Annotated in this window: 38 protein-coding genes, 1 tRNA gene and 2 rRNA genes (1 of these 41 cut by a window edge); 15 read left to right on the top strand and 26 right to left on the bottom strand. The window is 50.4% G+C overall.

Annotation, left to right across the window (positions count from 1 at the left end):
- The 4 genes from FIV46_RS12250 to FIV46_RS12235 all read right to left on the bottom strand — a co-directional run.
- Positions 1 to 316, bottom strand: partial view of a cytosine permease gene (locus tag FIV46_RS12250; RefSeq protein WP_139941220.1) — the beginning only. Its footprint begins 980 nt before the window's first position; the window shows 316 of its 1,296 coding nt (coding positions 1-316); its start codon is at positions 314 to 316; its stop codon lies off the left edge, out of view.
- A 119-nt stretch (positions 317 to 435) separates the two neighbouring features.
- Positions 436 to 2,586, bottom strand: a complete 2,151-nt coding sequence (locus tag FIV46_RS12245; RefSeq protein WP_139941219.1) for a TonB-dependent receptor — start codon at positions 2,584 to 2,586, stop codon at positions 436 to 438.
- A gap of 56 nt (positions 2,587 to 2,642) precedes the next feature.
- Positions 2,643 to 3,791 carry an S-methyl thiohydantoin desulfurase family protein gene (locus FIV46_RS12240; protein WP_139941218.1) on the bottom strand — a complete coding sequence of 383 codons (1,149 nt, stop codon included), beginning with the start codon at positions 3,789 to 3,791 and terminating at the stop codon, positions 2,643 to 2,645.
- Complete coding sequence (locus FIV46_RS12235) at positions 3,791 to 5,353, bottom strand: hydantoinase/oxoprolinase N-terminal domain-containing protein (protein WP_139941217.1); 1,563 nt, start codon at positions 5,351 to 5,353, stop codon at positions 3,791 to 3,793. The genes FIV46_RS12240 and FIV46_RS12235 overlap by 1 nt, the downstream gene beginning before the upstream one ends.
- A 294-nt stretch (positions 5,354 to 5,647) precedes the next feature.
- Between FIV46_RS12235 and FIV46_RS12230 the strand changes: the two genes are divergently transcribed.
- On the top strand, positions 5,648 to 8,395 hold the full coding sequence (locus FIV46_RS12230) for a LuxR C-terminal-related transcriptional regulator (RefSeq protein ID WP_139941216.1): 2,748 nt from the start codon (positions 5,648 to 5,650) through the stop codon (positions 8,393 to 8,395).
- A gap of 369 nt (positions 8,396 to 8,764) precedes the next feature.
- On the opposite strand, the gene FIV46_RS12225 is transcribed toward FIV46_RS12230, so the two are convergent.
- Positions 8,765 to 13,255, bottom strand: coding sequence for an NACHT domain-containing protein (locus tag FIV46_RS12225; RefSeq protein WP_139941215.1), 4,491 nt, complete (start codon positions 13,253 to 13,255; stop codon positions 8,765 to 8,767).
- Between the two features lie 124 nt (positions 13,256 to 13,379).
- Positions 13,380 to 15,002 carry a PDDEXK family nuclease gene (locus FIV46_RS12220; protein ID WP_139941214.1) on the bottom strand — a complete coding sequence of 541 codons (1,623 nt, stop codon included), beginning with the start codon at positions 15,000 to 15,002 and terminating at the stop codon, positions 13,380 to 13,382.
- Between the two features lie 366 nt (positions 15,003 to 15,368).
- Between FIV46_RS12220 and FIV46_RS12215 the strand changes: the two genes are divergently transcribed.
- From FIV46_RS12215 to FIV46_RS12180, 8 genes are all read left to right on the top strand, one after another.
- Positions 15,369 to 15,887, top strand: a complete 519-nt coding sequence (locus FIV46_RS12215) for an antirestriction protein ArdA (RefSeq protein WP_139941213.1) — start codon at positions 15,369 to 15,371, stop codon at positions 15,885 to 15,887.
- Between the two features lies 1 nt (position 15,888).
- Positions 15,889 to 16,320 (top strand): hypothetical protein, encoded by a 432-nt coding sequence (locus FIV46_RS12210; protein ID WP_139941212.1) that lies wholly within the window; start codon positions 15,889 to 15,891, stop codon positions 16,318 to 16,320.
- Between the two features lie 931 nt (positions 16,321 to 17,251).
- The gene (locus FIV46_RS12205; RefSeq protein WP_139941211.1) at positions 17,252 to 18,022 is read left to right on the top strand and encodes a hypothetical protein; all 771 of its coding nucleotides are present in this window, start codon (positions 17,252 to 17,254) and stop codon (positions 18,020 to 18,022) included.
- 121 nt (positions 18,023 to 18,143) lie between these two features.
- The gene (locus tag FIV46_RS12200) at positions 18,144 to 18,416 is read left to right on the top strand and encodes a helix-turn-helix transcriptional regulator (RefSeq protein WP_139941210.1); all 273 of its coding nucleotides are present in this window, start codon (positions 18,144 to 18,146) and stop codon (positions 18,414 to 18,416) included.
- Position 18,417: 1 nt separating this feature from the next.
- Positions 18,418 to 18,738 carry a hypothetical protein gene (locus FIV46_RS12195; protein ID WP_139941209.1) on the top strand — a complete coding sequence of 107 codons (321 nt, stop codon included), beginning with the start codon at positions 18,418 to 18,420 and terminating at the stop codon, positions 18,736 to 18,738.
- Complete coding sequence (locus FIV46_RS12190; RefSeq protein WP_139941208.1) at positions 18,735 to 20,579, top strand: type IV secretion system DNA-binding domain-containing protein; 1,845 nt, start codon at positions 18,735 to 18,737, stop codon at positions 20,577 to 20,579. Before FIV46_RS12195 ends, FIV46_RS12190 begins: the two co-directional genes overlap by 4 nt.
- A complete protein-coding gene (gene mobF / locus FIV46_RS12185; RefSeq protein ID WP_139941207.1) occupies positions 20,579 to 21,889 on the top strand; it encodes a MobF family relaxase in 1,311 nt (436 codons plus the stop codon). The genes FIV46_RS12190 and mobF overlap by 1 nt, the downstream gene beginning before the upstream one ends.
- A gap of 218 nt (positions 21,890 to 22,107) precedes the next feature.
- Positions 22,108 to 23,397: a hypothetical protein gene (locus FIV46_RS12180; protein ID WP_139941206.1), complete on the top strand. Its 1,290-nt coding sequence runs from the start codon at positions 22,108 to 22,110 to the stop codon at positions 23,395 to 23,397.
- A 179-nt stretch (positions 23,398 to 23,576) separates the two neighbouring features.
- Here the strand turns inward: FIV46_RS12180 and FIV46_RS12175 are convergent, their stop codons facing one another.
- Positions 23,577 to 24,641 (bottom strand): hypothetical protein, encoded by a 1,065-nt coding sequence (locus FIV46_RS12175; protein WP_139941205.1) that lies wholly within the window; start codon positions 24,639 to 24,641, stop codon positions 23,577 to 23,579.
- Positions 24,642 to 25,293: 652 nt separating this feature from the next.
- Here FIV46_RS12175 and FIV46_RS12170 point away from each other — a divergent pair.
- The 3 genes from FIV46_RS12170 (at position 25,294) to FIV46_RS12165 (ending at position 28,333) form a co-directional block, all read left to right on the top strand.
- Complete coding sequence (locus FIV46_RS12170; protein ID WP_139941204.1) at positions 25,294 to 26,229, top strand: autoinducer binding domain-containing protein; 936 nt, start codon at positions 25,294 to 25,296, stop codon at positions 26,227 to 26,229.
- A 228-nt stretch (positions 26,230 to 26,457) separates the two neighbouring features.
- The gene (locus FIV46_RS18115; RefSeq protein ID WP_181163224.1) at positions 26,458 to 26,673 is read left to right on the top strand and encodes a hypothetical protein; all 216 of its coding nucleotides are present in this window, start codon (positions 26,458 to 26,460) and stop codon (positions 26,671 to 26,673) included.
- Positions 26,663 to 28,333 (top strand): recombinase family protein, encoded by a 1,671-nt coding sequence (locus FIV46_RS12165; protein ID WP_181163223.1) that lies wholly within the window; start codon positions 26,663 to 26,665, stop codon positions 28,331 to 28,333. The genes FIV46_RS18115 and FIV46_RS12165 overlap by 11 nt, the downstream gene beginning before the upstream one ends.
- 652 nt (positions 28,334 to 28,985) lie before the next feature.
- On the opposite strand, the gene FIV46_RS12160 is transcribed toward FIV46_RS12165, so the two are convergent.
- From FIV46_RS12160 to FIV46_RS18425, 16 genes are all read right to left on the bottom strand, one after another.
- The gene (locus FIV46_RS12160) at positions 28,986 to 34,916 is read right to left on the bottom strand and encodes an RHS repeat-associated core domain-containing protein (RefSeq protein WP_139941202.1); all 5,931 of its coding nucleotides are present in this window, start codon (positions 34,914 to 34,916) and stop codon (positions 28,986 to 28,988) included.
- A gap of 168 nt (positions 34,917 to 35,084) precedes the next feature.
- A complete protein-coding gene (locus FIV46_RS12155; RefSeq protein WP_139941201.1) occupies positions 35,085 to 36,887 on the bottom strand; it encodes a Calx-beta domain-containing protein in 1,803 nt (600 codons plus the stop codon).
- A gap of 108 nt (positions 36,888 to 36,995) precedes the next feature.
- A complete protein-coding gene (locus FIV46_RS12150; RefSeq protein WP_139941200.1) occupies positions 36,996 to 37,853 on the bottom strand; it encodes a hypothetical protein in 858 nt (285 codons plus the stop codon).
- Complete coding sequence (gene gspD / locus FIV46_RS12145; protein WP_139941199.1) at positions 37,834 to 39,948, bottom strand: type II secretion system secretin GspD; 2,115 nt, start codon at positions 39,946 to 39,948, stop codon at positions 37,834 to 37,836. Before gspD ends, FIV46_RS12150 begins: the two co-directional genes overlap by 20 nt.
- A 14-nt stretch (positions 39,949 to 39,962) precedes the next feature.
- The gene (locus FIV46_RS12140; protein WP_139941198.1) at positions 39,963 to 40,448 is read right to left on the bottom strand and encodes a type II secretion system protein N; all 486 of its coding nucleotides are present in this window, start codon (positions 40,446 to 40,448) and stop codon (positions 39,963 to 39,965) included.
- The gene (gene gspM / locus FIV46_RS12135; protein ID WP_139941197.1) at positions 40,445 to 41,023 is read right to left on the bottom strand and encodes a type II secretion system protein GspM; all 579 of its coding nucleotides are present in this window, start codon (positions 41,021 to 41,023) and stop codon (positions 40,445 to 40,447) included. The genes FIV46_RS12140 and gspM overlap by 4 nt, the downstream gene beginning before the upstream one ends.
- Positions 41,023 to 42,156: a PilN domain-containing protein gene (locus FIV46_RS12130; RefSeq protein WP_139941196.1), complete on the bottom strand. Its 1,134-nt coding sequence runs from the start codon at positions 42,154 to 42,156 to the stop codon at positions 41,023 to 41,025. Before FIV46_RS12130 ends, gspM begins: the two co-directional genes overlap by 1 nt.
- Before the next feature lie 9 nt (positions 42,157 to 42,165).
- The gene (locus tag FIV46_RS12125) at positions 42,166 to 42,882 is read right to left on the bottom strand and encodes a prepilin-type N-terminal cleavage/methylation domain-containing protein (protein ID WP_139941195.1); all 717 of its coding nucleotides are present in this window, start codon (positions 42,880 to 42,882) and stop codon (positions 42,166 to 42,168) included.
- On the bottom strand, positions 42,882 to 43,250 hold the full coding sequence (locus tag FIV46_RS12120) for a type IV pilus modification PilV family protein (protein WP_219846106.1): 369 nt from the start codon (positions 43,248 to 43,250) through the stop codon (positions 42,882 to 42,884). The genes FIV46_RS12125 and FIV46_RS12120 overlap by 1 nt, the downstream gene beginning before the upstream one ends.
- Positions 43,251 to 43,253: 3 nt before the next feature.
- On the bottom strand, positions 43,254 to 43,706 hold the full coding sequence (locus FIV46_RS12115) for a GspH/FimT family pseudopilin (protein WP_281280523.1): 453 nt from the start codon (positions 43,704 to 43,706) through the stop codon (positions 43,254 to 43,256).
- Complete coding sequence (gene gspG, locus FIV46_RS12110) at positions 43,678 to 44,115, bottom strand: type II secretion system major pseudopilin GspG (protein WP_246056947.1); 438 nt, start codon at positions 44,113 to 44,115, stop codon at positions 43,678 to 43,680. Before gspG ends, FIV46_RS12115 begins: the two co-directional genes overlap by 29 nt.
- Before the next feature lie 16 nt (positions 44,116 to 44,131).
- Positions 44,132 to 45,349: a type II secretion system F family protein gene (locus FIV46_RS12105; RefSeq protein WP_139941192.1), complete on the bottom strand. Its 1,218-nt coding sequence runs from the start codon at positions 45,347 to 45,349 to the stop codon at positions 44,132 to 44,134.
- On the bottom strand, positions 45,336 to 46,973 hold the full coding sequence (locus FIV46_RS12100; RefSeq protein WP_219846105.1) for a GspE/PulE family protein: 1,638 nt from the start codon (positions 46,971 to 46,973) through the stop codon (positions 45,336 to 45,338). Before FIV46_RS12100 ends, FIV46_RS12105 begins: the two co-directional genes overlap by 14 nt.
- Positions 46,974 to 47,358: 385 nt before the next feature.
- The gene (locus FIV46_RS12095) at positions 47,359 to 48,252 is read right to left on the bottom strand and encodes a hypothetical protein (RefSeq protein WP_139941191.1); all 894 of its coding nucleotides are present in this window, start codon (positions 48,250 to 48,252) and stop codon (positions 47,359 to 47,361) included.
- Positions 48,253 to 48,306: 54 nt separating this feature from the next.
- Positions 48,307 to 50,049: an ATP-dependent nuclease gene (locus tag FIV46_RS12090; protein ID WP_139941190.1), complete on the bottom strand. Its 1,743-nt coding sequence runs from the start codon at positions 50,047 to 50,049 to the stop codon at positions 48,307 to 48,309.
- Between the two features lie 76 nt (positions 50,050 to 50,125).
- Positions 50,126 to 50,359, bottom strand: coding sequence for a helix-turn-helix domain-containing protein (locus FIV46_RS18425; protein WP_139941189.1), 234 nt, complete (start codon positions 50,357 to 50,359; stop codon positions 50,126 to 50,128).
- A 192-nt stretch (positions 50,360 to 50,551) separates the two neighbouring features.
- Here FIV46_RS18425 and FIV46_RS12080 point away from each other — a divergent pair, with 192 nt between their 5' ends.
- The 3 genes from FIV46_RS12080 to FIV46_RS18420 all read left to right on the top strand — a co-directional run bounded on the left by FIV46_RS12080 (position 50,552) and on the right by FIV46_RS18420 (position 54,144).
- The gene (locus tag FIV46_RS12080) at positions 50,552 to 51,865 is read left to right on the top strand and encodes a HEPN domain-containing protein (RefSeq protein ID WP_139941188.1); all 1,314 of its coding nucleotides are present in this window, start codon (positions 50,552 to 50,554) and stop codon (positions 51,863 to 51,865) included.
- Between the two features lie 202 nt (positions 51,866 to 52,067).
- Positions 52,068 to 52,457 (top strand): hypothetical protein, encoded by a 390-nt coding sequence (locus FIV46_RS12075; RefSeq protein ID WP_139941187.1) that lies wholly within the window; start codon positions 52,068 to 52,070, stop codon positions 52,455 to 52,457.
- Positions 52,444 to 54,144, top strand: a complete 1,701-nt coding sequence (locus FIV46_RS18420) for a recombinase family protein (protein ID WP_342780435.1) — start codon at positions 52,444 to 52,446, stop codon at positions 54,142 to 54,144. The genes FIV46_RS12075 and FIV46_RS18420 overlap by 14 nt, the downstream gene beginning before the upstream one ends.
- Here FIV46_RS18420 and FIV46_RS12065 read toward each other — a convergent pair.
- The 3 genes from FIV46_RS12065 to FIV46_RS12055 all read right to left on the bottom strand — a co-directional run bounded on the left by FIV46_RS12065 (position 54,101) and on the right by FIV46_RS12055 (position 57,572).
- Positions 54,101 to 54,177 (bottom strand) — tRNA-Met (locus FIV46_RS12065). The two genes, FIV46_RS18420 and FIV46_RS12065, sit on opposite strands and share 44 nt — an antisense overlap.
- 410 nt (positions 54,178 to 54,587) lie before the next feature.
- A 5S ribosomal RNA gene (gene rrf / locus FIV46_RS12060) occupies positions 54,588 to 54,702 on the bottom strand.
- 125 nt (positions 54,703 to 54,827) lie between these two features.
- Positions 54,828 to 57,572 (bottom strand): 23S ribosomal RNA (locus FIV46_RS12055).
- Positions 57,573 to 57,671: the final 99 nt, after the last annotated feature.

The following is a 57,671-nucleotide window of genomic DNA, read 5'->3' as shown; positions in this document are numbered from 1 at the left end:
CCATAATCCCGCTGACAATACGGGCACCCATACACCCAAAAGCATATTGCATAATCAACGCCGTGGTCATGCGGGAGCGGGTGGCGACAATACCGGTAGCGACCGCGATACCACCGACCACCAGGCCAACCACCAGAAAGGCCCATAACGCGGAATAAAGCCCCATCTTTTGCCCCAGTTGGGTGCCCACCAGAAAGATTGGCAGCGTCACAATAGCGCCGAACATGACGGTAGCGATGCGGATCCCCGACACCGTCGCACCTTCAGGCACTCGATGTCGGGAATAGTCTTCGGTAAGCTGGTCAAAGTCACTCATTGGCGTTCCTCTACATTCATTAAGAGAAGATCATCCCTGGCCACGATAAAGAACAACGAAAGTTGATTATTATATGACCACCCGGACTGATATGCCGGGTGGATGCTTGCAATAAACGTCTAGAACTTATACCTGAATTCTACACCACCTTGGCGGGGAGAATTATAGGAGCGCACAATAAAGGCGCCAAAGTTAATCGGTTCAGTCGGATACTGTTCATCCAGCGCGTTTTTAACATAGCCGGTAACAGACCAGTTCCCGCCCTCAATACCCAGCCTCAGGTTAACCAAGTCGACCGGATCGATTTCAAAGAAACCGCCATTGAGGATAAATTCTCCCTGGTGACGCCAATCCAGCCGGCTGACCAGTTCCAGATCTCCCTGAAGGGGATAGCGGTAATCGATGGAAACGTTACTGGTAAACTCCGGCACCGCATCAAGTTTCCGGCCCAAATCTTTGATTTCCGTATCCAGATAGCCGAAACCCAGGCCAATGTTGAGATTATCCGTCACCTGAACCGCTGCCTCCAGCTCGAAACCTTTGATTTGGGATTCAGGAATATTGGTGGTGACCCGGAACGGAGGCTCCCCTATAGCCGATGTTAATTGCTGATTGGAGTAGTCTACCCAGAATACAGCCCCGTTCAGCGTGGCCCGACCGTCCAGAAGCTTGCTTTTGAAACCAACTTCGTAATTTTTGGTCTCTTCCGGCGCCGTCAGGTTGCCGGTATTAAAGAAGCCAAACCGGTAGCCTTCACTGTAGGTGACATAGCCATGCAAATCGTCCGACAAATCATAGGACAGAGTCACTTTCGGCTGAAACTTCGAATCATGAGCACTGAGTTCAGTTACCGGATTGCCGTTTTCATCCAGTTGATCGATACTCGCGCCGGTGGCCGGATCGAATTGCCGGTTGGTGTAATCATTCTCGTCATAACGTCCGGCGAGCGTCAACTCCATGGCCTCGGAAATATCATAGTTGATTTGCGCATACACACCCCATATTTTATCCTTACGCTTGTCAAATCGGTTGACAACGATTGTCTGTGCATCGCCGGGATTCAAGTTGCTCAACGTCAAGCCGTTTACAGTTTCCCGCTCGATATATTCAAAGCCCGCGATCCAACGCAAAGGCCCATCTGAATTGGACGTCAGGCGCATATCATGGGTAAAGGATTCGATGTCATCGACCAGATCCTGCCTGCTGTCGATAATGTCGCCCGCAGCAACGGCGTTTTCGCCCAAAATCGGACCAAACAAACCGGCCTTGGGGTCTTCACCCAGCGCCGGGGGTCGCACCCAGGAAGCACTGCCGAACAGATCCTGTTCCATATCCAGATAGCCGCTGATCGAGGTCAGGGTAGCAAAAGGTAATTCGATATCGACTTTTATGGAGGCATCAAAAATATTGCGGTTTTCCTCCCCGATAATACCCCGCTCCGGCTTGGTGGAGCTGTTGAATGTGTTAAGCAAATCGAGGCTGTCAATACGGTCCTGCTTGGCCGCTCCTGCGTTAATATCCGTGTACGACAGTCTTAAGTCAGCGCTGATTTTTTCATTTGGGGTATAAATGAAACGTCCCCTGAGGCTTGCCTGATTCTCGAAATCCAGTTTATCGCCGGTTGTTGTATCGATAATTCCGCCAAAATCGCGGAGGTATCCGGAAAACCGATAGGTCAGCACATCATCGGCAATGGCGCCGGATATCGCCCCTTTTACAGTAAGGTCATCCCCTTCCGCATAGCCCAGGGTTATCTGCCCTTCCGTTTCATTGGTGGGCTTTTTAGTCACGACGTTAACCGCTCCGGCAATTGCTCCGGCACCGTATAAGGCTCCCTGTGGCCCTTTCAAGACTTCAATCCGCTCAATATCAAACAGGGCGCCTTGGTTAACTGCGTCCAGGGTAATCGCTTTCACGCCATCGACAATATAGCTAATCGGCGAAAAGCCCTGCTGCCCTGTGGTAATGCCCCGCACCGTCAGATAGGTGACACCCGACCGGAAGGCCTCCCTGGCAATAAAATTTGGCGTTAAGTTCACAAAGGAATCGAGATCGGTAATACCCGCCGACTCAATTTTCTCTTCGCTAAAAGCCGTTACCGCGATCGGAACTTCCTGCAGTGACTCTTGCCGATGCCTTGCCGTAACAACAATTTCATCAATGGAAGCCGCGGCATCTTCATCAACTGCCGCTGCGGCATCTGCCTGCCCACTATATAGCGCGCTGTTAGCCGCAATGGCTAAACTGAGATATTTTAGTTTATAATTCATAATAGTTATCCTCCTGAGTGTCGTTGTTACAAATCAGATTTTATTTTTAATCCAAACTACCAGTTGTTGATCGACTCAATCGGTTCGTAATGCTCTCCGATGCCAAACCGTTTGGGCCCGCAGTTGCTAATCGCCTGTGGCGTGCGCAACTGTTTGGCTGAAGAGGCCCCAATGACCGTCACCCGCTGACCGAAACGCAACGCTTCCGCAGCAATCGGCTCACCTGTTTCCGAATCTACAACGCTGATAAGATCCGGAACGGTCGCCAGCAGGCGATCGGCTTTTTTCAACTGTAAATATTCATTTTGAAAATTGATTTCAGCAGCATCGCCGTTATCCGGTTGTATTTTTACTTCGCCAACAACCCAGGCATGCTTGATTTCGCGGTGGACGTAAGTGATTTTTCCCGACGCCAGCACGCCACACTGATTGAAGTGGGTTGTGGTCCGTAAATAATCGAGTAAATTCTCAACGGGGCTTTTACTATGCGCCCGTATTGCTCGGCCGATTCCCCGGGCGATACTAATGGTGTAGGGGATGGAAGCCTGCTTCATATCACTGCCGGACATTGCATATAGGGCGCTCATTACCGACATCCCCATAGCGGCAACCGCGCTGCGAGCAATATCTTCAGCGCGGTGTGGGTCATCCGATTCAATCAACACCGTATCCAAGTGCTCATTCACCAGAACCACCGGCCCCGGCTTAAGCCCTGCTGCATTCCACGCGGTCATATCGATGGCCGGAACGGCGCGACCGCAACCGTCGGCATCCACAACTGGCAACCCCATCCTCGCCGCCGCGCCGATTGGAAGCATTCCGTTCAAACCGCCTATCTCACCGGAAATCAAGGCGGTGACTTTACGCCCCAATTTTTCCTCGATCCTGCGAATAGTCCGCACCGCATCCTCGCCGGAAATACACTTCTCCTGCATAACAGAAGGCGCACCAATAAACGCACTTCCGACGACAACGCCGTCATCGTCAAAATCATCCGGGGATATCAATTCCGGTTCGCCGCACTCTTCTATCGCCGCCTTGGCGATAAGGTAACCGATATAAGGATCGCCGCCACCGCCGCAACCTAGAAAGCCTGCCCCCCTGGCGATATCCTTAAGATCTTCCAGGCGGATTTTGCCCGTCTCCACGGTGCGGGATGTCGAGTTATTCACACCGGCATTGACCTGATCGACTGAGTTCATCATTATATATTTAATCCTCCTACAGCTTTAATGCGTATCCTGGCTTCCCTGCCGGACATCAACGGCAGGGGCACAACTTCAACATCGGCAATTTCAACCGTTCCCGGCTTGCCGCCCGCAACAATGACTTTTTCGATGGCCTCTTTTTCCAGTTCCCTGATCACCGCCTCGTTCCCGCCCTCCGGCAACGGCATGACTTTTTCCACTTCGCTACCAATCATTGCAATAGAGGCACCCACGGCATTGGCGACGCCCGCATGTTCAGGAAGGAAGATCTCGCTTACCCCTTTCAGTGGACGATCCACCAACACGCTACCACCGCCAACTAAAATCAAAGGCACCGGGGTTTCATCTGTTTTCATCCGCTCGATACCGTTTTCCAGAATCTGATGAATTTTCGTGACACCTTGTTCCACCAAACCCTTATCCAGCTTACTGACCAAGCTTGACTCGCCTACTTCGGCATAGCCGGCCGCCACAGCAATATCCGTGGCGGTCAATTGAGAGCCGCCAAAAACCATGGATTCAGAGGTCAGACGATAGCCGACAGAGCGGGGGCCAATGGTTATTCCGTCAGCGGCGTCATTAACCAGACTGCCGCCGCCGAGGCCCAAAGCTAAAATGTCCGGCATGCGAAAATTCGTGCGGATGCCGCCTATATCGGCAACCAGGGCGGATTCACGGGGAAAACCGTTTTTGAGCACGCCGATATCCGATGTGGTGCCGCCAATGTCAATCACCATGGCGTCAGCGACGCCGGACAAAAGCGATGCTCCGCGAATACTGTTGGTGGGACCGGAAGAGAAGGTAAGAATGGGATATTTGCGCGCCTGATCAACCCCCATTAGTGTGCCGTCATTTTGAGAAATGAAAAATGGCGAATGGATGCCCAGGTCGCGAAACGCCCTCTCAAAGGAATCCAGTGTCGTTTTTGCCAGCCCCGCCAAACAAGCATTCATAATTGCGGCATTTTCGCGCTCGATAAGCCCCACGCGTCCCAACTCGCTGGACAGGGTCAGGCTGACATCATTCATTTCATTGCGTAGTATCTCGGCGGCGCGCTCCTCGCCGGCGCGCGTTATCGGAGAAAAAATGCCCGTGACAGCGACAGACCTCAAACCGCAGGCTTTAAACTTGCGGGCGGCCTCCAATATTGCTTTTTCATCCAGCGGCGCAATAGCCCGGCCATTATACTCGTTGCCGCCCCGTATCAAGGCCACGTGACCACGGACAAGCTGTACCGCTTCCTTTGGCCAGTCAACCATTGGCGGCAACCCCCGGGCGGCCGGCAAGCTCAATCTGACGACGCCTACCGGCTCCAGGTGAGTGCGTTGTACAAACGCATTGGTAAAGTGCGTTGTTCCCAGCATAACGGAGGTGATAGCAGAGGGCGCGACATTAACTTCATCCAGGACAGCCTTTACACCGGCGACTATTCCATCACTCGGGTCTTCGGTGGTGATTTGTTTAACCCCTGATAACACCTTGTTACCCTGCACCAACACCACGTCGGTATTGGTTCCGCCTACATCAATGCCCAGCCGTAAATTTGTGCTGTTATCCACTCTGCCTTCTCCGGTATTTCAATGCTGTATTACTCGAATAAAATGATAGGAGTAACAAACGGGATTATGAAAGCGATGGGATCGGTAGGTTGGTATAAAATAATGAGTAGGTTGCGGTTTTGCTTTCCAAAACCTGTTGAACATGGAAGCCCAAAAAATAACAATGACTGGTGCCAATCCTGTTTTGGCACGGCAACGACATCGAGATCACGGTCTACTTGATGGCCGGATTTTTCAAATATATGTTATGTTGACTCCAGGCTGTCATGCTGAACGTCGATACCTACAAAACAAATGAAACAGAACAATCACTATAAGCACTGGCTGTTACAAGCCACCATCTCTCCACCAAAACGCCATGAGGACATGCTGCGCCGGCAGGATCTTCTTGACTGTTTTGACAACATACCGGAAGGCGGTACAGTAATCGTTACAGCCCCTCCCGGTTATGGCAAAACCCTGCTGCTTTCCGACTGGTGTCAAACCTTGAAAAATCGCGGTGAATATTGCGCATGGCTACACCTGGATGAAAGCGATGATGTGGAAATGGTATTGACCCACGCCGCTTATGCGTTTCACTTGCAGGGTATCGATTTTAGCGATGCCGGTTTACTGGAGGAGGAGAATAGCCGGGAATTTGAACCTATTCGCGCGCTAAAGACGCTGCTGGCGAAACTGGAGCGCCAAGAGGGTAAAGTCACGATTATTTTTGATGATATGGAACGCGCTTCCGAAGACGTTATCAAAAATTTCTTCGCTTATTTTTTACGCTGGAGCCCCAAAAAACTGACGATCGTTTTTAGCAGCCGAATTTATCCTCCCCTGGATTTTGGCGATCTGGCCCTGCGCAGCATGCTGACCGAAATCGGCCCCAAGGATCTGCAATTCACTGCTGAGGAAATTGCCGAATTAGTGGGAAAGAAAAGTCAGCTCGATCTGGATTTTATCGCGCGGGAAAGCCGTGGTTGGCCGGCGCTGGTCCAACTAATGCGAATAGCATTGGCGGAAAAGGAAAATCCCCCACGAGACAGCACGGGAAAGACATTATCGGAAGTTTTCAAGACCTATTTAGACAAAATAATACTGACATCCATAACCGAGCAACAACTGAATGCCTTGCTGGAAGCCTCTATATTTAAAGCCATCCCTGTAGCATATTTTAAAAGAAAAATTACCCGCGGTGAGATGGCACCCCGCGTCTTAAATGATTTGTATCGCTTACCGGAATTTATCGCCTCTGTCGAAAATGATGCAAGTCTTTTACTGATGCATCCCCTGCTTCGAGACAGGTTAGAAAAACGGCTGAACGAGGAATCCCCGAACCGGGCGAGTGCACTGCATACAGATGCCGCGTTATGGTTTGTGGAACAAGGCCAGGAACTCATGGCTTTGTATCACGCGTCGTTGACCGGCAGTCTTGGATTGGTTGAAGATATATTATTTAAAATCGGAGGGCCAGCCTGGGTATTGTTTCAACCCCAGAGCCATTTGCGGCGCGTGAACGAACTTATCTTGAAAAGCCGAAAAAATGCCGGCTACAAGAAAGAGATTGCACTATTACCGCTGGCAACGTTAACGGATATCATTTCCGAGACAAAAATTGGCCACCTGGATAAAGCTCGAAAAACCTACAATCTTCTGGTGTCACAATGGAATGAGCTAAAGGATCAGACGGAAAAATCCCTGTCGGAAACACAATTAACAGATTTTTCGATATCACTGGCGAGAATTTCTCTGGATTACTACTCGCTATTGCCCATTGACAAAACATCCGCCCGACTTCTCGTTTCCTATGAACACTCTGAAATAGCCTCGACACCTTATCTCCAGGCAACAATATGGAATACAGACGCTTTACTCGCAAATGAACAATCAGATTTCCTGAGAGCTATTTCCAGCGCCCAGCGGGCTATTGGAAAATTCAGAGCATCGTTTTCCAGTAACGGAGAGGTTCACGTTCTCTTGCTCAAGGCAGGGGCGGAAATAGCCTTGGGGCAAACAAAATCGGCAACGGATTCCATTTCTACGGCTGGCAATAATATTAAGGATTCCCTGCAAAGCAACCAGGAACTGCAGTTTGCCTATAATGTCTCAGCCAATGAACTGGAACTTCAACTGTCACCCTATCAATTTGAAAAAATTGACAAGCTAACAGCCTATATTTTCGAAAAGGAGGCGAAACTTAATCTTTGGTTTGATTACTACGCATCAGCCATATTACAGGTCGTCGATCGCTACTATCTGGACGAAAAGCTCAAAGAGGCAAGGGAATTTATTGACAGCTGCCTCACCATAGCAAATAAGCGCAACTTGGAACGACTAAGCTACTTTTTACAGATTTTACAAGCCTATGTTTTAGTCAAGAGTGGAGATGAGCAACAGGCAATCAATTGTATAAGTGGCAGCATAAACCATCAGAGCCCCCATGCCTTCTTCGGATGGCGAGAGCTTGAAATCATCAGCGAATTGACAATCTTGCTAGACCTCGAAAAGATTAATCACGCTGAACCTGCAAAAGAGGTAATGAAAAAGGCTGTTGATTCGGGAAATAAACGGTTACAGTTGCGCTTGTTATTTGCGTCCGCGGAGCAACTTTGGCGAAATAACCAGCAGGATCATGCGTTGACAGCCCTGACTACTGCCTGTTCCCTAATCAAGGAAACAGGTTACCTCAGAGAAGCGGCTCTTAATTATGACTTTCTCCATACCGTAAAGGATAGCTACGAGGCATTTTGTCAGGATGAATCGGTCAGGACAAACCAGGGCACCAATCTCACTGAAATTCTGGAAAAACTGGATAATGACAAAGCCGCTTTGGCGAACAGATTGACGCTGAAAGAAATACAAATCGCAACCGAGCTAATAAATGGAAATAGCGACAAAGTTATTGCGCGCCACCTTAATATCAGCCCAAATACCGTTCGTTTTCATCTAAAAAATATCTTCCGAAAACTGAATGTCACTACCCGCCAAAAAGCCGTGGAAAAAATCCTCCTTGAAAATGAAGACAAGAGAGATATTCTAAAAAAATATTCCAGCTAATCCGAGTAAGATAGCGCTCCGTTATTTGTCAAAAAATATAAAATAGTTGGCTATCTTCAATTGCCATGGTGGAGGAGAACTATGGCGAGCCACAATGGTTTGGTGCGACCGTATTCTGGCACTGGAACTAGCCGCAGGATTTTATTTTTCATCGTTATGTTTAAAGGGCCGGTCCCTTATTGGGGCCGACCCTTTAAATTGGTTGCGGGGGCAGGCTTCCAACTGAACCCATACTCCGACTTTCTCAGCCTTGCTGCGTAAGTATAGATAGAACCAGAAACGCAGAGGGTAGTTTGATTTATCCTCAAAACAGCTCAACTAGTGGAGGGAGGGGAGGGCTAGCTCAAAGATTATCCATATCAACAGCTTTCATTGCGCCTCAGGCTCAACTTCGAACCACACTTTCCCATTAACGTCGCCACCCTCCTCTAGCGTATATACTCCGCTAAAATTCAAACGCCCGAAGAAAGATGTAGACAAACTAAGATACAAGTACTTTTCTCCACCAACTAACCAAATCAATTTCAGTTTCTCTTTCTTCAACCAATTTTGAAAAGGTTCAGACCTTACTAAACCATAAGAGGGGCCTTGCTCAACTACACTAGGATCTAAAAACGTTACTTCACCAAACTCATTTTCCCAGGCACCGACATTTTCCACTAACGGCGAAAGCTTCATTGAATTGATCATTTCGATCGTAGGCAAAAAAACCGAAATGGTTTTTTCTATGGAATGATCCCGCTCCCCTGCCTCCCATTCGTATTTATTCACATTTACCAAATGGCGAACATTTATAATATCGTTCGCCTCGCTCCAATTGGTTCGTCCCTCGAAATATGAATGCCACGGATATTCACGTAGAAAAATTTGATATTCATTGTTCGGTACTGACAATAAGTCAGGTGAACGCAAATTCTTGCCTTCTAAACGTGTTTTTAGTGCTTCAATATCATCCTCATGAATCAACACGCTATTTATTCTATGCCAATAAGTTTGGGTCGGCAGAACGCCTTCATCTGAATCCATTTTTTTGTCTACGGATAAAAATCCGCGCAAAACCATCCATTCGTTAGAAGCACTATCCAAGAACTTAATACATTTCTCAAATGCAGGAATATTGTTGCGAGACAACATCCAGTCCTTAAGCCCCTCTCGATCCCCATCTGCAAAAGATACTTCCCCCTTTTGCCACCAAGCCGACAAGTCAGATTCTTCTGTTCCACTATATTTTATTGAACGAATTGGAACTGTTGGATCAATGTCTCTATCATGTATTTGCCAGGGACCTTGATAAGTTTGATCAGCCTCATTTGAATATCCCGGTCCTACCCAATGCACATTGTCAGCTAAACGAGCTAACAGCTCGTAAAATGCTATCCATTGATATTTCTTCCCTATTCGCTCAATACGCCTTCGGCTACGATCTATATGTCTGGCATGAGCAACTTCAAAGTCACTAAACAACTCTTCTGACCAGCCCAACTCATAACACCTTCTACACACCCAACGCTGCGCCCATTTTCTGCTGAATGTAGCTTTACTTTTTACCCCACCGAACCCGCTTACCCAGCGATAGTACTCGCGCGTGCTTGCCTCAACATTTTCAGATAGTTTTTTCTCAAACACCTCCCGAGGAGTAGGATCATCCTGCCGATTGTCCTTTGCAGTTAACCTTTGCAATCTTTGAACAAGGGAAGAGATACCTTCGTTCTGGCCCTCTTGCTCTATTATAGTTAGATAGTCCTCCTTAAGTTCCCCCGGAAGCTGAGAAGCAAACTTGAGATTGGCCTCACGACTGGTTTCTGGATATGCTTCAGATAAACTAGTGGGAGACCAATAATGCACACAGCTCATTGTGTAACGCCCAAAATCACCCGGAAATCCATAAAGTGAACTTTTAATGGATGATTGATACCCCTCACCAGCAAGCTCATCAATTTCTGCCTCAGATGGATTTTCTATTGGCCAATCACTTTTGTATGGCGGGCGACAGCTTGCGAGATTTATTTCCCCAGGAAGGCATCCTTTTGAACTGATATACTCCAATATTTCCCTTGCATAGTCTCGAAAGAGAAGATGAGGGACAGGCGTTTCACTTTTAAAAACTGCGTCATAAACTGAAGTTGATATATTTGATAATATCTTTTCATCTTCAACACTAAAGACAGCTCCGTATACAGCCGCATAAAGCCGTTCCTTAAGGTATAAATCGTCCACTTCAGTGAATTTTTCCAAGAGAGAAACAATTAGTTCAGGAGCTACAGAAAGCAATCGTGCCAAAGATTTTGTTGCATCATCTCGAACTTTCCGATTTGGAGTAGTTAAAAACCAACAAATTGCTACTTCAGCTAATTCAAGCCTCTTGATATCGACATTATCTACTTCCACCTCAAACGACCAATTGATCAAGCTTCGTAGCGGGGCTTCACTTTCCTCTTCGTCACCCACAGCTATATGTGTTGACCAAAACGAGTCTCTTTCTGGCATATTCCTATTTCGTAGGTCTTCATGCAAAAATTCCGCGTTCCAAGGATGTCCCGGCTCTGTCGCAAGGGATATTAAAATATCCAAGCTTGGCCAATAAGAACCAGAACGCGGGACTTCATTTAGAAGCTCCAAAGTCCTGTCTGAAAAAGCTTCTGGCGATCGCCATAAGATGCTTTTTGTAAATGTATTTTCAAGGAGCCAGAAATCCTCTGGCACAACCTCTCCACATACCAAATCAATGAACTCCGAACCACACCTCTCCGGTATACAAACCCCCAGTGCCTCGATTATTCCGGCGAATTCGTAGAAGTCCTTCGCCGTAAGCATATCCCCGATCGGCTGTTGCGGGTCAAACAGAGAGGCAACTTCATCTACAGGACAAGCATCAAGAATGCTCTTCGCGATTGCAAAATCGCTGAACCTCTCATAAGTAAAACGGACAATTTCTTCTCCTCGCGGGTTTTCCTGGGAGACATAAGAAATGTCCGTTGCCAGGACACCTTCCTCAATTAATAACTCAAACAAATTTGACCCATGATTTGGGTTAATGTCGTAACTAGTAACTAGTGTGCGAGCATCACGTACCGGTATTCCCGGCAAATTCTCTGGAAAAAGAATTTTTACGAGTGATGTAATAACTTGGGCAAGCACATCCTCTTGTTGGCGATATTGTTTCTTTCGATTTACAATTTTAGAGATGCTTTCTAAATAGTACTCGAAAAGTGAAATAATTCCATCAAGCCCCTTCGGGAAGGCGGTTTGATTGTTATTTCTGAGCGCCTGACAACATGTCTTCAGGAAGAGAGGATTAGTAAATTCGGGAAGCATAATCGGTACTGAAAGCAAAGAAATGCCGTTCTTTTCGAGATAAATTTTAGCTGCTTCCCGTTCATGCCCCCGAAAGCCAAAGTGTTGAAACTTTACCAAATAACTCTCTTCAAGCTCTTCAGGGATAAGGAATGGTTCATAGGTTTTTCGACAACTAAGCAAAACACTTATATGCTGATAATCTCTCAATTCATGTAGAAAGCCGGACAGCTGATCAAGCCATTCTTCCTTGTGCGGTCCTTCATTGATAGCATCGATCAAAATTAATGTTACTGAATCACAAGATTCCCCCAATGCATCTAACGCCCCTAATGTTTCACCATTAGATATGCTTGGCAGGTCGAGTGTCTTCCTAATAAAATCTATCGGGTTTCCGCCACCGTAATGCGCCCCCAATAGCAGGACGGTTGGAAGCTTCTCCTCTAGTCTCTTGAATGTAACATCGCACAAGAGATGAGACTTACCGATACCAGCTTCACCCAACATAAGCCCCGCTTGAACAGTGGCCAAGTTCAGGACTGCAGAACTAAAAAAATTCGATATAGAATTTATCTCATCACTCAACTCATACAACTTACGTGATAAGGGGATATATTTATCCTCATATTCTCCTTCTCTAGTTTTGTTATAAATATCATGATGACATTTGCTGCTAGTCTCACTTAGGGATACCAACAAATCCCGTAGGGTTGACGAATGCTCCAAAAAACGGCTTGTCGCCAGCACATCGTTCAACTCCAATTGAAAATTGGAAATTTTGTTCTGAAAATTTTTCCATAAAGGTTCCGTCAAATCAATTAAATCACTGCTAGCGACGTCCTTCTGGAAATCTTTATTTAGTCGCTCCCAACGATCATTTATTGAATTGACCTTTTCATTCCAGTTACCCGTTTGCCCGATCCCTGCTAAATATTCAGCTACAGGTAATTCGACATGAAATTCTGGAGTAAACCTATCTCCCAAAGATTTTCTCGATTTATCGGCTATTTTTTTTAATGTCTCTTGTCGTATAACGGCCTGATTAAACCAATATAAAGCCCGACCAGAGAATTTCGGATCATCGGTTTGCAACTGCATGCAAATTTCATGTTTACACCAATAGCAAAACTCAACCTCCATCCCCTTGTCTGAAGCAACCTTCTTCCATTTTTCTACATTAGAGCACCACTCATCCCACGCCGACTTTATTTTTCCCCCGCCCTTGCCCTTTTTTCGAGAATCCGTCCAATCACGCGGTAGACATACGTAGTATTTAGTAAGTTTAGGATGCTTCTCTAAAGCACTCTCAATAGAGTCCGAAATTTGTTGCCATTGAGAAGATTCTAGTGAATTGAGAAAATATTTAGCCTGCCATCCATGCTCTGAGCCGTCTGCCAACTTCCAATAGCACTCCACTCCCGCATCACCACCGGCTCCTCGCTTTCTAACAAAGTAGTCCGCATTAGTAGGAGGAGAGAGATGGGCCAGTTGACAGACCAATTCTTCGAAACCGTTTTCCTGGCTCCCCTCATAAGATCGAATTTGGGTAAAATCTAAATCCTGCAATCCATACTCTTTCTGCTTGTCCCCTCAACTCAAAAGAGACTTCGTTTACGGAAAGACATTAAATCACAACCTAGGCCTGCATCCAAATAGGCTTGTCCTAAAAAAGTGGTCAGGACCATATCTTTTAGCTTAGGCATTCAAGTGTAGCCTCTAACTCACTTCTAGAAATGGGTTTATAATAGGGCCATTCAAATAACGTTACTGAATTTGCTTCAAGCAACAACCGCTTACGATCATCCCTAGCCTTTGTCGCAATATACCCCTCTTCACCACCGTAAATCGAGACGGCACGAAAATGTTGTTCACCTTGATATTCGATTGCCAGATTTATCGATGGTATAAAGATATCTATAGATTGAAGCCCAAGAAAGCTTGGTCTCCATTGATGCACTGCATCTGGAAATTTCGAACGAACAAGATCAACAAGTGCTGTTTCAGAGGCCCAGCCACGACCAATTTCAGCAATTGACCTAGCTCTTCTAAAATTATTTTCTGCCGCTACAAAATCCGGTCGGAAAGCATCCATCAAGGAACTAAGTGAGCCAGCAGCAATATCGGGATGCCACACAAATATTCTTCCGCGTGGTTTAATAGGATGGCCATACTCTTGATATTTTTTATAGTAATATCGTCTAGTAGCCGACCAATCTCCGAGAGGTGGCGGATTACGCTTTACGACGTTAGGAACCTCTTCATACATTTCTATAGAACTGGACAAACCGGGAAAACCTTCGGGAAGTGGGCCTGTATCCGATAAGACATTGTCGATGCAGTCTATAAACTCATCATACTCCTCCACAAGGCGCTCGCGTATAGAGGAACTCGAAATATATTTATTCACTAGATAGCGAAGATCATTTGCTTTAGGCGTTTGATTCAGCAAATACCTTAAATATAAGACTTCATCAAAAAGTACATCACGTTCGCAAGAATCAATTTCTTCCAGTATTTTATCCGCCTCATTCAGGCTATCCTGTTGAGTTAATATAAGTATTCTATTAAATCGCTCATCCGGATCCCATGGGAGACTTCCAGGAATTGAAGGGATCTCAGGCAGTGTTATCGACGGATCAAGTTGACCTCGACGAAGGCTCCAATGAAAAAGTCGCGCGTTAGCGTTATCATCGCTCATTCGTCTCCAAGGTGAAGCGAGGTCATCCCAACCCGTTTTTTTAACAAACACCCCGTCGCTTGCAATGTACCCTTCAAACGAGCCGCGTTTAAATGGGGATGGTCCTAATCCATCAGCTCCCAGCGCTTCAATAAGGCGTTCAAAAAATTGCACCCTTTCAGGGTGCACACTGACTGACAAAAGAACATCACCATTTTTAGCTTTTTGCTGTGACACTTCATCGGCATGGCGAGTAAGAACAGCCGCCTTTTCTCGACGTAGAGATCCATTCTTCAGAAAATGGACCCTAAGAGTAAATTCTTTCGACAATTCAGGGTAGGATAATGGTACTGTAGGAGCCTTGCTACCCCGCGGTTTTGGCTTTGGTTCTGGCCCGAAGGCTTCTAAGACCTCTCTGTGAATATGATACAATGCAGTGAAATGTATAGCTGCATTACTTTCCTTAGGTCTTTGCTTGCTGAGTGTACTATAAAACTTGGCTCTGGCCCTCACGTCCTTCCTGAAAAATTCTCGATCCATTTTGTTTCGCAATGACAGCGAGTAAATCTCGAGCAAATCACGATACTTTTGCCGACCTTCCTCACCAGCAGAAGCTTTTGGTGCATCTGGCAACATGACTGTCTGCTCCTTCTAATAACTTGAGACTGAAATCAAGTTAGACTTGTCAATATCATCAAGAACCTTTTTCTCTGTGGAGAATTATATCTCTACAAAACTTATTACTGAGTAGTATTCAGACACTAGTCCTTAAATCAAGTAATCTATAGCAGCCTTCAGTATATCCCGGTCTTTAGACAGCCCCCAAAAGCTGTGCAAAACTTAGGGTTCCCCCCCTCAGCGCGCTTCAGGTAAAATAGACGGTCTCCCGAGGCTCGACTAAATGTCTGCGCCCGCCGTCGATTTTACCCTCCGCTTGCACACCCGGTTCTCGGCGAAGGCCAGGGGTTGCATCTGCAACCCACTCCCAAAGGAGGTCTTTAAATGGAACAAGGAACTTCAGAAATCAGAATATATGTGGCCTGTCTTGCCGCCTATAACAACGGCATCCTGCACGGCCGATGGATCGACGCCACCCAAGAGCCCGGGGATGTTTGGGCAGAGATCCGGGAGATGTTGAAAGCTTCCCCGATTGAGGAAGCGGAAGAGCACGCCATTCACGACCATGAAGGCTTTGAGGGTGCCCCGATTTCCGAATATCAGAGCATCGAAAGTATCTGTGAGATTGCCGCCTTTATTTCTGAACATGGCACCTTGGGCGGTAAGCTCATGGAATATTATAGCGACCTTTCAGACGCCCGGGACGCCCTCGAAAATTATTATGTCGGCTGTTATTCTAGTTTGTCAGATTTCGCCCAAGAGATCACCGAAGAGACAACCGAAATTCCGGACAGTCTCAAATCCTATATCGATTATGACCGCATGGCCCGTGATCTGGAAATCAATGATGTGCTAACCATTGAGACCGGCTTTGAACAAGTACATATCATTTGGAGCCACTGACATGACCGGAGCACAAAAAGCTGACACGGGATATAATGCCCATCATCCTTGGTACTATCTGCAGGGGGGCGCCATCCTTGGCCCCAAGAGTATCTCTCTTGCAGCCAAGGCAAGCAAGTCAGCGGGATATCTGGAAGCCGGCATTCAGGACGCCAGAGCCCAGCCGGAACCGCAACGATCCGAAGCCCTGCGCCGTCTTCAAACCAAAGTCCGCCACGCCATGAAACAGGACCTGAAAAGATACCGCGAACTGGCCCGGGAGCTGTGCGCAAAAAGAAGGAATGGACCCGATCAGAAAGCGCCCGTTTCCTGTGCTGACATTCACACCTCAATCGCCCTCAAGCACAATCACCTGTTCAACGACTTTTGCCACCTCCTGCTGATAGATGACCTGTTATCTGTTCAGCCGGACCTGTTCGGTTTTTCGAACTAGAAGAGTAAATACCCCCTTCCCATCGGCCCCGATTTTCGGGGCTATTTTTTTGTCCGGAGCTCTCTCGCGCGCCGGATCAAACTGCAACAGGTAAAGGCTCCCACCTGGTCCTGATCCTTTACCCGTTACTCCTTTAAAATCTGATTTTCAGAGGAACCTGGACAAGCTTCCCCAGCTTCCTCTTCAATCCGGCTTTTCCCCTAAAAGAGGGAAAAGCGAATACAGCCACACCCCATGCACCTCCGGATGAATACACTCCGGTGCTAAACAGATTCTAAGCATTTGGGATGCCTTCAACTTTTATGTATTCGCCTCCGGCTCTGCTGTATTCGCTTTATTTTCCGGGGTTTTCATAACGCCCTGATCCGGCATTTCTTTCCCGATCAAGACGCGAATACAAATCCTCCCTTTTTTGTATTCGCCTGATTTAGGGGTTATTTTGCGCCGATTTTTATCTCAGTCAGAAGGGATCTGGCGTCAGGGACTCGGCTTCCCCAAGGGAACAGTTTCCCCTCCATAGAAGGTCAAATTCCGTCATTTCGCCCTCTTCCAACTAAGCTATCGAAAAAAATTTGACCAGGTTCTCTATCTCCCGGAGACGACCGGCAAAACATTTTCGGGCCCTTTTGCCTCTCGCCAGATAAACTGCCTTTCTGGCTGGTAATAGTGAATCCAACCAGATCCTGGCAGCGAGAAGACTCTCACGACATACAGATACCTTTAACGACATTCCGGGAAACAGAGGCTGCAGAATAATCCGCTTCCACCCTTTTCCCGTTATTGATGGCGCTCTGGAATTTCGCCATTTGCAATAGAGAGTTATGACAGATCTCGGGACCTTCCATCCCCTTGACAGCCCCGTCATTCCTGTAAAGATATTTACTCGCAAGCAGTAAGGCGTGACCGGAAAAGCAATCATGGGGGCTTTACGATGGCCGGATATATCTCCTCCCTGGACGACAGGTTTCTCTCCTTCGAGAGGATTGCAAAACTGCTGATCCTGGAACGACCGGACCTCAAGAAAAAACAGGTGCTGGACAGCCTCAAGCATGCGCTGTTTGCAGGCGACTTTGAAAGCTCCGAAAACACCCCTGAAACTGACGGCATGGATCTCAACCAGCTCCGTATCCTCCACCCACAGCCGCTCGCCGAAATCTCCAACGATGAATTTGTCCCCACCGCCCGCCCCTGCAAATATTATGGCGTGGACCGCTACCAGGTTGCCCTGATCCTTTATCACAAGGAGGGCCTGCCGGAACCGCTGGACGATTGGGAAAGGTTTTTCGGACCGGCAGCTGATCCCTTTCATCGTCCTCTCATGTACCGGCATCTTTCCAACATACCGATCAAGTCATATCCCAAGAGCGGGCAGAAAATTCTCGGAAAGATATTCATCTCCAAATCCAGACTCCGGGACTGGATGCTGCTCAAGGGGTTTGCCCTTCCCTCGTTCCTGAATTCCTTCCCCACCGCCAGCGACAATCCCGAAGACGCCGCCGCTCCCGGCAAGGGCCGTCCCCGCAATCCCAGATGGGACGATATCAAGGATCTTGTGCAGCAAGTGGCCGACTCAAATCCCGACATGCTGCACAAAAATATCGCCCACCGGGTGCATAAAACCGTCCGACAAAAATACCCTCATGAAAAAATTCCCGCCGAGAATACGATCCTGCGCAAGGTGGGAACCTTGCTGAAGGATTAGGCCTTGGGCCTGAGCCGTTCCGTGCGACAAAAATGACGCTGAATTACACGTAATTTAACCCGTTTTACGCCTGCCTTCCGTCTGCTGGTCTGGAAACCTCACTCAAACACTGGAGGTTTCCATGAACAAGACAATCCCTGATCCTGCTTCCGAAGAAGGCGTTGCCGTTCCTGCGGCAGCAGATGACGCCTGGTTGGATGAACCAATCACCCCGATTGAAGCCGGATCTTTCCTCAAGGTCCCTTATTCCACTCTCAGTAAGTGGCGTCTCAACAATACGGGACCGGCCTATCTCAAGCTGGGCGGTCGCCTGGTTCGCTATCGGCGCCGGGATCTGATCGACTGGCTGAACAGCTGCGTTCAGTCCCCCTCAAACGAGACAGGGGAGAAGTGACATGGCCGAAAGAATGAAACTGATCGCCTTCCGGGCTCCCGTGTCGGTCCATGACCAAATTCGCACACGGGCGCAGAAGGAGTCCAAATCCCTGACCGCCGTCATCCGGGAGATGCTTCAGCGGAGCCTGGATGACCAGACCATCCGGAATGTGTTGCGGCAACAACAGCAGATGGAGCACCGCCTGAAAACCCTGGAGCAGGCGGCGCTGGAGAATAATGCGGCGCTCCGGGATTTAAAACAACCGGTGGACAGTCTGCATCAGATGTTCCGGCACCTGCTGGAGACCCTCACAGAGAAAAGCCAAAGGAGGTTGCCATGAGACTGAAACTTATCTCCCTGCTTTTGGCCGTTTTGGGATTTGCGGGAGCCTTTCTGATCTGGAAACTGTCTTTCGAGATCTACCCGCCCATGGCCTCTGACGGAGCCTATTATCCCTATGAAGTGCTCAAGCCCTGTCTCAGCGAACGGCTTCTCAGCCTGTTCGGTGACCAGAACGCCACGATGAACTGGCAGTCCTGCGCTCAAAGCCTCCAGCACTATGACCTTCTGGACGCCCTTAACTTCCGCCTTACCGCCTTCCTCTGGGTTCTGGGGTTTGGGTTGGTCTCTTTCCTGACGTTCGCCCTGTGCGTCCGCTGGGGAAGGTCCCGCTTTCGCATCCTGCGCGGTCCCCGGCTCTATAAAGGCCGGGAAGCTCTTCGCAAGCTTGGCAGAGCTTGCCGGAAGGAATGCCGCAGGTTCGGCACTGGTTTGGCTTTACTGCCGTCCGTCTCTCTGAGCCGGGACCGGGAGACCCTGCATCACCTGATCTGGGGCAGTGTCGGCGGCGGCAAGACCCAGACCATGTTGCGCTATATCCTGGAAGCCTATCGGCGGGGAGACGGCTTGCTGGTGCTGGACACCAAAGGCGACATGATGTCCCGCTTGCCTGGTTATCCCCTGCTGATTGCGCCCCATGACAAAAGGTCTCTGGTGTGGGATGTGGCTGCGGATTGCCGGACCCGACAAGACGCCCGGGAACTGGCGGCACGCTTTATCCCGGACAGTCATGACCAGATGTGGTCCAATGCAGCGAGAGAGATCTTTGTCGCTTGTCTGGTTTACCTGCAAGCCACCAAGAAACAGGACTGGACCTGGAAAGACCTGCACAGCGTGGTCACCCTGGACGTTTCTTCTCTGACGGAACTGGCAAGTCTCTATCATCCGGATGCGCTTCGCAACCTGTCCCCGCCGGACAGCCGGACCACCCAGAGCACATTGGCCACCTTTCAGGCCCATATGTCCGTTGTCGCCGTCTTTGCCGAAGCCTGGAGCTATGAAGACCGGGAACGCTTCTCCATCCGTCAGTGGCTGCATAATCCGCCCTCCTTCCGTCCCCTGATCCTGCAGCATGATCCCGCCTATCCGGATTTGTCCCGGATCTGGGTTGGCAGCATGGTGAGCTTCCTGGCTTCTGCTGTAGGCAGTCCCAGTCTGTATGAAAGCAAAGAACGGCGCATCTGGCTGTTTCTGGATGAGTTCCCGCAGCTGCATCCGATCCGGCACTTCAGTTCCCTGATTGAGCTGGGCCGGTCCAAAGGCGTGATTGCCGTCCTTGGCGTTCAGGACCTGGCCCAGCTCCGGGCCACCTATGGACGGGAACAGGCCGGGGCCTGGCCCGGCATGATCGGCACCAAGGTGATTACCCGGATCAATCTCAGCGAGAGCGCCCGGGAAGCCAGTCTTCTGATCGGGGAACAGGAAGTCGAGCGTTCGGTCAAGCAGGTCAGCAGATCCCGGGGCAATGTCAGTACCACCACTTCCATGCATAAGGAACGGCGACCTGTAATTACAGCTTCCGAGATTGCCGATGACCTTGGGCCGCAAAAGAAAGGGGTAAGAGTACTTCTGATGGGAATAGGACGGGATGTTTATGAGATCGATCTGCCTTATATCTCCCTGCCCGAACTACGACCTGGTACGGTGCCGGCGGAATGGACCTATAAAGGTCCCGAAAGGTTCAAGGCGGCCAATGACAACCTGAGGCCCATGCTAACGCCGGAGCAACTGGAACAGTTTTACGGACTTCACCAACCGCCGAGACCAATCAACGGCACCGAGGAAGAGGGTCGTTATTGTAACGGTTATGACGATGATGATGATGACGAGGAGCGGGACTGATGGTGGCGTCCCTCTCCGCCCGGGGTAATGCGGAAGCCGCCCTCTCCTACTACAGTCATCTGAGCAGCGATGGTCAGCACTCAGTGGCAGACCGAACGCAGGCCGATCAGGCAAAATATTATCTCAAAGGTCAGGAGCGGGAAGAAGCGCCCGCTCCAGGCCGCTGGGTTGGGCAGGGAGCAGAACGGCTCTCCCTGCCCCACGAGGTTCAGGAACGACACTTCAAGGCGGCTTTGCAAGGCATGGACCCGATGACCCGGGAACAGTTGGTCAAAGCAGGAGGTCATTCCAAATCCCACAGCGCGGGATGGGATATGACCTTCAGCGCTCCCAAGTCCGTCTCGGTTGTTTGGGCATTGTCCGGTCCTGAACAGAGGGAAAAGATAGAACAAGCCCAGCAACAAGCGTCAAAAGCCGCCTGCGCCTGGCTGGAAGAGAATGCGGCATTCGCCCGAAGGGGCAAAGGCGGAAAGGTCAGGGAGGCCACAGCGGGACTTCTCATTGCCCAGTTTGATCATGAAACCAGCCGGGATCTTGATCCCCAGCTTCACACCCACAGTTTTATCTTCAATATGGCTCCCCGCAAGGACGGCACCTGGGGCGCCATTGTCAGCCGGGAACTTTACCTTCATCAAATGGCCGCAGGCCGGGTCTATCGACAGCATCTTGAAGAGGAGATGCAGAAACTTGGGTATCAGACTGAAAAGGCCAAACACGGCTTCAGGCTTCCCATTGTGCCACGGCACATTGAAAGGGCCTTTTCCAAACGCCGACAGGCCATCGAAAAAGTGCAAAAGGAAAAAGGCTATCACACCATGGCTCAACTTGAGCAGGCCACCTTGAGAACCCGAAAGGCCAAGGAGCAGATGGGAAGAGCCAGTCTGTTTGCAGCATGGCAACAGGAAGCAAAGGAGATGGGCTTTGTACTGGAGGAGATCAAAGCGAGGGAAGGCGAACGGCAGGTTACTTCAAAACCACCTGCGTCCGCCGAGAAAAACCCGTCAACCTGTCCAGGGAGACAGGTGACAGGCAAACGCAATAACAAACAGTCTCCCGCCCCCGTCAGAGGTCAAAAGAGCTTGTCGGTTTCTTCGCCCGACAGACAAGAAAAAGACGAGGAAGCCGCAAAGATCGGTAAGCAGTTGGGGCTGGCGCTCCTGACCCTGAAACAGTCCGGCAATATGCAGGGTTTGAGGACCCGTCTCATCTCGAAAACTGGTGGCTTATCACTAGAATATGAGGAGAACGGCAAAGTGCAATCCAAGCGCCGGAATGATCAAGATAATGAGCCGGAAAATGAGAGTGAGTAATGCTTAGAATCCCGCTAACAAGGTTCGAACCCTTTTGGTTGTATCCAGAAGAAGAATACGAGGACTGGTTTCTCACGGATTACATATAGCTTTTATCATCGCACAATTTTCTGTGACTAGCGCGACCAATTACATTTCGAGAAGAAAATTGACTTTTTTGTGAAAAGTCTAACAATATTTGGGCTGAAATCGGCTTTATTTAGCTAATAGGGGGATTTATGAAAAAACTGATTATTTCTTGCGGCGTTATTCTTGTTTTACTTGCATCGTACTACTTCTGGGAAAGTGCTCAGTCTAATAAACGTGAGCAGGAAACCATTATTGCGCTGAAGACTAGCGTCGAAAATGGCGACCCTGTACTCCTACCGATTAGGATTACTGACGTAATGCGGTTGCAGCCCAAAGTAGCGCATGATCAGGAGGTACAGGAGTTACTGGCTAAAGCGATACAGAGTGTAGTAACCAATTATCAAGAAAATAACCAATCAGTTCTTATCAAAATTTTTGTCAATGACACTCTTAAAAATACTCCTAGCATTATAGAAATACCTGAGGCGCGCAAAGCGTTGGTAAAAGCCACAGAAGCCCATTTTAACTATATTCTCGATGAATATGGCGCTTTTGGTGTGGAAGGTGCCATTGAAGAACTACAAAATAAGCACCCTGACTATGCCAAACTCCCTGAAATTACCAACGTGATTGCGAAGGTCCGGAAGGAAGTAGCAGTTAAAGAAGAAGAGCTCAAACGTTCAGCCGTAGTTGTTTGGCAAAATTCTTGGAGCGAAAAATTGCCGGATGATTTTAAGGGCTCTCGTATTAAAGATTTGTTCGAACAGCTTGAACAAGCAACAATTTATGCACCGTTGAAAGATGAGTTTACAACCAACGAAAATTATAAAATTAAGTTGGAAGAATACTACTCTAACGCAAAAGTCGGATTTGCCACGATAGCTGATCAAATTCTGCTTACAGATACAAACTTAAGCAAAGACCAAGATAATTTCGGATATGATGCTGAGTTACAGCAGTTCTATTTCGACGCTTCAAAATTCACACTTGGCATTGTTGAAAAAGCTAATGCGGGAAAATATCAAGGAGAGAATGCATTCGGGGTTAAAAAAGACATTACTAAGATCAATTGGGAAGCATGGCAAACGCATTACGAGTGGGGAACTGTGCAATATGAGTGGGGTACGACAGATCGATTACCGGAAGGAAAATTTCCATCTTCTAAGCGAACTCTTTATGGTAATGCAGAAATAAAAGTGGAAATGATATACCGTGCGGATCCTGAAACTGCTCGGCAATTGAAAGATAAAATTGGAGCAGCATTCATCATTTCTCTGGTCCCCCCATACGCTAAGACAACGTATATGAGTAACGAGCCTACGCTATCATCCCCTGTTGAAGAACACTACACTATACATCGAATATATGCGCATCTAGATAAAGTGGTGTTGTATCGAACAGACACTATGGAGGTGCTATCCATAAGAGATTATGAATAAATTGTTGATCCAGACTAAACGCTGATTGAGCCATAACAAGCCGTTCTTCAAGTTCTTTTTTTTAGAACAAATTTGTAGGTTGAACCACTACAGCATTGCCAGAGGCCCAAACATCTAAATAAAAAGAGCCTCTGTGAGTAAGACCGGCAAGATTCACAGAGATTTCACATGTTAACCAATCAACTGGTCTGTTCCGCGATTTGAATTTCAATTAACTGACTTCCGTCAAAGAGACAGTTGATTCTATAGCTTCTTTCCATGTTCAAGGAGTTCTTAGCAGTAAAGGTGGAAATAACTCTTTCTCTACCAGACTTATGAGGCAAATAGGCTAAGTCCCATAGCTTGGAAAATTCAACCGTCGAAGGGTTTAATGCAGCCTTTTTTGCTACCTCTTCACATTGATTTACAGCACTCACTTTACCTAAAGGTTTTTTTGCCAGAAAAGTTGTGTCTACATCAGCATCACTAGGTCTAAACCAGACATTAAATGCATCAACGCCTGATCCACAAGTGACAAAGAAAACCGGATCCCCTGGCGAACTCTGCGAAGTCGATTTAGCTACCGTGTAAGGGTCAATTGACTCACAATTTTCGTTCTCGTGCGAGATTTTGTTTACGATATTTATGATGTCTTTTTTAAACTGCGAAGTTTCGCTATCCCAATAGAAATCCTCCTCCACATAAATCCTTCCACCATACTCATTGCTTTCTATTTCACGTAAAGCAGTATTGGGAACCCATCCTTTGACATGAGTTAACCAATCTGGTGTCACAATTTGCACCTCCGCCCATTCCTCCTGAACACACAAGCGTCTAACTGTTGTTGAAGAGTCAATTTGATGAAAATGATCTTTTCCAAGTATATTAGAGGCCTTAACATTTTTTATCTTTGAGGAATTCTGATCAGCGGAAGCATGCAGCAGATGCTCTCCTGTTACTGCTACCACATCACCCATGGCAATACCTCCTTGCCCACACGGTTCTGGGATTTTCACGTCCCTGATTGCGTTTTCCTTTATTGCACTGTCAGCCGTTTCTCGCGTTTGATCCAATTTAAAATCATCCAACGTCTGATCAGATCCCTTTCGTTCAAGGAGAGGACGCGAAAAAAACAAAAGAGCTATCGTTATGACTAAAGAAATACTTGCAGCTTTTCGGCTGGAAAATGGCGCAATAGGAAAAACCAAGCCAACGATGGAATAAAGTCCCCACAAAAATAATATAATAACAATATAGTCCGTCATTGGATTGCTCCCCATACTTATCTAATTCAGATAATTTTTTCGCTAACCCCAGCTTACTATTCGCTGTATTTTCTCAATCATTATACACTCAAAAGTTAAAACAAAAACCTTCTGAGGCAATGCTTTGCTTAGTAAACGCATAAGTTGAGGTGACGAGGCCAATAATGACAGACCCCCGCCTTTATTCGCTTGGGGGGATCGAACATAAGGCAGGGGCCGGCAGCTGTAGAAGCCGCAGCCCTAGATAACACAGATATTCGCAATAGCTCCAGTTAATTCCGACCTTGATCATATAACCGCTTTCCCGCTCGCAAACCTGACTTTCCCAGCCTCTCCAGCCCCTTTCCTTCCTTCTAATATTTATGATTGAATATATGATTCATTCTGCTACCTTAAGGGAGTCACCGCAAGGTGATGGCGTTTCAAACCGCCTCCAAAGTCGGCCCACTCCCGATAATGAGTGGAATTTATCCAGGGAAGTCGCTATAGACCCCCCTATGGTGACTGCTGTCCGGATATGAGATTCCCTCATGTCGGGGGTGGTGCTGGAATAAAATACTCTTCGGAGGAATACAGCCCACACTTCTTTGGAGTGGTTTGAAGCCCCCGGCGCCAGAGACGGTCTCTGGCGCCTCCTTAAGGAGGCTCGACCATGCTGGATTCTGACCCTTTCAATATTGATACCCTGTCCGCACTGCGCGAACTGACAGGAGATCCCCCTGCCGGACATTCAGGCAGACTGCCCCGGGCTCCCAGGAACCCGCCAGCCTACTCCACCCGGGAATTCAAAAGCTTTGAAGCGGCCTGTTACAAGAGCCTTTATCCCACAACCTCCCCGGCCCAGTTCCGCGACCGGCTGGCCAGCATTCTGGAGAAGCTGGGATTTTCGGCCTTTTCTCTGACAGCCTTATCTCCTAATCCCCGCCTTCTGCTTTCTAACCTGCCAGACGGCCTGCAGAGCGCTTATGAGAGGGGATACTATGAACGGGTGGATTATGCCATCACTTATGCCAACGGCTCACGACACCCCATGCTGCGGTCCCGGATTGAGGATTATATGGCCGCCGCTCCCTTGCAAAGCCGGGAGATGATCCGGAACCAGGATTTGTCCATCCTCTACAAGAGCCACGGCTTTTATGAGTTCTACCTGATCCCCATTATGGCGGGCCGGGAACGCTACCTGTTCAGTATCACCTCTCAGGATATCGCGCCGGACTTTCTTGCGAAGCTTCGCAAACACCCGGAAGCCATCCAGCTGGTGGCCGAGATTTCGGTGAGCTTTGGCGGGCGGAAGTTCCCGGAACATTTCCGGGCCATGGGACTGAACAAGGAGATAAAACTGACTGTGCAGCCGCTCACCATCCTCAGCCGGATGGCGGAGGATGACCTGAACATCCAGCGGATCGCCCAAACGACAGAGCGGAATGTGCACACCATTAACCAGCATCTCGCTGCGGCCCGCAAGGCGCTGAACACCAGAACCACCCATGGCGCGATCTACAGGGCCATAAAGGAAGGATTTCTCCCCTGTCCCTGCAAGGACTGCACCTATGAAGAAGACAGCCAAGACTCGGGCATGTTTCCGTGAGCAATCGCAGGATTCTGCAGTCAGGTTACAGAATCCTGCGGGGCAGATACAGATTCCTGCGATTTTCTGGATTTTTTTCGGAGCCTATAATTGATGACTTTAAACATCGCTGAACATCACTGCATTTCTTGGGAGATATCTGCATTGCTCTATGGTAGCGGAACCGCCTTGTGCGCCCCGGGCGCCCCCCTTGACGGAGCCTTTTTCGCGGCCTCTACTTGTCAGGTTATGAGCAAAAAACGTCTCTTCATCTCCTGCATCCCGTCCGCTCCGGCCAACGATAACCAGCCGGACGCACACAAACCCGATGCCCGGCTTATGGCCCTGGCCGAGCTTCTCGGTCGGCAGGCCGCCCGGGATATCTATGACAGCACGCGCCCCGCCGCCAATGACGTCAATTCGTCAGATGACCCATCCTGTGAGGAGACCGACCATGACCGCTAACACTTCCCTGTTCCCGGAACTCTCTGTTCCCAAAGTCGCCATCTATGCCCGCTACTCTTCTGATAACCAGAGAGCCGCTTCCATTGAAGACCAGATGCGCCTGTGCCGGGAAGCGGCGGAGCGGGAAGGCTGGAAGGTGGAAGCCTGTTATCAGGATAGTGCGGTAAGTGGAGCCAGCCTGATCCGACCCGGCATTCAAAAGCTCATGGAAGCGGCCATGGAAGGTAAGTTCAATATTTTGGTGGCAGAAGCCCTGGACCGGCTCAGCCGCGATCAGGAAGATATCGCCGGGCTCTATAAACGCCTGAGCTTTGCCGGGGTCCGCATCATCACTCTGAGCGAAGGCGAGATCAACAATCTGCACATTGGCTTGAAGGGCACCATGAACGCGCTGTTCCTCAAGGACCTTGCCGACAAGACCCGCAGGGGTCTCAGGGGACGCGTCGAACAGGGCAAGTCCGGTGGTGGCCTCACCTATGGCTATGATGTGATCAAAAAGTTCGACAAGAAGGGCGAGAAGCTCACCGGCGAACGCAAGGTCAACAAAAAGGAAGCGGAAGTGGTCATACGCATCATGACCGACTATGCCAACGGCATTCCCCCGCTCAAGATTGCCACAGCCCTCAATGAAGAGAAGGTGCCCTCGCCAAGCGGCAAGGGCTGGGGACAGAGCACCATTAATGGCAATGCCAAGCGCGGCACCGGCATCCTCAACAATGAACTCTATATCGGGCGCATGGTCTGGAACCGGCTCCGTTATGTCAAAGACCCGGACACGGGCAAACGGATTTCCCGGCTTAACCCGCCGGAGGAACATGTCATTCAGGAGGTCCCGGAGCTGCGTATTGTCGATGACGAACTCTGGCACAAGGTCAAGACCCGCCAGCAGGGACTGCGCCTGCACCAGAAGCCGCGCAAGCCCTATGCCTTCCGGGATGCACGGCGCCCAAAGCATCTGCTCTCCGGCCTGCTCAAATGCGGCCGCTGCAAGGGCATCTATATCGGGGCAAGCCAGGGCTACTTCGGCTGCAGCACCCGGCTCAATAAAGGCACCTGCGACAATCATCATTATGTGAAGTATTCACGACTGGAAGACGTGATCCTGGACGGCTTGCGCTGCAATTTGATGAAGCCGGAATATTTCAGGGGGTTCTGTGATGCCTTCACCAAAGAGATGAACCGGATCAAACAGCAGGAATCCTCTCAGCTCTCCGGACACCGGCGGGAACTGCATGCCTGCGGCAAATCCATTGCCCGCTTAATTGACGTGATCAAGAGGGGCCATGAAAGCGAAGCCATCATGGAAGAACTTGAGACCCCGGAAGCCCGCAAGAAAGACCTCAGCCGCCGGGTGAGCCAGGGCGAGCGTCCTGCCCCCTTGCTGCATCCCAAAATGGCGGACGTCTATCATGAGCGCCTGGACGCGCTCTATGATAATCTTCAGGACCCGAAGACCCAGATTCTGGCGGTCGAAGTCCTGCGCAGTCTCATCGATTATATCGAACTTCAGCCCATCGACGAAGTGCTCCATGCCCGCATTCACGGGGACTTTTCCAACTTGTACCAATTTATGCAAAAACAAAAAGTCCTTATCTCTCAAGGAGATAAGGACTTGTCGCTGGATTTGGTTGCGGGGGCAGGATTTAAACGGAAGTTGTAACTTCTCTAGCTATATTACCTTTTTCAACGATCTCCAGAATTCCTCGCTACAAAAGTCTTTGGCGTGCAAAGTCTCTTTGCCGGAAGTATCTTGAGTAGCGCAGGTTCGTTTATGCGCACCACGATTTATTTCCCCTATCTGATATAGTTAGGAGTATATTCAACATGTGATAGAGAGATTATTCAACTCTGATCCCATTGATTCATGACTTTATTTGGACTGGCTACTTTTTATCCGAAAAAGATTAAACGCAAATACTAAGTGCAGAATTGCCCAACAGATTATGTGCGTAAACCGTATAATCCTATATTGCCCCTCAATAGAGAAATTTTGAACAAGATATTCAAATTCCCCAATTCCGATCCACAAAACACTAACTGATTGCGATATAAATGCTACAACGAATAGCATCAATCCTACCATTCGCACAACGTTGTTGCGCGATATAAACTGAACAAAAAATTTCGGATAAATGGCGATTATTATTGTACTTACAATTAAGAAAACACCATAAAGTGTAAAAATTAATCCACTGTCTTGTAATACATTGAATAAAGAAAACGTCAAAACTTGAAGAACAAAAATCAAACAAATTTGTAACACACCATATAATATATTCTTCAAATTTCTGGACATCCTTTCTCCTCCATTATTAATCATTTGACACCGGTTGTGTAGCTTTACAAACATTAGTGGGACTTTCAACAGCCTGTTCGGCCAGTTCTAACAATAGTTCACTATTGTCGATAACATATGTCCCTGCATTAACTGCCCTTGAAACATTATTAATAGTATTGACAGTGCTTATTGGACCGACCACAGGTATCGACGCAGACATAGTGGTAACGGGAATTCTTACATCTACGTTCGAAATATTAATTCCTACCGTTGTTGTCCAAGAAGTTTCATTGCCAACGCAAATATTACTACATGAAAATTCGACCTGGAGAGTACCTGATAAATTCCCGACAACATCGAATGCATGTTCTGTAAAGAATCCTTTTGATGTTGGGTTTGGTGTGGGAGCAAAGAATGAGTTTTTGGTCCCCGGCAAAGCTGAGGGATCACCACCAGGTCGAATTTTAACGTTTGAAATATCTACGGCTGAAATTTCACCTGTTATACTATTTGTACAAGAAGAACTATTATCACCCTCAGAATCATTATTTCCTCTGTTCTTGTTTGAACCTGAGCCGGAACCTCCTCCGCCTGCCGGTCTTCCTGGCGTGTCAGCAAATCGATTTGCAAAAGGCGGAACAAAACTGTGGATCATCTCAAACAGCCATGGGTCCATGCCCCAATCGTGGAAAGATCCTGTTGTGCCAGTACAATCTGCCCACCCCTCATCTTCAGAACACAAACCCATCGGATCGCGATAATTCATTGGATCATTGCCCACATAGGCATACATGTTCATGCCGTCGACATATCCCAGGGGATCAGGACTGATGAAGCGGCCCGTCTGGGCGTTATAATAGCGGTTGCGGTAATAATACAGCCCGCTTTCCTGATCCACCCGCCGGGCGGTATATTTATAGGGACTTTCGGCTTCCGACGCCCCTTCGCCGAAGGGACCATAGGTGAACTTGTCCACCACATCGCCGTTGTTGTCCGACACCGCCACCACAGAGCCGGAAGCGTTTTTATGCACATAACTCTTGTTGTCCGAGGAATCGACAATGGCGACCAGATCATCGATGCCAAGACCATAAACATAACGGCGCATGAGGTTACCGGTATCGCCATCATAGTCAGCCATCACCTGGCTGCCGGACCAGAGAAACTCCGTATTGATCCCGCCGGCGGTTTTCTCGCTACGTCGTCCCAAAGGATCATAGGCATAAGTGCCCACCGTCACGCCGCCGGATTTGGCCTCGGTCATCTGCCCGGCCGCATTAAACACGAAGGTCTGGACGCCGTCCTGGGTCAGGTTGCCATTGGCGTCATGGCCCTGAGTGGTGCCGGCGATGGAGGTATATTGGTTCAGGCCATTGCTTGAATAGCTGAGGGTTTCACTTTCCAGGAAACTGGGAATCCAGCGGAAGTCAGGGTTGCTGATGGACTGATTGGTGATCTGCCCGGTATCATTTCGGGTATAGGTCCAGACACTGTCGTCCGTTGTCCCGGTGAAGTTCTGGGTGATGGTTTCCACATACCCCACATCATCATAGGTGTAACTTTCCGTTGTGCCGTTGCCAAAGGTGATGGAGGTTACCCGGGAACCGCTGTCATAGGCATAATCCGCAAGGGTCGTTGAACCGGATTCCTTGATGGTGTCGAGCCGCCCCGCATCATCAACCGCATAACGCAGCCAGTAGTCGCTTTCACCTCCCGGGAAGTTATATTTCACATCCCAGGTGCCGGCGGCGTCATCATAGACATAGTCCATCTGGCGGCCAAGACTGCCCACCTCCTGGGTGACACGGCCCAGGGCGTCATAGGTGCTGGTGACCGTCTGTGCACCGAGATAGGCGGTCGTCACCTGCCCCATGATGTCATAGTCGTAGGAATAGGTCCCCACGCCGGGCACCGTGCGGCTGTCCAGACGCCCAAGCGCATCATAGCTCATGGTGATGGTATCGCCCTTGCGGGTGGTCACGCTGGTCGGCCGGCCCAGATCATCAAAGGCATTGACGGTGGAGCTGACGCTCAGCGGATAATTGGTCGCCACCCGACGATCAAAGCCGTCATAGCTATAGCTGGTGATATTGTTCTTGCCGTCTTTCAGGGTCGCAATGGTGCCGTTGTCATTATAGGTGATATAGTCATGGCTTTCGTCAGCTGTGCCTTCGCCACGCACCATTTCTATTTTGCGGCCCGCTTCATCATAGAGGGTCTTGACGGTTCTAGTGTCCGGGTCGGTCACCGTCACCGTGCGGTTCACATCATCATAGGTAATGGAGGTGGTGTTGCTGCCATTGTCGGTGATGGAGATCACCCGGTTGTCATCATCATAGGCCCGGGTGGTGATATGCCAGACGCTGTTAATCAATTGTTTGCTTTGCTCCAGCCGGCCGGCATCGTCATAGACATAGGCCGCCTGTTGGCTGAGCGGACCAGTCATGCCGGTCTGACGGCGCAGGTAATCGTAGCTGAATGTGGTCACCTTGTTGCGGTGATCGGTTACAGTGGTCAGGTCACCGACTGCGTTGTAGCCATACGTCGTGTTGATGTTGAGACCGCCGTCATCGGCTTCGCTCTTGGTCACTTCCCCTTTGGCATTATAGGTAAAGCGGGTCACCGTGCCGTCTGGCGCCGTTATGGTCAGCGGCTGTCCGTTGGCATTATAGCTATAGCTGGTCACCGGGTTCTGATTGGCGCCGCCATTGACGGAAACGGCGGGCCGGGTCACAGAAGACAACAGGCCAGTGGTCGTCTCATAGGCAAAGGTGGTGACATTACTGCCGGGATCCGTCACCGTGCTGAGCTGACGGAATTTGGCCGCCCCTTCATAGGTATAGCTGCTGGTCTCACTGCTCAGGCCCGAGGCCGGTTTGGGATTCACCGTGACAGAGCTCACATTGTGATAGCGGTCATATTCATAGTCGGCCGAGTTTCCTTCGGGTGCTTCGACATTGACAGTGCGCCCAAGCCGATCGAGCGTGGTGACCGTAACATCGCCTGTGCCGTTGATGGTCTTGACCCAGCGGCCGTAGGGATCGCGAATGGTCACAACCGAGGCCCCACTGGGATCCACCAGTTCGGTACGCCAGTTGTTTTCATAGACGTAGGTTGTGCCCCGCTCCGGTGTGGTGATCGCCGTCGCCTGTTTCAGGGCATTATGGGTATAGGTGACGGAATTGGTGACTTCCGGGGTGGAGATCGTGTTCAGAGCAATCCCGGAATAGGTATAGTCCACCAGAGAAGTGCTCGCCCCGCCGATGATCTCATAGAGATCGGCTGAAACCAGGTCTGCCCCCGTATATCCATATTCTACATAGCGGCCGGTATTATCCTCCACCTTGGTCATTCGACCTTCACTATCAATATCTATGGTCAGGGTTCGGCCCAGGCCATTAGAGGCCACAATCTGGGTAGCGGACGGATAAGTCAGGGTCAATGCCATCCCGGCAGGCCAACTTTGGGTGCCGAGGCGAAACTCCCGCGCTGTGGAATCGGTCGCGGCAAAGGCCATTTCCACCCCTGATTTGGCCGTATAAGTCGCTGTTGTCGACGCGCCGGAGCCACTGAAAGTAAGCGAAGAGGAAAGCCCTGCCGGCGTACTCCAGCTGCCGTCAGCAAGACGGACAAACTCGGCCACATTATGGGCCTGGCGGAGTTTAAAAACATTGTTGTAGAGACCCTTGTGCAGCCAGTTCTGGATGATGCTGTTAACCAGTACTCGCTCGATAGAGTTTCCTGATTTCAGAACCTCCCGGCCCACATAAAGCGCCACCATGGCCCGCGCGGCCTCAACAGCATGACGACGTCCCAGCGCCAGTGTGCCATCACTGCTCAGTTCACCGGTCACCGCATAGTTATGGGTCCAGCCTCCCTTGGTCCCGTCGTTGGCGTCAGCCCGGAAAGACCGGGTGAACGGCAAGGAGAAGGGGAAGGCGCCGTTCCCGGTCACCAGATCCGTTGAACTGCTGCGTGCCGCCGCATTGGCCGGGTTGACCTGACTGTTGCTGCCGGCGCTACTGCCGGTGACGCCCGTGGTCTTCGCAACGAACTCCGGCTCCACATCCCCTTGCTCAATATAGCCTTTCAGGTGACTATTGGGTGTGGACACCCCATCATCCATATTGTGGCCGATGGCGTCATCACTATCGATGTAAATATAAGCCATACCGGTGAAATCACCTTTCACCAAGCTACCGTCATCCGGCAGGATAATCCGCCGGCTGCCGCTCAAGAAACTGGTGATATCGGCAATTTCTGCGCTCGAATAATTAGAGATATAGCTTTGAACTGTCGACCAGTTTCCACTGGTCACATCATAAAAGCGTACGCTGTCATCATTAGCTTCTGAAAACAGTGTTGTCGTTCCGACAGAGTCCGGCGCTGTTGCAGTAGAATCCGCCACCTGGTCCAATGTCGCCCCTTCCAGCATGGCCAGAGCGGAGGTTACGGTTTGCAAAGCAGCCGTGCGATTTGCCGCCACATGGGTCGGATCAGTCACGGAGATCTGGGAGCGGATATCCATCACCGGCTGGATCAGGCCCGCCGTATCATTTTCGCTGGAGACCAGACCCACATGGTCATGGACCACGGAATAAAGATCATTCACCCCATCATTGAGCGTCATCAGGTAGGACGCCTGCGCCATCCAGCTGGCGGCGATGGAGGTCAAAGACATCGCATTTTCTTTTTCCGCCACTTCGGGCCAGAAGGGAGGCGTCAGGCTCTGCCAATCCAGATTTTGATATCTGCCCTGAAGGCCCATCCCGATGTATCCAAATCCGAGAACCAGACCTGCTTCTGCATCTGCCCCAACCAAGGGATTGAGGGTTTCCGTATGGTTGCCAAATGAATTCCCTCCCTCAGCGTAAGGATGGTCAATGCTCACAAGTAAAGCGGTAGATGTTTGATATGTGAAGGCAACCCTCGAATGAATGCCTATGCGAAAAGAGATGACTGGCTCTCCGGCGATTTCCCGCTTCTCAAACCACATGCGTTTACCATACAGATCGTCGGCATATAGAGGAATATCCACATTGTTATAGGAGATGGTGACTTTTGTTCGGTGCTGATCCGGAATATCGCCTGTCCAGGTATCCGGATTACTGGAAACCGTGTGGCCCAGTTGAGCTTCTGTCTGCCGCAAGCCACCGGATGGAATGGTGACAGGCTCAATTTCATAACCGCCGGCAATATCGGTCACGGACAGGTCATGATTGGCTTCTGATTGCATGTTAGCAACAAGTGTGTCGGCGTAGGAGGCCAGATCCGTCTCGATCTGCGCAGAGTCTGCTGTCTCCGCATAGCTGTAGGCCGTAGCCCCGGAGCCAACCGTGTTCGCCGATACATCAGCATTTGTCCAGAAGGTTGACCCGTTATACCCCATCTGGGAAGACAGGGTCCAGCCACTGATGCGGGTCTGGGTCTTGATGGATGGATCGAAATAATAATATCCATCATCAATATAGACTTCCACCCAGACATGAACAAATTCAACATCGCTGCTTGCTGTAGAAGACGACAAGGAGGAACAACTTGTTGTTCCATTGACGGACATGCCGAAGCCACCAGCCCGCAACAGTTCGCAGGCAGAACGATCACTGGTCGTACCAAACAAGTTACTGAACTGTGCACCAGATAAGGTGGCAGTCCCGAACCGATACTGTGCGGTATACCCTGCGGCTCTCAACATCTCCACCAATAGATGCGCCTGGTCGAAGGCTGTGCCTTTGCCATCAATAACGGCACCCAACGCGCCATTTTTCAAGCCATAAAGGGGTAGCGTTTCAACATTGTCATAAACGTATTCAAAAATAAGATCCGGGTCATTTTTGAGGGAGGCGGCCAGATCAACAATTTCCTGATGCGTGTCATTCACCACCGAGTAAGAATGAGCTGTGGCTGAACCCAGCTCGGTAATGGCATCGGAGGGAGATATGCCGGAGCCCTTGAGAATTTTCACAGTGGGAGGATTGGCCGCATGGACATATGAACTTCCTCCTATGGCGATCAATGCCAGGAAAGACAGAAATTCAAAAACCTTTAAACAAAAACGCACCACTTTTATTCCCCCTTTTTGCCTTCATCTGTGGCTATATCAACAACAACCTGGGTGACTCCACCCTCATATTCAATCAAGAGGTCCACCTCCCCCGCCAGTCACTGTCAAAGTGACTGTACCCGTGTCCGTTCCCCCGAACCCGTCAGAAATGGTATAGGTGAATGTTCTTGTACCGGTCGGACCTGCACTGCAATCCAGAGACGTCGAACTATAAATCGTGCAATAGTCGGCGCTGACCGACGTAACCGTCAAACTGTCTCCATTGGCATCTGTGTCATTGCTCACAACATTGACCGTAACCTGCGATGCCTGAATTGCGGTAACACTGTCATTGTTGGCCACCGGCGCCACATTATCGTCATTGGTGATTGTCCCCACACCCTGACTGTCAGAGATGGTCGCTCCATTGGTGGCGGAACTGAGATTCACATAGAGTGTCTCGCTATGCTCATTGATGGACTCCTGAGTTGTAATGACTGAAACAGTCTTACTCGTTTGTCCAGCCGTGAACGACAGCGTTCCGCTCGTGTAAGTAAAATCCGTATATATTGCCGAGCCATAAGCCGTCGCGTAATTCACATTGTGGCTAAGCGCTGTCGAACCGGATTTGGTCACCGTGAAGGTCAGTGTACCGCCTTCCAAAACCGTCGCGTTGCTAATGGAAAAACTGGGTGCAGTATCATCATTAGTGATCGATGCAGAATCATTTATTTCCGACCTTGTTGCCCTCACAGGATTTGTAAGTGTCAAAACAACGGTCTCACTAGCTTCATAAACACTGTCTTCCGCGGTCGCCACCGTAATGGTGCCGGACGTCTGGCCCTCAGGAATCACAAGGGTACCGGACGTGGCTGTAAATTCATCTGCAGACGCTGTCCCCGCCGCCACTTCATAATCCACCTTCACATCCACCGTTGTCGCCTCAGATAGGACGATCTCATAACTCAGATCCTCACCCTCCAAAGCATTGTGAGGCGTGATACTCAATCCCGGGACGACGGGTGTATAAGTGATGTCTGTGACCCGGACCGATGGCCTGTAAAAATAGGTCGTATATCTGTTTTGCTCACTTTCGCCATAATAGACGAAAAAACGGGCGTACATATTGTCTGTCGCCCGGTCTTCATACCAGCGAAAACTAGAAACATTTCTTACTTTTTCGCCGCTATCAACGTCAAATATCCCCCCCCATTCGGAATAACTTTGCGCCAAGGGATAGCCCTCCGGAAGCACATAAGCGACAATCTTGTACCATTTGTCTTCTTCCAGATCGGCGCTTTGAACTGAGGGAGTTAAAATTACAAAATAGGGATTATTGTGGACATTCGTATTTGTAGCGTATTTAACGACGCCAGCGGTTCTGGTTCCCAAATAAATGCTTTGATAGGCTTGATCGTATTTTTTAAAGTAGATCGTAAATTCGTATCCCTTGGTCGGATCAATGGTGAAATTGTTCGTTTTACTTGCCCCACCCCCATTGGCATCACTCTCCGTCTGACCAGCCTCCATTGCTGTAATCGTTGACGTGTTTCCAGGACCATTCACACGTGTCCATCGTGCTTCATTGGAAAAAGATACACTGGCTCCCCAGTCTGAAACAACCGCAGCACCGGCAGGAGCAGAATCTACAGGCCAGTTCGTCAGAGAAATCAGATTTGGACCTACAGCACGGGAGGGGATCTTGTCGGTGAGTATGGTCTGGGTTCTGTTGCCCGCCGCGTCATACTGATATTCGATCTGATCACCCACTTGAGTGACCACCTTCTTCAGACGCCCGAGATCGTCATACTCAAAGGTCTGAGAAAATGCCAGACTGACAAATGTAAATACAGTGAGGGCAAGCCCCCCACACATGGCTCGCGAGATATTCATAGATTCCCCCAAAGGTATCCGTAGAAGAAATTGTATATTTTTTATAGTTAAAGCCTACGATAGATATTAACTATGTCAATGATTATTTTTACATGCATATTTGTCTGGTTATTTTTGACTACATTCACTTTCACGTGAAAACTCCGCCCTCCAAGCATATACCCAAAAAGGTTCTTTGCGATTTCCAGTCAAACGCACAATGGCTCTTTTCTGCAGAAAACCCCCTTTTTGTGATTTGACCCTAGCAATCAGAGTATAGACTCGGCCGGAATGGGATATACTATTTTGCACAACAGAGTTTGTAGCTTCCGACACCAAACCGCCGCTGCTCGTTCCACTAATTTCCATCCAGTTTCGCCCTCCCCATCTTTTTTTATCAGCCCACTGAAGAAGTTCTTTGATTTCCTCTGTCGCCGCCAAATGGTCCACGCCAATCACACCCGTATAAACGGTGAAAAAGGGTGCGGCACAGTGATAGATGTTTTCCGGAATATCGGCTTTCTGCAAGAGATCAGAAACCACGCGAAAAACTTTTTCCGGACTATTTTCTCGCAGTTCCGCAATATGAGCCGCCATATCCAGTGCCTCATCCTCTTCCATGCCCCGATAGGCCAGAGCCGCGGAAATCAACAAGGGATCTGCCGAATTGAGATCAATCTTTCCCCGCTCCGGTTCGATGGCTACCTCGATAGTGTAACCTTCAAAATTAACCGTTGTCGTCCCCACAACCGGCTTGATCTCTCGTCCTTCGGAAGGAGAAGATAACCGTCGGATCACCTCATAGAGTGCAGCTTCAGACGCCGCATTGGCCTTCTCCTGCTCAATCATGTTTTTCGCGAGATGACTGTTGACCCGGGCCAGAGCAAGCACCGTCATGGCAATGAGGGACAAAACCAACACCCCCCACAACACACTGATCAGAGCAATTCCCTGATCTGAAGATTTGTTAGTTCGCTTGAGCGTCATCTTTGATTTCAAATGCCGATGTCGGGAAAGGTGTCAGACGTTCGAATTCCTGTTTGAGATTTTCGAGGGATTCTCGCACGTCCCCAGAGTTTTCCAATACTCTCGGCGTAATCAACACGATCAACTCCGTCCTGCGAGTGACGGTAGAATTGGTGCTAAAGGCTGCGCCCAACAGAGGAATATCCTTGAGCAGGGGAAGCCCCGACTTGCTATCGGTTATGTTTTCCCGGATCAATCCGCCAAGGGCCACCGTTTCCCCGTTCTGTATGGCGATGCTGCTTTCGATTTTGCGCTGCTGAATGGTCGGTGAATCAATGCCGGAGGAAATCGTCTCCGCTACATCACTGACTTCCTGAGAAACGTCCAGCAATACCAACCCGCCCTTGTTGATATGAGGGGTGATATTGAGGATCACACCGGTATCGCGGAACTCAATGGTATTCACGATTGGCGCATTGCTATCGGTGGAACTCTGGGAGGACTGTTTGGCGACGGGGACCTGGTCCCCGATCTGAAGGTTAGCGGTCTGGTTGTTCAGCACCATAAGCTTCGGAGAGGAGATCACTTTCACATCGGTAACCGATGAGATGGCATTCAATACTGCCCTGTTGGAGTTGGATCCGGTATAGACATAGGAAAAGCCGGGAAAGGAAGAAGCCACTCCGCCACTGCTGCTGTCCGAAAAGGTAAAACTATTAGAGCCGGTCTCCAGGAACCAATTCACCCCATATTGCAAATTATCATTGAGCGTCACTTCCGCAAGCGTCGCTTCAATCATGACCTGACGGGGCACAATATCCATCTGTTTGATGGCCTTGACAATTACCCCGTATTCTTCCGGTGTGGCCAGGATAAGAAGAGAATTATCATCCACATTCGGCACAATCTTCAATCGACCTTCGCTGAAAAAACTACCGCTCTCACCAGGTGAAGGCTGGAAAGAAGGTCTCCTTATCCCTGCAGCCGGCGCAGGTGTCCCAAGTTCTTCTTTGGTTTCTCCGCCCTTCGTATCCCCGAGAATCTGGCTCAGCGCCGAAGCAATACCTTCCACCTTGCCATGCTCGACATGATAAACATAAATCTGTCTGCCCGAAGTCTGTCCGCCGGTATCCAGCCTGGCAATCCACTCCTCTGCCCTGCGCAAATAGTCCTTGCTGTGAGAAATGGCCAGTAGAGAGTTTAACCTTGGCATGGGGATAAACTTGATCATGCCGCTCACCGGGGTCTCGGCATCATTGAAAATAACTGAAAGCTCCTCTTTGACAGTCTTGGCATCCACTTGCTGCAGCGAAAATAGCGCGAATGACATGCCTTGCAGCCAATCCACGTCAAAGGTACGGATCAGTTCCTGCAAGGTGGCCAGTTCTTTAGCCGTGCCGGCTAACAACAACAGGTTCCGGCTATTGTCGATGGAAAGAATGGATCCTTGTGGCGCAAAAGACTGTAAGAGTTTGGCCATCTCGCTGGGCGTGGTGTAATCGAGGGAGACCGCCTGGACGCCGAAGCCCGGCAGGTTGACGCTGGGCGGCACCGGCCGACGAATACTGGTTACCCGGCGCGGCGCATCCTTCAGTGGAATGATATGAAAGACACCTTCGCTCTTGATCATCGCCACATTGACCAGACGCAGCGCTTCTTCCAAAGCCATAAGGACTTCGGTTTTCCCGAGAGACCGGTTGGACTGCAGGGTGATTTTCCCTTTGACGGCCGGATCAAGCACATAATGCAGGGACAGCATATCGGAGAGCACAGCATCGACAACTGCTCTCACGTCACTTTCCAGAAAGTTCAGATCAATAGTGCCATCTTCACTCTTGGTAACCGACGGTAGTCCGCCAGGTCGGGCCGGCGCCATAAACTCGCCGGTGCCATAGATATATTCGGCGGCAGAATGTTTACCCTGGGTGACGTTACCGGCATCCGAGGCTTCTTCCTTCAGCAGGATATAGGGACTGCTTTCCCCGGCGGTGCTGGTCTGCTGCAGCGTAGGCGGCTCGTTTTGGCCTTGATCCGCACATGAGTTTAACAGTAGCACAAGTCCGAGAAGACAACCGCTCCTCAGAAGTTGAACTGGAAATCTGAACTGTAAATACACGTCCCCCAACCTTTTTAGTTTTTCTTGATCAATGGCAGCGTTTCCCGCCGACCGTCTCTGGAAACCACAACCTCGGTTTTTCGGATTTCCTCAACCGTCCATCCCTCAAACTCATCCCCCAGCCTCAGCTTGTAGTTTTTACCATTTCGCCGGCCACGCACATAGGCCAGGCTCTCCCCGGAAGATATGTAAACGATGCCTGTTAACAGATAGTCCGTCAAGTTGCTTCTCACAACCTGCGGCCGGGCTTGAACCGGTTCCGGTTTGGTGATCTCCACTGGTTTTCGGGTGGCATGAAACAATGGCTTTTCCGAAAGCAGGGCATAGTCGGCGCTGGTTTTGTTGAGGACAGCTCCCGGAGCCTCAGCCTCCAGGCTAAAACTGTCTCGCACAGGCACCGGCATAACATCGGTTTTATATAGAAACACGAGCCCCAGCGCTCCAGCCAAAAGAACAAGATTGGCCCCCATCAGGCCGGTCAGAAGCGGGGAGAATCTCATGGCTGCGCCTCCTCCAGGGTGCTCATGAGAGCATAGCCATAAAGATCCCAGCGGATTACAACCTCAGGCGGGCGATTATTGTTTTGCCGTTCACTGGTTCGCATGGAGATATTGTCCGCAAGCACGAGCTTCTGATGACGGTCAAGCCCTTCGAGAAACTGAACCAGTGACTTCATATCTGTCCGAAGCGACATCCGGACGCCAATCTTCCGAAACGGACCCTCCTGAAGAGGAGGCAGTGTTTGCATACTTTCAATGCGACCGCCACTTCTGCCAATCATTTGCCTGATGTCATTCTGCAGACTGGCGCTAGCCGCCGTCAGGCTGGTCGCCTCATAGGCAATGCCAGGCAGGGGAGCCGCTTCAATCTCTACGAGACGCTCCCTGTAGGCCTCTTCTCGACCGAGAATATTTTGATAGCGGGCGATCCGGTCTTCCAGAGTGCTGACACTGTCCCGTTTTTGTCCAAACAGATCAGACAAGGGGAGCAAAATGCCAAATACAACGGCAAACAGCAATACCATCAGAATGGTAGCTGCCAGCGCCTTGCGATAAAGAGGGCCAACCGTGCTCATTACTCAGCCTCTCCCCTCTTCGCGCTGGCTTGCATCTGTTGATCATCCTCCTGGTCCTCAGGTTTCAGCTCCAGGGAAAGGGTAAACCGTTCCGAATTTTCGCCTGGCTGAATAACCGTCGAGCTATTGGACACCCTTTTGAAAAAGCCGTCCCGATCCAGTCCCGCTGCAAGTTGTGAAGCGTTGGGTGTCTTGCCGCTTATGGTCAACCGATCCCCACTCTTGTTCAGCTCCGTGATCCAGCTGTCCTCAGGAACTGCTCTTGTCAGGATGGTGAGAATCTCGGACAGTCTCACTTCCTCGATTTTTTCCTGATAGAGACGGCGTTGCTGTTGTTCCGCAACTATTTTGGCACTGATTTTTTCTATCCCTTTGACCTCTCGGGACAACTCAACAGCCTGTTCCCGCAGCCAGGTTTCCCGAGCGGATAATTTATAAGAGTAGACTCCGAGCCAAACGGGCAGGAGGAGACATAAACAAACGGCCAGAGCAAAGACCGGCTTGCGCTCTTCCGGCGCGATAAACCCAGTACGATCCAGAAAAGTAAAACACCGGGCCGCACTTTTTTCCTGTTGCTTTTCGGAAACGTAAATCTTCTTGAGTGTGATCTTCTGAGCCTCAAGACGCTGCGAAAGCTCTTCCGCCAGTGTCTTGCGCACCAGAGCGGCCTCAATCGTCACTTCTTTTTTATCCTTCCCCGGTCCCGCCACACAGTCGAATAAGACTTTGTCCTCCGATAAGGGAAAATAGCGATCAAACTGCAGCGATATGATCTGGCGAAAGTTATTCCGGGCCGTCTCCGGCAGCCGGATCAGGCGGGAGAGGATCATGTCCGGTAAAAGCTCTACCTCAAGGGTCTTAGAGGAAAATCCTTTTCTTTCGGCCTGATCAAAAACTTCTTCTAGATCCTGGCGCAAGTTTCCAGATCTGGCATGGGAAATTTTCTCTTCAGTACCTTCTCCGTCCACAAACTGCAATTCAAGTTGCGCTTTAGACAGGCAAAGGCGACCGATCTTCTCATCAGGGAAAAAAGCAGACTTTACCCTGTCCGGGACCATGCCGGTCAGTTCCCCGATCCACCAGGTCCAAAAGTATCTAAGATAGTTGCTCAGTATTTTAAATCTCTTCCCCATATCCCCGCCTTAAATACACTTGCGACTGACCGGATCAAACCGGCAGTCGACATTTTGAGTTACCTGCAACGGCACAATCAAGGTCGGCCAATCAATTTGCCCGTGCTGCTGTGTTTTCTGGGTCTCGTTTGTTTTCAAAGCCCTCTTTAGTTTCAATGAAAGTCGAAATGCTTGTGGCAATTCCCGCCCTTTCTCCCAATGCGACACCCAGGTACCCGTCTGCCCGTGCAATCCTATGGAAAAGTAAGAAAACTCCATCGCTTCAATATTTTCCATCAGGACAAATTTTTCTTCATCCTTCGGCTCAGCCTTTCCAACAGAACTGAGTGTCAATGTCAGTTTATCCGAACCGTCTCCGCTCGCACGTTGCAGAACCACTTTGTGGAGACCGTTCTCCCTGCCCTGGCGCGTTACCGGAGCCAAAAAATCCACACGATCCAGACCGCCCTGAAACATAGTCGGATCGGGATAAGCCTGACTGATCAGGCCCCGTAACAGGTCTTGCACCTGCACCACATCATCGGTCCAGGAGGAAAGGTCTGTGGTCCGCGCAAACACCCGGTTGGCATAACTGAACCCGACATAAAGTAGCGCCAGGACAAAGCCCAGCAAAACAAAGGAGACCAGAACCTCAACCAGGGTGAAGCCATCCTCTCCGCCTTGATGATCCTGCTCCGCAACGGATCCGCGGTTAAACCGCCGAATTATTTGCAGACAACGGGACATCAGTTTTGCACCTCCGGCCGTAATGTGGCAAGGCGGATTTCCTGCCCCGCTTCTCCCCAGGACACTGTGACGGTCACCTGCGCCAGACGTACCGGATTACGCCGCTCGCGCGGCTCTTTCACCGGCAAGGCCTGCCATTCCAGTTCCCAGTGATAATTCCCTTCCTGGCCTTCTGTGCTCCGACCAATGGTCATTGCATCCGCAAGCTTGCTTTTTGCCAGCAGCAGGGCGGTCTGCTCCTTTTGGGCCCTGTCCGAACGCAACCCACCCATGGCAACCATCTGATAGACAACGCCAAGCGCGGAGGCCAAAATGACAAAGGCCACCAAGACTTCCAAAACTGTAAAGCCGCTCTCGTTACTATCCATCATTCACTCAATAATGATCTTGCCGGTTATCCAGTCGGACCGGATGGTTTTAGTCCGCTCCCCCAGCTGCAGCACCAAGGTAAATCCATTACTTTTTCCATCCGGAAAGAAGCTTGCCAAATTTTCCTCGCTGTTCTCCCCTTCGAGAATAATCCTTCCCTCTTGTGGCATACTCTGCTCTATCTCATTTTTCGAGAAGCCCCAGGCACGCCCGTCCTCCAATAAATAGAGTGTTGTCGGACTGCCGGATAATATGGCCCGGCTACGCAAATCACGCAGGTCGCCCGCCAATCGTTCACTAGCCGCGTTCAAGCTGGCCCCCGGAAATATCCTGCCGGAGAGAGGTGAAAGCAACACGTAGGCCATGGACAGGATACCCAGCACGACCAGCACTTCCATTAAGGTCATGCCGGCTTGCGGGTCGCTCTTAGTCCTCCCAGCTGACGATATCGGCATTCTCCCCTTCGCCCCCTTCCTTCTTGTCGGCGCCGTAGGAATAGATATCAAAAAATCCATGATCGCCCGGCATTTTATACTGATAGGGCTCGCCCCAGGGATCGACCAGGCTGGATTTTTTCTTGATATAGGGCCCGAACCAGTTGGAGGCTTCGCCCGGTTTCTCCACCAGTGCTTTCAGTCCCTGTTCCGTCGTGGGATAGGCCCCCACATCGATCTTGTAAAAATCCAGATTGGCCACCAGGGATTCCACCTGAAGCTTCGCCGTATCCGCCTTGGCCCGGCTCAGGTATTTCACCACCTGCGGCACGGCAATGGCGGCCAGCAGTCCCAGGATCAGGATCACCACCAACAGCTCCATCAGGGTAAAGCCTGCGTCCTTGTTGTTGTTTTTATTTTTATGCTCCACCTACATCCATCCTTCGTCAATAAGCAATCTCGTTTATACTCAAAATGCCCAGCATCACCGCGGCGATCATGCCGGCGATGATCAGGCCCATGCCGAGCGTCAGCAGCGGCACCAATAATGCCATCAGCCGATCGGTCAGATTCTTAACATCTTCCTCCAGAATATCCGCGGTCTTGAGCAGCATCTCATCGAGCCGGCCGGTATCTTCGCCGACCCGGGTCAGCTCCCGGGCGATGGCCGGCACGAAGGCCGCCTTGCCATATTCCGTCGACAGGCTGCCGCCCTCGCGCAACCGGGTTATCACCTTGCCAAGATGATCGAAAATATACAGATTGGCGATCCCGTCCCGGGCGATGACAAAGGCGGAGGTCAGCGGAATGCCGTTCTGCAGCAAGGTGCCGAGCATGCGGTGAAAGCGGGCAAATTCCCCCTTCCGCAAAAGCCCGCCAAGCAACGGGATCTTCAGCAAGAAACGATGCAGCATCATGCTGTATTTTTCCTGCCGCAGCAGGGCTACGGTCAGGACCACAAGGCCAATGAGCCCCAGTAGCACCAGCAAGCCATGGTCATGCATGAAATCGCCAAAGCCCATCACCAACTTGGTGGCCAATGGCAATTTATCCCCGGCCTGCTCAAAGATCGGCCGGAACTGGGGTAGCACCACGGTGATCAGCAGCACCATTGTCACCGCCACCATCATCAACAGCAATGCGGGATAGACCAGGGCGGAACTGACCTTTTCCTGGATTTCCACCCGCCGCTCCAGATAGGTGGTCAGGCGCGAGAGCACCACATCCAGAGTGCCGCTGGCCTCGCCGGCGCTGACCATGCTGATATAAAAACCGGTGAAAACCCTTTGCTGTGCCTTCATCGCCGTGGCCAGACTTGCCCCTTCGCGGATTTCGCCAAGCAATGTCTCCACGATCCCTTTCAGCCGTTTATCGTTCCCCATGCTGTTCATGGTGACAAGCGAGCGTTCCAGCGACAGGCCGGCCCCCACCAGGGTGGATAAATTGCGGGTAAAGTCGAGCAGTTTCTTGTTGGACAGCCGATTGCCTTCAAACAGGGGTTTATTCAGCGCTGCCAGCAGCGAGGGACCGCCCCGGCTGACCTCCACCGGCATCAATCCCTGCTTGACCAGCCGGTCCAGGACCGCCTGCTCGCTCATGGCTTCCATTTCGCCGTAATGGCTCTCCCCCTGGCGGTCGAGAGCGTTGTAGCTAAATTTCTGCATTGTTGCCCTCCCCGACCACGCGGTAGAGTTCTTCCAGCGAAGTCACACCCCGGGCCACCAGTTCCCGGCCTTGGGCATCCATGGTGCGCATGCCCTCCGCAACGGCCTGGGCCTCAATCTCCGAGGTCGTGGCCTTGGAACGGATCAGGTCCTGGATCCTGTCACTGATGGGCAACACCTCGACGATCATGGTCCGGCCCTGATAGCCGCTCTGATGACAGGACGGACAGCCAACCGCGCGCCAGGATTTATTGCCCTCAACTACCACTTCTTCCTTGCAGGAACCGCACAGCTTCCGCACCAGCCGCTGCCCCATCACCAGGTTGAGGGTGGAGGCAAGCAGGAAATCTTCCATGCCCATATCCAAAAGCCGGGAGATGGCGCCGGCCGCCGTATTGGTATGTAGGGTGGACAGGATCAAATGGCCGGTGAGCGAGGCTTGCACGGCGATCTGCGCCGTTTCCATGTCTCGGATTTCACCCACCATCATGATGTCCGGATCCTGGCGCAGGAAAGACCGCAACGCCGAGGAAAAGCCAAGCCCGATTCGACTGTTGACCTGGACCTGGTTCACTCCTTCCAGCATATATTCGATCGGATCCTCCACGGTGAGGATCTTGCGGTCCGGCCGGTTCAGCACATTGAGCGCCGCATAAAGGGTGGTAGTTTTACCACTGCCGGTGGGACCGGTCACCAGGATGATGCCATGCGGTTTGTCAAGCGCTGCCCGGAAGCGGCCGAGCTCCGGCTCGGGAAAACCGAGGGTGGTGAAATCCAGTTCAAGTTTGTGCTGATTGAGAATACGCAACACCACACTTTCGCCAAAGGCCGTGGGCGTGGTGCTGACCCGGAAATCGATGTCCCGGCCCTGCACGGCAATACGGATGCGCCCGTCCTGGGGCAGCCGCCGTTCGGCAATATCAAGCCCGGCCATGATCTTGAGCCGGGAAGTGATAGCAGAGCGGAACTGATGCGGCGGATTTTCCACATCCTCCAGCATGCCGTCCTTGCGCAGCCGGATCTTGAGGCTCGCTTCCATCGGTTCGACATGAATGTCCGAGGCTTCCTCGCTCACCGCCTGATGCAGCAGCCGGTTCACATAGCGGATCACTGGCGCCTCACTGGCCAGGTCGCGGAGCCGGTCGATGTCGTCGTCCACCTCTTCCATGAGGCCGGCGCCCTCCATTGTTGCAGCCGGCCCATCGCCATAAAGCTCTTCCAGCGCCAGGTCGATCTCGCTCGCCGGAGCAATCAGATAGGTGACTTTTTTGTGAATGGCATATTCCAGCGCTTCGCGGGTAAACTCCTCAAGCGGATCGGCGACGGCAAGACGGAGTTCCTTGTCATCCGTGGACAGCGGCAAAGCCCGCTGGGCCAGCAGGAAGCGCTCTGACACCTCCTCGAGCGGGATTTTCTCGCCGGGAAAAGAACTCTTGTCGATGCGCTCCAGCGACAGCACGTCACCATAGGCCTGCACCAGATCGGATTCCGAGAGAAGCCCCAGTCGGGTCAGCACATCGCCAAGCCCGTCGCCGCTCTGCGTCGTGCCCTTGCGGGCACGCTCCAGCGCCTGGGGCGACAGCACTCCGTTTTCCAATAGATATGTTTCGAACTGATCCCCCAAACCTGACCCCTGAACTGAAGTATTACTGAAAAAATCATACGGAACACACCCAACGCGATCAAGGGGAATCAAGTTTGGTTAAAGAGCGATGGCATGTTCATCATGTTTGTCCCCCGAATGACCAAATCACCCGCAACCAGTAGAGAGGCTAATATGCGCGTTGGTTGCGGGGTAAGGGCGATTTTAACGCGGGGCGTGGGAAAGGCGCGGAGATCCTGGAGTTATTGAGAGGTGTGGGGCGTGGAGTAGGGGATAGTGTGCAAGATAAAAGTAAGCGTAGCCCAATGTTGATTTGGCCTTATTGCATAAGGAGTTAATGGGGGTTATTCGAATGGGAAATGCCCCTCGCCATTAGGGCCGCTATAGACATACATGGCTAGCACTATTAGCCCTTACTCGAAGACAAAATATTTGAAATCTCCTGCAAACTTTCAATGGCCCGATCTCCTTTTTCCCAAAACTCCCTAAATGACTTCCCGCCGTCCAAATACACTTGGTGTCGGAGCAAGGTCTTTAACGCTTTGGTAGAATGCTCAAATTTGGGAATTAACTTCCCCTGGGGATCGGAAGTAATTTGAGCCTGAAAATTCAAAAGATCGTCAACCGCTGATGAAATAATATATTGGGCTTCTTCAATACTCATTGGTTCACTATCTCGCTCTGCAGCCCATTCTGCTCTAAATCTCCTAGAAAAGGACTCAAATTGTGACCTAAACATCTCAAGGCCATTTTCTTCTTGGTCCTGGGAAGACTGAAGAGGAGCCTGGTTTTTCAGTATTTCAGCCATGATTGACGAAATATGTCTTTGCAACATTTCCCTAAATTCACCGATGTCTGAATATTCAAAAGTGATACCTTGCTCTCTCAGGCCATCCTTAAACTCCTTAAGTGCCTTATATTGTTCGGCATCAATACTTTCGGGCATTACAGGTGCAGAAGAAAAATATAGGAGTGTCTTTTTTCCCTGTTTTCTCAATAAATCAATTTCTTCCGCAGTACCAGAAATGTGGTTCCCAGTAGCCGTACCAATTCGCGTCCAAAAAGCCCCAATAAGAAAATCACAAGAAGCTACTATTTGATTGTTGATTATCTCTTGCGGGCGCCCGCCCAGTTCCGGCACTACATGGCTCTCCCACATAATCGGTTCTAGTATCACATCAGAATGTAGTGAGTGCGCAGCATTCCATGCATAAATAATTTGAGGAATAGCCGCGCGTTCTTTCACACAATCCGATGGAGAGGCGATAAGTATTCGATATATCTGTCCGGCTCTGGGCATTACATTTCCTCTAAAATGCTAGAGTGTCCTTGGTTTGCAATTCAAAAAACTATTTCAAACCAAATCTTCAATCTTTTGCCAATGAATGCAGTTTTCGGGCAATGCAACTCCTTCAACTCCAATCAAATAATCAAGGAGCTGCTTCACACGCCCTCTGATAGCTTCATCTGTTTTTATTTTTACAAGAGCAGTATATGGCTTTTCATTTTTAACTTCCTCGCCAAAAAGTGCCGTCTCGAAACACGTTTTACATGCTACAAGATTTGCAACTCCGTCCGCTCCTTCAATATCTAGAATACCAGCAATTGTCTTATTCATACCCCAGGCTGGGTTTTTCTTTCCGCTAGGAGCAAGTTCTTCATCAGTATCATGAAGAATAAAAAACTTCTTTGAGAATTGAAGAAGCACCTTAGCAACCGATGGAATTATGCCTTTTCCCCTCGCCCTAATAATCTGCACATCACTATAGAGCTCAGGGTACTGCTCTTTTATCATCGAAAATGCTGTATATTCGGTATCACCCTCAACAATAATTTGCCTACCCCCGAAGAAGAATTCATGCACATAAGGGTCGCAGATATTCATCAACTTGAGATTTGACTTGTCGTCATTGTCGAGTCTAGCCCTCTCCGGCCGATAGAGAGTCGTACTTTTAACCTCAGTATCATCTTCTCTATAAACTCTAATTATTGTGGTATTATCCTTGGAAAGATCGATAAAAATTGGCGAATGGGATGTAATCATTACCTGCCAATTTCCAGCATCAGGTAATTCATATAACACCGACCTCGCTTCACGAATTGCAGATGGATGTAGACAAATTTCGGGTTCATCTAATAACAGTACGTGCGGTCTTGAATCTTTTTTGTCTTGAGCTTCAGACAAATACTTTAGTGTAGCCCAAAGTAATGTTCGCCTCGCGCCGCTGCCTTGATGCTCAATTGTAGAAAAATAACCTCCCTCAGGCCCCATCAGAAGTTCTGCATTTCCTGAAAATGGCCGGTAAGTTTTTTCAATATCCGTTTCTGGTTTGGCATCAAATCTAATTTTATGCTTTGGAAATAGTTTCTCTAAATAGGCGGATATCTCATTTTCAATTATGCTTACTTCGTCTTCCGTCGCTTGAACTGCTTTGGTTTGTAAGCTTTTGATTTTTTCAAGAATCAAATCGTAGTCAGACTTCTCCTGTGCTGGATCAGTTTTGATATCCGTGAGTTTTTCTTGTAAGAGACTAGTGATAATCTTGGTAATATCCGTTGCTTGCTTTTCCGGAGTAGCAAATGCATCAATTCTATGGGGCAAAGGCCTTCGGGAATTAGCCACATTCGGTGCACCCCATGGCACCTCGTCATCCCATTCATTTTTCTGAACATCAAATCCCTGACGTTTTGGGTCCTTGTTAGGACTATCCCACGTCCATTTTTCGCGGATCAACCATTCTCCCTCAGCAGTTTCCTGAATCCACCTTTCTCCAGGTGCTTTGTTAAAAACGATAGTATGCAACTCGATCATCGGCAGATTTTCCACATCAACCTGCCCATTAGGGAAATCATTTATAGACAACTTCCCTTCCTTAGAGCCATGCGACATTACGGTTTCATAAGCTCGAAGAATACTACTCTTACCAACATTATTTGGCCCAACCAGAACAACAATATCGTCCAGTTCTATTTCTACTTCGGTTGCACCAATAGATCTAAAATTTTGGATTTTTAACTTATGAAGTCTAGGACGAGGAATTTTTTCATCATCATCTACCAAAGGAATTTCTGGAATTGCCTTTTTCTTCGCTGCCATAAAATTTCCTTCAGATGAATTTGGCCGCTACTAAATAGTTCGACCGATAAATTGTGTTATAGAAAATAGACGATGTTCACCGTTGTAGCCTCACCCCTACTCCACCCCCGTTTTCGGGAATAAACTCCACACCTGCATTTTCCAGGGTCTTCTGAATGAGATCCAGATTCTTGATCGAGCCTGTCGGCACCCCTTCAGCTTTCTCCATCCTTTGTACGGTGGATATTCCGATGCCGGCTTCATCAGCCAGCTTTTGAGCGGACCACTTTATCAATGCGCGAGCAGCACGTATTTGGCTTGAGGTTATCATTTTGAACTAATTTCTGTCATTATTGAATGTTTTTAGTTGTTTTTATGTCAGTATTGAACTATATTAGTTCATATTCCCCTCTAAGTACATCTACTTAAAGGCGAACTTCTGTGTGCGTTCCGACAGTAGTTGATTGTCTCACCACCTTTCTGAAGGTGCAAATTAAATCTACAGCGACTATTGGAGCCCGCCATGCACACGGACCTATCCGCCTTTCCTCCTTTGGTTCAGGACGACCTGGACCGCCTGACCCGTTTTCTGGTTATGGAATATGACGCGGCGGCACGGTCGGGAACCTCGAAGAAGCAGAAGCGGTCCCGGATACGGTCCATTATTCTCCATGGCGACCATGGCGATGCTGATGACCGCCAGGATCGTCATCCTGACCATTACAGTCTGCTGGTGATCGTGAACCGGATCCTGCCCCGTTTTGTATGGCCCGTGGTACAGGCAGAGAAGGCCATCAATAATCTACCGGGTCTTTCCACGCCTGTATCTTTATCCTTCCAGAGCCAGACTTCTGTGAACGAGAAGATCCGGGACGGCTATTTTCTCTATCGCGATATCTCCAAGACCGGCACCCTGCTCTATCAGTCCGGTGACAAAGGACTGGACCTTCTCTCTACCCCGGAACGTCCCTCAGCCGAAGATCATTACAAACTTTCTCAAGAGCATTTCGGAAGTGTCTGGCCACTGGCCTGCAGTTTCCTCTCAAGCGCCTATAGACTGGCCGCTGAGCAACAGAATGAGGCAGCGGCTCTCTATCTCCACTTGAGTGCGGAACAGGCCTACAGGGCCTTCCTCTTGATCCACAGCCTGCATGTGCCCCGGAGCCGGGACCTCTCTGACCTGAGAGAGTTCTCCGAGGCGATCCATCCGGAACTGGCCCACGCCTGGACCGAACAGAAACAGGCTTTTCATATTCTCAAGCAATCCTTCACCGGCACCCGCTTTTCCTCCCGTTTCACGGTGGGGACTGAAGAACTGGATCGGCTGTTTTCCTGCACTGACCAACTGCTCCGGCTGATCCGTTATCTCTGCCGCAAAAAGCTTGAGACACTTGAAGAGGGAAGTCTCGACCGGCCCCAGATTGATCAAAACACTTTTATAGTGGACGCCGCCCGGGAAGACCTGCCCTTGCGACCTTTGCCGGTCGAAGCCAGCAAAGACTTTATCGCCCGCTCTCCCGAACTGCAGAAGAAGCTGGACCGGCTGTTCAGCAGCCTGTTCGATCTGGAAGACCCCTGCTGTCAGCTGATGACCATCTCCCATGTCATGAAGTGTCTGGCATGGGAAGGCGGAGATGTGGAGCATGACGGCATCAGCCTGATGGGAGACGTGACCCGGGAACGGGCTTCCCTCCTCAAAGACAAGGTGTATAGCATCTTCGATCTTATCCGGGAGCTCCGGGTTCCGGATGAAGAACTCCAAAACGCCAAGACGAATGACAGTGAGACAAAAGAGGATGCCGAGCATTCTCCTTACCGTTCCAGCCGGGTGGCCTGATTTCCTCCGGTGTGCGTACCGTGCCTGGAACGGAGACTCGGCGGGAGCGACCCTGTATGGCTATACAGGTTGACAGGGTTCTCCCGCCTTTTCTGTGGTTGTTGGTGCAGAATCCTGTAATTTTTTTGATGTTTTTTCGGGGTAGATTTTTAGGTCGTTGGATATCGGGAGATATCTTTGGGTTTCTGGAGAGGTATTTAGGATGCTTTGCAGACACAATGGTGAACAACGCGCCCCGCGCACGACCCTTGACGAGGGTGTGGTTGCAGCGTCTACTTTATGGATTATGAGCAGGAAAGAGCTTCCCATAAGGTTTAAGGCCTATCCGCACGCCAATGACAATGGCAGTGTCTCCGGCAGTCCGCCGGACCCGAGATTGTTGTGCCTGGCCCGGCTGATTGCCCGGGCCGCCGTGCGAGACCTGATCGACGGCCAGACCGCCAATGACAACGTGACGGTCGCGGGGCCATCACCAGCGACCGACCCAACTCCCCAAAGCACAAGCGCCCCGTCCCTCAGTAATCTCCCTGCCGGCACGCAGCTTTATCTTTTTCCTGACTTGAACACAGCAAGAGACAATGATGACCACTAACAACTCCGCCGCCAATACCGTCGCCATTTACGCCCGTTATTCTTCCGACAACCAGAGGGAGGCCTCTATAGAAGACCAGGTCCGTCTCTGCAGGGAAGCCGCCGCTCGGGAAGGCTGGACCATCACCAAGACCTATCAGGACAGCGCCGTGAGCGGAGCCTCTTTGATGCGCCCGGGCATCCAGGCCCTGATGGAAGACGCCTTGAAGGGCAAGTTCAGCATCATCTTGACCGAGGCTCTGGACCGCTTGTCCCGCGACCAGGAAGACATCGCCGGGCTTTATAAGCGCATGAGCTTTGCCGATGTAAGGATCATCACTCTCAGCGAGGGCGAAGTGAACAACCTGCACATTGGCCTCAAGGGCACCATGAACGCCCTCTATTTGAAAGACCTTGCCGATAAGACCCGCCGTGGGCTTAGAGGCCGGATCGAACAGGGCAAGTCGGGCGGCGGCTTGACCTATGGATACGAGGTCCGCCGCTCCCTGGACGCGGAGGGCAACAAGGTCACCGGGGAACGGAAGATCAACCCTAAAGAAGCCGCCGTGGTGCGCCGCATCTTTAAAGACTTTTCCGCCGGACACTCTCCCCGCGCGATAGCCAAGGCGCTCAATCAGGAAGGCGTGCCCGGGCCAAGAGGCTCCGGGTGGGGCCAAAGCACCATCAATGGCAATCGGGAACGGGGCACCGGCATTATCAACAATGAGCTTTATATCGGACGACTGGTCTGGAACCGGCTCCGCTATATCAAGGACCCGGACACGGGTAAAAGGATCTCACGACTGAACCCGGAACAGGACTGGGTTATCCAGCAGGTGCCAGAGCTCCGGATCATCGACCAGGATTTGTGGGACAAGGTCAAGGAACAACAGGGCGCGCTTAAACATCGCAAGCCCCTGCAGGCGGACAATGAACTCGGCCGCTACAAAAGACCGCAATATCTGTTTTCAGGACTGCTTAAATGTGGGACCTGCGGCGGCGGCTTCAGCATGTTCAGCAAAACCCATCTCGCCTGTTCCAACCGGCGCAACAAGGGCACCTGTGATAACAAGCATTCCATAAGAAGGGACCATCTGGAAGAGGTCGTCCTCGACGGTCTTAAAAACCATCTTATGGAACCCGCCTATTTTGCCGAGTTCTGCAAGGAATATACCGAAGAGCTCAACCGGCTTCGCCTGGAGATGTCCGCCAGCCTCACGGCCCAGAGACAGGAACTGGTCCGCATTGATAAAGAACAGGACAAGCTGGTGGATGCCATCTGTGCAGGTGTCCCGGCCGCCAAGGTCAAGGGCCGTATGATTGAACTGGAGACACGCAGGGAAGAACTCGAAGCCCTCTTGGCGGAAGCCAAAGAACCGGCGCCCCTGCTTCATCCCAATATGGCCAAGACCTATGCGAAGAAGCTGGACGATCTGATGCAGACCTTGAACGAGCCCGATCTAAGAGCGCAGGCGTCGCAGACCCTGCGCAGTCTGATTGAGGCGGTAAGGCTTGTGCCGGAGGGAGAGGGGTTAGGCATTGAGCTTGTAGGGGATCTGGCCGGAATCCTGCACTTTGTAGAGCCGAAAGACAAGGCTAGGCCTCAAAAAGGAAGCGCCGCCCAGGGGTCCATTAGTGATGGTTCTGGGCGGCGTCAACTTCCGTTGGTTGCGGGGGCAGGATTTGAACCTGCGACCTTCAGGTTATGAGCCTGACGAGCTACCGGGCTGCTCCACCCCGCGTCAAGTTAGTTCAAGGCTGCGCAGTGCAGCCCGGCATTTTTAATTCCGCCTCGGGGGACCCGAGGCTGGGGCATGCTCGACCCCGCGGTAAACTTTATTGGCACTCAAGCGCCGTGCGGCCTCCGGCCTTGGCTTCCGCGCAAACGTGCGCGACGGCCGCTTGGCCTTTCCGTCCTACGGACGGCTGGAGTGTATACTCCAGAGCGGTCGACTGACCGCCGCCGACTTTTCGGCGCCCCCTCGGAGGCGTGAGCGTAAGCGAGCCTGCCGCGAGAGATAATCAACCTACAAAAAAAAGCGGCTTTATGGGCCGCTGTCTTTTTCATGCGCTATCGCCTAGCGGCTACTTGAGCGCGATGATTTTCTGACATTATGAATGGGTTTGTATTTTAAACTCATGTTTTTAATAGACCTGGCGACGACCTACTCTTCCGCGCCTTAAGACGAAGTACCATCGGCACAACCTGGTTTCACTTCCGGGTTCGGGATGGAGCCGGGTGGGACACAGGCGTCAAGATCACCAGGTCAATTAAAAACATGGGTTTGTTTTATATTCCGTTTTGATTTGGCCTTTTTGAGGCCAATGATAAGTTTTGCATGAGCGCGCATGAACGGGATCTTTTACAGATCTCATCTCTGTTCATGACGGGATATTCAAGTCTATTGAGTAATTAGTACCGGTCAGCTTCATGTGTTACCACACTTCCACATCCGGCCTATCAACGTGGTGGTCTTCCACGGCTCTCAAGGGAGAACTTATCTTGAGGGGGGCTTCCCGCTTAGATGCTTTCAGCGGTTATCCCTTCCGCACATAGCTACCCTGCAATGCGGCTGGCGCCACAACAGGTCCACCAGAGGTGCGTCCATCCCGGTCCTCTCGTACTAGGGACAGCTCCTCTCAATTCTCCTGCGCCCACGGCAGATAGGGACCGAACTGTCTCACGACGTTCTAAACCCAGCTCACGTACCTCTTTAAATGGCGAACAGCCATACCCTTGGGACCTGCTCCAGCCCCAGGATGAGATGAGCCGACATCGAGGTGCCAAACACTGCCGTCGATATGAGCTCTTGGGCAGTATCAGCCTGTTATCCCCGGCGTACCTTTTATCCGTTGAGCGATGGCCCTTCCACACGGGACCACCGGATCACTATGACCGACTTTCGTCTCTGCTCGACTTGTCAGTCTCGCAGTCAGGCAGGCTTATGCCATTGCACTCTCACAGCTGATTTCCGACCAGCCTGAGCCTACCATCGCGCGCCTCCGTTACTCTTTGGGAGGCGACCGCCCCAGTCAAACTACCCACCACAGAAGGTCCCGGCCCCGGGTTCACGGGGCGCGGTTAGATAATAGACAGGTTAAGGGTGGTATTTCACCAACGACTCCACCGGAACTGGCGCACCGGTTTCAAAGTCTCCCACCTATCCTACACATAACATATCCATTATCATTCTGAAGCTGTAGTAAAGGTGCACGGGGTCTTTCCGTCTAACCGCGGGTAGCCCGCATCTTCACGGGCAAGTCAATTTCGCTGAGTCTATGTTGGAGACAGTGGGGAAGTCGTTACGCCATTCGTGCAGGTCGGAACTTACCCGACAAGGAATTTCGCTACCTTAGGACCGTTATAGTTACGGCCGCCGTTTACCGGGGCTTCAATTCAGTGCTCTCACACCTCCTTTTAACCTTCCGGCACCGGGCAGGCGTCAGACCCTATACGTCGTCTTGCGACTTCGCAGAGCCCTGTGTTTTTAGTAAACAGTCGCCACCCCCTGGTCTGTGCCCCCTCCAAAAAGTTGCCTTCATGGAGGGCCTCCTTCTCCCGAAGTTACGGAGGCAATTTGCCGAGTTCCTTCAACATAGTTCTCTCAAGCGCCTTGGTATGCTCTACCTGTCCACCTGTGTCGGTTTCGGGTACGGTCTATATGATGAGGCTATTTCCTGGAACAGTTTCGCAGCCCCTCCAATCCAGTAAGGAGGAACAACTTACACCATCCGTCACATCTCATCAGGCCCAGTAATATTAAACTGAGTTCCCATCGACTACGCCTTTCGGCCTCGCCTTAGGGACCGGCTAACCCTGCGCAGATTAGCTTTACGCAGGAACCCTTGGACTTTCGGCGAGAGTGTCTCTCACACTCTTTATCGCTACTCATGCCAACATTCGCACTTCTGATACCTCCAGGCGCCCTCGCGGGTCACCCTTCGCAGGCTTACAGAACGCTCCGCTACCACTTGATACAAAGTATCAAATCCAAAGCTTCGGTACATGTCTTGAGCCCCGTTACATCTTCGCTGCGAGATGGCTATTAGACCAGTGAGCTGTTACGCTTTCTTTAAAGGGTGGCTGCTTCTAAGCCAACCTCCTGGTTGTTTTGGCCTTCTCACTTGCTTTCCCACTTAGACATGATTTGGGGACCTTAGCTGTTGGTCAGGGCTGTTTCCCTCTCCACCACGGACCTTAGCACCCGTGGTGTGTCTGCTGAATAGTACTCACCGGTATTCGGAGTTTGGTTAGAATTGGTAAGGCTCGCGCCCCCCGCATCCATCCAGTGCTCTACCCCCGGCGGTATTCATTCAACGCTCTACCTAAATAGATTTCGCGGAGAACCAGCTATCTCCGAGTTTGATTGGCCTTTCACCCCTAGTCACAGGTCATCTCCCCATTTTTCAACATAGGTGAGTTCGGTCCTCCAGTGCGTGTTACCGCACCTTCAACCTGCCCATAACTAGATCACTCGGTTTCGGGTCTAATACAACATACTCAGTCGCCCTATTAAGACTCGCTTTCGCTGCGCCTACACCTATCGGCTTAAGCTTGCATGTTATATTAAGTCGTTGGCCCATTATACAAAAGGTACGCCGTCACACTTGCGTGCTCCGACTGCTTGTAAGCATACGGTTTCAGGGTCTGTTTCACTCCCCTTATCGGGGTGCTTTTCACCTTTCCCTCACGGTACTTGTTCACTATCGGTCGCATAGGAGTACTTAGGCTTGGAGGGTGGTCCCCCCACGTTCAGACAGGATTTCACGTGTCCCGCCCTACTCGAGGACTGTAAATTAACTTACCCGTACGGGGCTATCACCCACTACGGCCATCCTTTCCAGAATGTTCCGGTTTTTAATCTACAGCCACTGGCCTGGTTCCCGTTCGCTCGCCACTACTAGGGAAGTCTCGGTTGATGTCCTTTCCTCCGGCTACTTAGATGTTTCAGTTCGCCGGGTTCGCCTCCTTACCCTATGTATTCAGGTAAGGATACCCCGAAGGGTGGGTTTCCCCATTCGGAAATCGTCGGATCAAAGCTTTTTCGCAGCTCCCCAACGCTTATCGCAGCGTAACACGTCCTTCATCGCCTCTATGCGCCAAGGCATCCACCATATGCTCTTGTCATACTTGAGATCACCGCCATGTACAGAGATCAGATCGTAAAATCAAATCCCATCCAGCATCCATCTCGGCAGGATGCTGAACTAAAACCTCGTCTTCCAGGGTGGGGGA

Origin of the sequence: Emcibacter nanhaiensis, assembly GCF_006385175.1 — a bacterium.
GTDB classification, from domain to species: Bacteria; Pseudomonadota; Alphaproteobacteria; order Sphingomonadales; family Emcibacteraceae; genus Emcibacter; species Emcibacter nanhaiensis.
This window is presented reverse-complemented; position numbering and strand designations above follow the sequence as displayed.

Excerpts from the sequence above, each read along its gene's own strand:
- FIV46_RS12245 (WP_139941219.1), bottom strand. The coding sequence starts at position 2,586 with ATGAATTATAAACTAAAATATCTCAGTTTAGCCATTGCGGCTAACAGC.
- FIV46_RS12240 (WP_139941218.1), bottom strand. The coding sequence starts at position 3,791 with ATGATGAACTCAGTCGATCAGGTCAATGCCGGTGTGAATAACTCGACA.
- FIV46_RS12230 (WP_139941216.1), top strand. The coding sequence starts at position 5,648 with ATGAAACAGAACAATCACTATAAGCACTGGCTGTTACAAGCCACCATC.
- FIV46_RS12220 (WP_139941214.1), bottom strand. The coding sequence starts at position 15,002 with ATGTTGCCAGATGCACCAAAAGCTTCTGCTGGTGAGGAAGGTCGGCAA.
- FIV46_RS12215 (WP_139941213.1), top strand. The coding sequence starts at position 15,369 with ATGGAACAAGGAACTTCAGAAATCAGAATATATGTGGCCTGTCTTGCC.
- FIV46_RS12210 (WP_139941212.1), top strand. The coding sequence starts at position 15,889 with ATGACCGGAGCACAAAAAGCTGACACGGGATATAATGCCCATCATCCT.
- FIV46_RS12205 (WP_139941211.1), top strand. The coding sequence starts at position 17,252 with ATGGCCGGATATATCTCCTCCCTGGACGACAGGTTTCTCTCCTTCGAG.
- FIV46_RS12200 (WP_139941210.1), top strand. The coding sequence starts at position 18,144 with ATGAACAAGACAATCCCTGATCCTGCTTCCGAAGAAGGCGTTGCCGTT.
- FIV46_RS12195 (WP_139941209.1), top strand. The coding sequence starts at position 18,418 with ATGGCCGAAAGAATGAAACTGATCGCCTTCCGGGCTCCCGTGTCGGTC.
- FIV46_RS12190 (WP_139941208.1), top strand. The coding sequence starts at position 18,735 with ATGAGACTGAAACTTATCTCCCTGCTTTTGGCCGTTTTGGGATTTGCG.
- mobF (WP_139941207.1), top strand. The coding sequence starts at position 20,579 with ATGGTGGCGTCCCTCTCCGCCCGGGGTAATGCGGAAGCCGCCCTCTCC.
- FIV46_RS12180 (WP_139941206.1), top strand. The coding sequence starts at position 22,108 with ATGAAAAAACTGATTATTTCTTGCGGCGTTATTCTTGTTTTACTTGCA.
- FIV46_RS12175 (WP_139941205.1), bottom strand. The coding sequence starts at position 24,641 with ATGACGGACTATATTGTTATTATATTATTTTTGTGGGGACTTTATTCC.
- FIV46_RS12170 (WP_139941204.1), top strand. The coding sequence starts at position 25,294 with ATGCTGGATTCTGACCCTTTCAATATTGATACCCTGTCCGCACTGCGC.
- FIV46_RS18115 (WP_181163224.1), top strand. The coding sequence starts at position 26,458 with ATGAGCAAAAAACGTCTCTTCATCTCCTGCATCCCGTCCGCTCCGGCC.
- FIV46_RS12165 (WP_181163223.1), top strand. The coding sequence starts at position 26,663 with ATGACCGCTAACACTTCCCTGTTCCCGGAACTCTCTGTTCCCAAAGTC.
- FIV46_RS12155 (WP_139941201.1), bottom strand. The coding sequence starts at position 36,887 with ATGAATATCTCGCGAGCCATGTGTGGGGGGCTTGCCCTCACTGTATTT.
- FIV46_RS12150 (WP_139941200.1), bottom strand. The coding sequence starts at position 37,853 with ATGACGCTCAAGCGAACTAACAAATCTTCAGATCAGGGAATTGCTCTG.
- FIV46_RS12140 (WP_139941198.1), bottom strand. The coding sequence starts at position 40,448 with ATGAGATTCTCCCCGCTTCTGACCGGCCTGATGGGGGCCAATCTTGTT.
- gspM (WP_139941197.1), bottom strand. The coding sequence starts at position 41,023 with ATGAGCACGGTTGGCCCTCTTTATCGCAAGGCGCTGGCAGCTACCATT.
- FIV46_RS12130 (WP_139941196.1), bottom strand. The coding sequence starts at position 42,156 with ATGGGGAAGAGATTTAAAATACTGAGCAACTATCTTAGATACTTTTGG.
- FIV46_RS12125 (WP_139941195.1), bottom strand. The coding sequence starts at position 42,882 with ATGTCCCGTTGTCTGCAAATAATTCGGCGGTTTAACCGCGGATCCGTT.
- FIV46_RS12120 (WP_219846106.1), bottom strand. The coding sequence starts at position 43,250 with ATGGATAGTAACGAGAGCGGCTTTACAGTTTTGGAAGTCTTGGTGGCC.
- FIV46_RS12115 (WP_281280523.1), bottom strand. The coding sequence starts at position 43,706 with ATGCCGATATCGTCAGCTGGGAGGACTAAGAGCGACCCGCAAGCCGGC.
- FIV46_RS12105 (WP_139941192.1), bottom strand. The coding sequence starts at position 45,349 with ATGCAGAAATTTAGCTACAACGCTCTCGACCGCCAGGGGGAGAGCCAT.
- FIV46_RS12095 (WP_139941191.1), bottom strand. The coding sequence starts at position 48,252 with ATGCCCAGAGCCGGACAGATATATCGAATACTTATCGCCTCTCCATCG.
- FIV46_RS12090 (WP_139941190.1), bottom strand. The coding sequence starts at position 50,049 with ATGGCAGCGAAGAAAAAGGCAATTCCAGAAATTCCTTTGGTAGATGAT.
- FIV46_RS18425 (WP_139941189.1), bottom strand. The coding sequence starts at position 50,359 with ATGATAACCTCAAGCCAAATACGTGCTGCTCGCGCATTGATAAAGTGG.
- FIV46_RS12080 (WP_139941188.1), top strand. The coding sequence starts at position 50,552 with ATGCACACGGACCTATCCGCCTTTCCTCCTTTGGTTCAGGACGACCTG.
- FIV46_RS12075 (WP_139941187.1), top strand. The coding sequence starts at position 52,068 with ATGCTTTGCAGACACAATGGTGAACAACGCGCCCCGCGCACGACCCTT.
- FIV46_RS18420 (WP_342780435.1), top strand. The coding sequence starts at position 52,444 with ATGATGACCACTAACAACTCCGCCGCCAATACCGTCGCCATTTACGCC.